Source organism: Brachyspira pulli, from assembly GCF_036997785.1.
GTDB lineage: Bacteria > Spirochaetota > Brachyspiria > Brachyspirales > Brachyspiraceae > Brachyspira > Brachyspira pulli.
On the sequence record NZ_JAWLQI010000006.1, the window covers coordinates 1 to 57,671 of the forward strand.

General features: G+C 26.5%; 47 protein-coding genes, 1 tRNA gene and 3 pseudogenes. 19 read left to right on the plus strand and 32 right to left on the minus strand.

Annotation, left to right across the window (positions count from 1 at the left end; all coding sequences use genetic code 11):
- Positions 1 to 445 (plus strand): Rpn family recombination-promoting nuclease/putative transposase (locus R4K56_RS02525; RefSeq protein WP_335772003.1); only part of this gene is annotated, 445 nt, incomplete at its 5' end.
- Between the two features lie 56 nt (positions 446 to 501).
- Here the strand turns inward: R4K56_RS02525 and R4K56_RS02530 are convergent.
- The 3 genes from R4K56_RS02530 to R4K56_RS02540 all read right to left on the minus strand — a co-directional run bounded on the left by R4K56_RS02530 (position 502) and on the right by R4K56_RS02540 (position 2,850).
- Positions 502 to 1,134 carry a hypothetical protein gene (locus tag R4K56_RS02530; RefSeq protein ID WP_335772002.1) on the minus strand — a complete coding sequence of 211 codons (633 nt, stop codon included), beginning with the start codon at positions 1,132 to 1,134 and terminating at the stop codon, positions 502 to 504.
- 121 nt (positions 1,135 to 1,255) lie between these two features.
- Complete coding sequence (locus tag R4K56_RS02535) at positions 1,256 to 1,657, minus strand: hypothetical protein (protein ID WP_335772001.1); 402 nt, start codon at positions 1,655 to 1,657, stop codon at positions 1,256 to 1,258.
- 620 nt (positions 1,658 to 2,277) lie between these two features.
- On the minus strand, positions 2,278 to 2,850 hold the full coding sequence (locus tag R4K56_RS02540) for a hypothetical protein (protein WP_335772000.1): 573 nt from the start codon (positions 2,848 to 2,850) through the stop codon (positions 2,278 to 2,280).
- 343 nt (positions 2,851 to 3,193) lie between these two features.
- Here R4K56_RS02540 and R4K56_RS02545 point away from each other — a divergent pair.
- Positions 3,194 to 4,302: pseudogene (locus R4K56_RS02545) on the plus strand (NADP-dependent oxidoreductase).
- Positions 4,303 to 5,487: 1,185 nt separating this feature from the next.
- Here the strand turns inward: R4K56_RS02545 and R4K56_RS02555 are convergent.
- Positions 5,488 to 5,862: a DUF4234 domain-containing protein gene (locus R4K56_RS02555; RefSeq protein ID WP_335769679.1), complete on the minus strand. Its 375-nt coding sequence runs from the start codon at positions 5,860 to 5,862 to the stop codon at positions 5,488 to 5,490.
- A gap of 181 nt (positions 5,863 to 6,043) precedes the next feature.
- Between R4K56_RS02555 and R4K56_RS02560 the strand changes: the two genes are divergently transcribed.
- The 5 genes from R4K56_RS02560 to R4K56_RS02580 all read left to right on the plus strand — a co-directional run bounded on the left by R4K56_RS02560 (position 6,044) and on the right by R4K56_RS02580 (position 12,939).
- The gene (locus R4K56_RS02560; RefSeq protein WP_335771999.1) at positions 6,044 to 8,422 is read left to right on the plus strand and encodes a transglycosylase domain-containing protein; all 2,379 of its coding nucleotides are present in this window, start codon (positions 6,044 to 6,046) and stop codon (positions 8,420 to 8,422) included.
- A gap of 297 nt (positions 8,423 to 8,719) precedes the next feature.
- Positions 8,720 to 10,591, plus strand: a complete 1,872-nt coding sequence (locus tag R4K56_RS02565; RefSeq protein ID WP_335771998.1) for an MATE family efflux transporter — start codon at positions 8,720 to 8,722, stop codon at positions 10,589 to 10,591.
- An 11-nt stretch (positions 10,592 to 10,602) separates the two neighbouring features.
- Positions 10,603 to 11,298 carry a 2-C-methyl-D-erythritol 4-phosphate cytidylyltransferase gene (gene ispD, locus R4K56_RS02570; protein ID WP_335771997.1) on the plus strand — a complete coding sequence of 232 codons (696 nt, stop codon included), beginning with the start codon at positions 10,603 to 10,605 and terminating at the stop codon, positions 11,296 to 11,298.
- 77 nt (positions 11,299 to 11,375) lie between these two features.
- Positions 11,376 to 11,924 carry an excinuclease ABC subunit B gene (locus R4K56_RS02575; protein ID WP_335756796.1) on the plus strand — a complete coding sequence of 183 codons (549 nt, stop codon included), beginning with the start codon at positions 11,376 to 11,378 and terminating at the stop codon, positions 11,922 to 11,924.
- Positions 11,914 to 12,939 carry a guanido phosphotransferase gene (locus R4K56_RS02580; RefSeq protein WP_335756795.1) on the plus strand — a complete coding sequence of 342 codons (1,026 nt, stop codon included), beginning with the start codon at positions 11,914 to 11,916 and terminating at the stop codon, positions 12,937 to 12,939. The genes R4K56_RS02575 and R4K56_RS02580 overlap by 11 nt, the downstream gene beginning before the upstream one ends.
- A gap of 59 nt (positions 12,940 to 12,998) precedes the next feature.
- Here the strand turns inward: R4K56_RS02580 and R4K56_RS02585 are convergent, their stop codons facing one another.
- The 5 genes from R4K56_RS02585 to R4K56_RS02605 all read right to left on the minus strand — a co-directional run bounded on the left by R4K56_RS02585 (position 12,999) and on the right by R4K56_RS02605 (position 16,919).
- Positions 12,999 to 13,490: an LEA type 2 family protein gene (locus R4K56_RS02585; protein ID WP_335771996.1), complete on the minus strand. Its 492-nt coding sequence runs from the start codon at positions 13,488 to 13,490 to the stop codon at positions 12,999 to 13,001.
- A 199-nt stretch (positions 13,491 to 13,689) separates the two neighbouring features.
- Positions 13,690 to 14,517, minus strand: coding sequence for a sulfide/dihydroorotate dehydrogenase-like FAD/NAD-binding protein (locus tag R4K56_RS02590; protein WP_297299149.1), 828 nt, complete (start codon positions 14,515 to 14,517; stop codon positions 13,690 to 13,692).
- A 38-nt stretch (positions 14,518 to 14,555) separates the two neighbouring features.
- Entirely contained in the window at positions 14,556 to 14,990 is a 435-nt protein-coding gene (rplS, locus tag R4K56_RS02595) for a 50S ribosomal protein L19 (protein WP_335771995.1), read from the minus strand.
- A 181-nt stretch (positions 14,991 to 15,171) separates the two neighbouring features.
- Positions 15,172 to 16,212, minus strand: coding sequence for a LacI family DNA-binding transcriptional regulator (locus R4K56_RS02600; RefSeq protein WP_335756793.1), 1,041 nt, complete (start codon positions 16,210 to 16,212; stop codon positions 15,172 to 15,174).
- Positions 16,213 to 16,310: 98 nt separating this feature from the next.
- On the minus strand, positions 16,311 to 16,919 hold the full coding sequence (locus R4K56_RS02605) for a LemA family protein (RefSeq protein WP_335771994.1): 609 nt from the start codon (positions 16,917 to 16,919) through the stop codon (positions 16,311 to 16,313).
- A 240-nt stretch (positions 16,920 to 17,159) separates the two neighbouring features.
- Here R4K56_RS02605 and R4K56_RS02610 point away from each other — a divergent pair, with 240 nt between their 5' ends.
- The 3 genes from R4K56_RS02610 (at position 17,160) to R4K56_RS02620 (ending at position 19,441) form a co-directional block, all read left to right on the plus strand.
- A complete protein-coding gene (locus R4K56_RS02610) occupies positions 17,160 to 17,903 on the plus strand; it encodes a basic amino acid ABC transporter substrate-binding protein (RefSeq protein WP_335756792.1) in 744 nt (247 codons plus the stop codon).
- 103 nt (positions 17,904 to 18,006) lie between these two features.
- Positions 18,007 to 18,720 carry an amino acid ABC transporter permease gene (locus R4K56_RS02615; protein ID WP_297299157.1) on the plus strand — a complete coding sequence of 238 codons (714 nt, stop codon included), beginning with the start codon at positions 18,007 to 18,009 and terminating at the stop codon, positions 18,718 to 18,720.
- Entirely contained in the window at positions 18,713 to 19,441 is a 729-nt protein-coding gene (locus tag R4K56_RS02620) for an amino acid ABC transporter ATP-binding protein (protein ID WP_335756791.1), read from the plus strand. Before R4K56_RS02615 ends, R4K56_RS02620 begins: the two co-directional genes overlap by 8 nt.
- 640 nt (positions 19,442 to 20,081) lie before the next feature.
- On the opposite strand, the gene R4K56_RS02625 is transcribed toward R4K56_RS02620, so the two are convergent.
- The 3 genes and pseudogenes from R4K56_RS02625 to R4K56_RS02635 all read right to left on the minus strand — a co-directional run bounded on the left by R4K56_RS02625 (position 20,082) and on the right by R4K56_RS02635 (position 23,268).
- Positions 20,082 to 21,878, minus strand: coding sequence for a glycosyltransferase family 2 protein (locus R4K56_RS02625; protein ID WP_335771993.1), 1,797 nt, complete (start codon positions 21,876 to 21,878; stop codon positions 20,082 to 20,084).
- 150 nt (positions 21,879 to 22,028) lie between these two features.
- A pseudogene (locus tag R4K56_RS02630) lies at positions 22,029 to 22,688 on the minus strand (Dph6-related ATP pyrophosphatase).
- A gap of 67 nt (positions 22,689 to 22,755) precedes the next feature.
- Positions 22,756 to 23,268 carry a PaaI family thioesterase gene (locus R4K56_RS02635; RefSeq protein ID WP_335771992.1) on the minus strand — a complete coding sequence of 171 codons (513 nt, stop codon included), beginning with the start codon at positions 23,266 to 23,268 and terminating at the stop codon, positions 22,756 to 22,758.
- A gap of 186 nt (positions 23,269 to 23,454) precedes the next feature.
- Between R4K56_RS02635 and R4K56_RS02640 the strand changes: the two genes are divergently transcribed.
- From R4K56_RS02640 to R4K56_RS02655, 4 genes are read left to right on the plus strand one after another with little or no spacing between them, the layout of a single operon-like run.
- Positions 23,455 to 23,718 (plus strand): YtxH domain-containing protein, encoded by a 264-nt coding sequence (locus R4K56_RS02640; RefSeq protein WP_297299543.1) that lies wholly within the window; start codon positions 23,455 to 23,457, stop codon positions 23,716 to 23,718.
- Between the two features lie 7 nt (positions 23,719 to 23,725).
- A complete protein-coding gene (locus R4K56_RS02645; RefSeq protein WP_335771991.1) occupies positions 23,726 to 24,124 on the plus strand; it encodes a DUF948 domain-containing protein in 399 nt (132 codons plus the stop codon).
- A 32-nt stretch (positions 24,125 to 24,156) separates the two neighbouring features.
- Positions 24,157 to 25,227, plus strand: coding sequence for a peptidylprolyl isomerase (locus R4K56_RS02650; protein WP_335771990.1), 1,071 nt, complete (start codon positions 24,157 to 24,159; stop codon positions 25,225 to 25,227).
- Between the two features lie 10 nt (positions 25,228 to 25,237).
- Positions 25,238 to 26,134 carry a hypothetical protein gene (locus R4K56_RS02655; RefSeq protein ID WP_335771989.1) on the plus strand — a complete coding sequence of 299 codons (897 nt, stop codon included), beginning with the start codon at positions 25,238 to 25,240 and terminating at the stop codon, positions 26,132 to 26,134.
- A gap of 920 nt (positions 26,135 to 27,054) precedes the next feature.
- On the opposite strand, the gene R4K56_RS02660 is transcribed toward R4K56_RS02655, so the two are convergent.
- The 12 genes from R4K56_RS02660 to R4K56_RS02715 form a co-directional block, all read right to left on the minus strand.
- Positions 27,055 to 27,795, minus strand: a complete 741-nt coding sequence (locus tag R4K56_RS02660) for a site-2 protease family protein (RefSeq protein WP_335771988.1) — start codon at positions 27,793 to 27,795, stop codon at positions 27,055 to 27,057.
- Positions 27,796 to 27,902: 107 nt separating this feature from the next.
- On the minus strand, positions 27,903 to 29,078 hold the full coding sequence (locus R4K56_RS02665) for a M20 metallopeptidase family protein (protein WP_335771987.1): 1,176 nt from the start codon (positions 29,076 to 29,078) through the stop codon (positions 27,903 to 27,905).
- Between the two features lie 813 nt (positions 29,079 to 29,891).
- The gene (locus R4K56_RS02670; protein WP_335756782.1) at positions 29,892 to 30,845 is read right to left on the minus strand and encodes an ABC transporter permease; all 954 of its coding nucleotides are present in this window, start codon (positions 30,843 to 30,845) and stop codon (positions 29,892 to 29,894) included.
- A gap of 27 nt (positions 30,846 to 30,872) precedes the next feature.
- Positions 30,873 to 32,000 (minus strand): ABC transporter permease, encoded by a 1,128-nt coding sequence (locus tag R4K56_RS02675; protein ID WP_335756781.1) that lies wholly within the window; start codon positions 31,998 to 32,000, stop codon positions 30,873 to 30,875.
- A 335-nt stretch (positions 32,001 to 32,335) separates the two neighbouring features.
- Positions 32,336 to 33,865 (minus strand): ABC transporter ATP-binding protein, encoded by a 1,530-nt coding sequence (locus R4K56_RS02680; RefSeq protein ID WP_335771986.1) that lies wholly within the window; start codon positions 33,863 to 33,865, stop codon positions 32,336 to 32,338.
- Positions 33,866 to 33,963: 98 nt separating this feature from the next.
- Positions 33,964 to 35,040 carry a BMP family lipoprotein gene (locus tag R4K56_RS02685; protein ID WP_335771985.1) on the minus strand — a complete coding sequence of 359 codons (1,077 nt, stop codon included), beginning with the start codon at positions 35,038 to 35,040 and terminating at the stop codon, positions 33,964 to 33,966.
- Positions 35,041 to 35,106: 66 nt separating this feature from the next.
- Positions 35,107 to 36,186: a BMP family lipoprotein gene (locus R4K56_RS02690; protein WP_335771984.1), complete on the minus strand. Its 1,080-nt coding sequence runs from the start codon at positions 36,184 to 36,186 to the stop codon at positions 35,107 to 35,109.
- Between the two features lie 31 nt (positions 36,187 to 36,217).
- Complete coding sequence (locus tag R4K56_RS02695) at positions 36,218 to 37,306, minus strand: BMP family lipoprotein (protein WP_335771983.1); 1,089 nt, start codon at positions 37,304 to 37,306, stop codon at positions 36,218 to 36,220.
- Positions 37,307 to 37,314: 8 nt separating this feature from the next.
- The gene (locus tag R4K56_RS02700; protein WP_335771982.1) at positions 37,315 to 38,100 is read right to left on the minus strand and encodes a nucleoside phosphorylase; all 786 of its coding nucleotides are present in this window, start codon (positions 38,098 to 38,100) and stop codon (positions 37,315 to 37,317) included.
- Positions 38,101 to 38,106: 6 nt separating this feature from the next.
- Positions 38,107 to 38,916: a nucleoside phosphorylase gene (locus R4K56_RS02705; RefSeq protein ID WP_335756775.1), complete on the minus strand. Its 810-nt coding sequence runs from the start codon at positions 38,914 to 38,916 to the stop codon at positions 38,107 to 38,109.
- A 64-nt stretch (positions 38,917 to 38,980) separates the two neighbouring features.
- A complete protein-coding gene (deoC, locus tag R4K56_RS02710; RefSeq protein WP_335756774.1) occupies positions 38,981 to 39,634 on the minus strand; it encodes a deoxyribose-phosphate aldolase in 654 nt (217 codons plus the stop codon).
- 339 nt (positions 39,635 to 39,973) lie between these two features.
- Positions 39,974 to 41,086 (minus strand): DegT/DnrJ/EryC1/StrS family aminotransferase, encoded by a 1,113-nt coding sequence (locus R4K56_RS02715; protein WP_335760732.1) that lies wholly within the window; start codon positions 41,084 to 41,086, stop codon positions 39,974 to 39,976.
- Positions 41,087 to 41,309: 223 nt separating this feature from the next.
- On the opposite strand from R4K56_RS02715, the gene R4K56_RS02720 reads away from it, so the two are divergent.
- The 3 genes from R4K56_RS02720 to R4K56_RS02730 all read left to right on the plus strand — a co-directional run bounded on the left by R4K56_RS02720 (position 41,310) and on the right by R4K56_RS02730 (position 42,414).
- Positions 41,310 to 41,744: an ATP-binding protein gene (locus R4K56_RS02720; protein ID WP_335756772.1), complete on the plus strand. Its 435-nt coding sequence runs from the start codon at positions 41,310 to 41,312 to the stop codon at positions 41,742 to 41,744.
- A gap of 209 nt (positions 41,745 to 41,953) precedes the next feature.
- Positions 41,954 to 42,187, plus strand: a complete 234-nt coding sequence (locus R4K56_RS02725; RefSeq protein ID WP_335771981.1) for a type II toxin-antitoxin system HicB family antitoxin — start codon at positions 41,954 to 41,956, stop codon at positions 42,185 to 42,187.
- Positions 42,184 to 42,414, plus strand: coding sequence for a type II toxin-antitoxin system HicA family toxin (locus tag R4K56_RS02730; protein ID WP_335756770.1), 231 nt, complete (start codon positions 42,184 to 42,186; stop codon positions 42,412 to 42,414). The genes R4K56_RS02725 and R4K56_RS02730 overlap by 4 nt, the downstream gene beginning before the upstream one ends.
- Positions 42,415 to 42,503: 89 nt before the next feature.
- On the opposite strand, the gene R4K56_RS02735 is transcribed toward R4K56_RS02730, so the two are convergent.
- The 3 genes from R4K56_RS02735 to R4K56_RS02745 all read right to left on the minus strand — a co-directional run bounded on the left by R4K56_RS02735 (position 42,504) and on the right by R4K56_RS02745 (position 44,752).
- Positions 42,504 to 42,902, minus strand: coding sequence for a type II toxin-antitoxin system HicB family antitoxin (locus R4K56_RS02735; protein WP_335760735.1), 399 nt, complete (start codon positions 42,900 to 42,902; stop codon positions 42,504 to 42,506).
- A 23-nt stretch (positions 42,903 to 42,925) separates the two neighbouring features.
- Complete coding sequence (locus R4K56_RS02740; protein ID WP_335771980.1) at positions 42,926 to 43,123, minus strand: type II toxin-antitoxin system HicA family toxin; 198 nt, start codon at positions 43,121 to 43,123, stop codon at positions 42,926 to 42,928.
- A 102-nt stretch (positions 43,124 to 43,225) separates the two neighbouring features.
- A complete protein-coding gene (locus R4K56_RS02745; protein ID WP_335771979.1) occupies positions 43,226 to 44,752 on the minus strand; it encodes a hypothetical protein in 1,527 nt (508 codons plus the stop codon).
- Positions 44,753 to 45,100: 348 nt separating this feature from the next.
- Here R4K56_RS02745 and R4K56_RS02750 point away from each other — a divergent pair.
- A tRNA-Ala gene (locus R4K56_RS02750) sits at positions 45,101 to 45,174 on the plus strand.
- A gap of 17 nt (positions 45,175 to 45,191) precedes the next feature.
- Here R4K56_RS02750 and R4K56_RS02755 read toward each other — a convergent pair.
- The 5 genes and pseudogenes from R4K56_RS02755 to R4K56_RS02775 form a co-directional block, all read right to left on the minus strand.
- Positions 45,192 to 46,952, minus strand: coding sequence for a tetratricopeptide repeat protein (locus R4K56_RS02755; protein WP_335771978.1), 1,761 nt, complete (start codon positions 46,950 to 46,952; stop codon positions 45,192 to 45,194).
- Positions 46,953 to 47,461: 509 nt separating this feature from the next.
- Positions 47,462 to 48,235 (minus strand): DUF2262 domain-containing protein, encoded by a 774-nt coding sequence (locus R4K56_RS02760; protein ID WP_335771977.1) that lies wholly within the window; start codon positions 48,233 to 48,235, stop codon positions 47,462 to 47,464.
- A 410-nt stretch (positions 48,236 to 48,645) separates the two neighbouring features.
- Complete coding sequence (locus R4K56_RS02765; protein WP_335771976.1) at positions 48,646 to 49,452, minus strand: DUF2262 domain-containing protein; 807 nt, start codon at positions 49,450 to 49,452, stop codon at positions 48,646 to 48,648.
- A gap of 287 nt (positions 49,453 to 49,739) precedes the next feature.
- Positions 49,740 to 53,066 carry a DUF4132 domain-containing protein gene (locus R4K56_RS02770; RefSeq protein ID WP_335771975.1) on the minus strand — a complete coding sequence of 1,109 codons (3,327 nt, stop codon included), beginning with the start codon at positions 53,064 to 53,066 and terminating at the stop codon, positions 49,740 to 49,742.
- 331 nt (positions 53,067 to 53,397) lie between these two features.
- Positions 53,398 to 55,076 (minus strand): annotated as a pseudogene (locus R4K56_RS02775) (tetratricopeptide repeat protein).
- Between the two features lie 392 nt (positions 55,077 to 55,468).
- Here R4K56_RS02775 and R4K56_RS02785 point away from each other — a divergent pair.
- Positions 55,469 to 56,278: a class I SAM-dependent methyltransferase gene (locus tag R4K56_RS02785; protein ID WP_335758002.1), complete on the plus strand. Its 810-nt coding sequence runs from the start codon at positions 55,469 to 55,471 to the stop codon at positions 56,276 to 56,278.
- Positions 56,279 to 57,671: the final 1,393 nt, after the last annotated feature.

The window sequence follows — 57,671 nt, forward strand, 5'->3', positions numbered from 1 at the left end:
GTCATTAGATATGATGCAGATGCATATAGTTGAAATACCAAGATTTATAAAAATTCTTAATAATTCAAACATAGATAATATTAAGAAAAATAAAATATTATCTTGGATAGAGTTTTTTACAGTTAAAGATTTAGATAAAGTTAAAGAAAAATTGAAGGAGGTTAATGATATTATGCCTAAAGTAATAGATAAATATGAGAGATTCATATCAAGTAAAGAAGAAATGGAAGTTTATAATGCCAGAGATGCATTTCTATATGGTCAAAATGTAATGCTAAAAAGAGAGAGGGAAGAAGGTATAAAAGAGGGTATAGAACAAGGTATAGAAAAAGGTATTAAAGAAAATCAAATATTAGTAGCTAAAAATATGAAAAATAAAAATATGGATATTGAGCTTATATCTGAATTAACAGGATTAGATATTAAAGAAATAGAAAAATTGTAAATTAAGCATAGTAAACTAATTATAAAAAATAGATAAATTAAAATTATTAAAATACCTTATTTTGATTTTTTCTTTTCAATTCTTTTAATTATATAAATAATTACAATTGTAAATAAAATGAAAATTAATCCTGTAATTATATAATCTTTTAATGTAATATCCCCAAATAAAACTGAAGGAAAAAGATTGTTGTATCCTAATAATAAGTCAGTAATACCTTTTTGAGTAGATAAAGTTGATTTTAAATCATTAGTATAATTATTTGTAATAGTTTGATTGTTTATAGATACATTATTTATAGTTGCTGGGGTATTAAAAAATCCTGAATATAAAAGTATAAGAAAAAATATCAAAGCAACAATTAATGTCTTTTTTATATTATCTTCATTTAAATTGAATAATGCCGTTATAATACCAATGGCTATAAATATATATTCATAAGTATTTTCAATGTATCTTATTATAAAAAAATCTGATACTCCAAAAAATGCTATTACTAATATTATAATTATACCCAAACCTATACCATTACTATCCCTAATGAACTCATCAAAGTTAAAATCGCCTTTAATCAAAAGTAATATTAAAAACACTATTATAAAAGAGCATAAAAATAATGCTGACATTCTAAATAAATCATTTTCTGGTATATTGATTTTGTATATTAAATTAAAAATAATATCTTTCATAAATATTTTATATATCCTTAATGCTTAAATATATTTGCGAGTAGTAATTTTAAATACTCTTTGGCAGTTATAATATTATCTTTTAACATAAAGAAATCAAATAGAGTAATTCCAATCCATATTATGGAGAAAAATGAATTATTAATTTCTTTTTATGTAATCCTTCTTTTTTTATTTCGTGAATTGTAAACAAAGCCGATGCAAAGCTAAGAAAAAACATAATCGTAACTCTAAAAAATAAATTTTCCGGTATCCATTCAAATTTCCTGTAATGAATACGGCTAGGAGTTAGAGAATTTATAATTGAATTAATTAAATTATATTTTTTATTTTTATTAACCAAATCATATTTTTTATAATATTTAACCATTGTTTCTGATTTATTATTTACTATATCATACTTAGTTAATATTGTAGTGGCATTAATAATAAAGAGTATCAATCCTATCATTATTGCCATAGTAGGTACAATAAAAAGAATGGTTCTTATATAAATTTTTTCTTCTTTATGTTTTTTTATCATAACTGACTTTTAAGCCTTTATAGATATTATGATTAGAAAAATTAAAGACAATACTTTTTATTATAATATAGACTTTTATATAGGAAATAAAACTGTATTGTGTAAATTAATAAATGTCTAATTAAATAGCATTTTATTTTTCATAATCCTCATAATGATTTTATTATATATGCTTTTTTTGTCAATACAGTATAGATGTTTATAGAATTATTGACTGAATATAAAACAAAAAATATAGTTGTTTAGGTATATACTGAAAATTTTTAACTTTATCATTTTTTTAGTCAACTTTTTCCCGCCGCACGCCATACATAAAAGGCACTCCCTACGGTCGCAGGCGGACAGCGTCAAAGAACCTTATATCCTCAACAAGCTCGGATACGCTTCGTGAAAGTGCAAGTGTAAAAATTAGTACTAAATCATACTAAAAATGTCTTACATGTAATATAATTTATTAAATTAAAGTCCAAATGTAGTCTTTTTGCTTCTTTGTGGCAATACCACAGGCACTCCCTGCGGTCGCAAAAGAAGTGGGGTGTGTGGCAAAGCCCTGCAGATATTTAAAATTTAAAAAAATTATTTCTGACAAAATATAGTTGTTTAGGTATATACTAATAGATTTATGTTATTTTTCTAATGATAATACAGGCTATAGAACCAAAAATCACTCCGCTGAAAGCTAAATATTCTCTATTACTTTCCATATTTATTACTGCTACTATTAAAATGAATGCAATTAATGCCAGAGTAATCAACCCTACTAATATTGTTCCTATAGTCTCTCTAATATCTTCTTTTATTTTTATATCTTCATGATAATATTTTTGGGCTATAATTGCGGTAATTGCAAGCGATAATATATAAGTCAGTCCATATACAATTAATACTCTTATACCAAGAATTTTCAAATCTACTTTTGAGCCGCTATATTTAGATGATGAATTTCCTTTTAATAATAATGATGTTATTATTTTTTGAAGTACTTCTTCTTTGTCAAAATTTGCTGCATTAGTTTTATTATTATCTATTATTTCTTTATCATTATATATTATTTCTTTTTTTTCTTTTATATTTTTATCAGCCATAGCAAAAAATGATATTGCAGTGGACGGTATAATTAAAGATAAGAAGAGATATATTATGAAAACTATTACATTATCTTTGCTGTCATTTTTTTTCTTTTTAATTTTCATTTAACTACTCTTTAATTAAAATTATTTTTTATCATATATAGTTTTTCAATTCTAATGTATATAGTTTTTTTGTCAATACGGTATATATGTTTGTTGAATTACGTACGTTGTGCAGATTTTTTTAATATTAATAAATATATAATAACTTTAAAATAAAACTTATTCATTAATTTTTTATTAATTTCTAATATAGGCAATATATGTATTGTATGTATCATTATTACATTTCTATATATAGAAACACTATCGTTATTACAACAAAAATCCCAAATGGTTAATATTTTTATATTGATTTATATTTTACATAAATATATTTTTATAAAAAACAAAAAATGGAGATATTATGAAAGCTATTCAAATAAAAAAATATTCAAAGGAAATAGATATAGATATTGCAGATATTCCAATACCTGAGATTTCTGATAATGATGTATTAATTAAGGTAAATGCTGCAGCAGTAAACCCTCTTGAAATGTTAATATTAACAGGGGCAGTAAGACTTATACAAGATTATAAAATGCCTTTAACATTAGGTAATGAATGTTCTGGAGTAGTTGAAAGTGTAGGTAAGAATGTAACCGATTTCAAGAAAGGAGATAAAGTTTATACTCGCTTGCCTATATCAAAAATAGGAGCTTTTGCCGAGTATGTAGCAGTGGACAGTAAGTTTATATCTCTTATGCCTAAGGATTATGATTTTATTACATCTGCTGCGATACCTTTAACTGCTCTTACTGCATATCAAGCATTTACAGAAGAATTGGAGGCAAAATCAGGACAAACTGTTTTAATAACTGGAGGTTCTGGAAGTTTTGGTGAACTTGCTGTTCCAATTGCTAAATATTTAGGTTTAAATGTTATAGTTTCTGGAAGTGAAAGATTAAAAGAACATTTCATTAATTTAGGTGCTGATAAATATATTAGTTATAATAAAGAAAATTACTCAGAATTAGTTTCAAATGTGGATCATGTTATAGATACTCTTGGAGCAAATGAATTTGACAGAGAATTATCAGTATTAAAAAAAGGAGGACGTCTTTTAAGTTTGAGAACCAGTCCTAATAAAAAATTTGCTGAAGACAATAAATTTCCTTTTTTCAAAAAATTATTATTTTTATTATTGTTATGCTCGTCTACGCCTATAATAGCTAGTGAGTAAACTCACTAGCTGCTACGACTCGCTTTTTATATTTTAATTTTAGTATTTCAAAATTATTATTTTCTATTGCTGGTTCTAAATATGATAAAAAAGCAATGAAGGAGCAAAAAGAATACCGTTTTATGTTTGTGCGTGCTGACGGAGAACAGCTTCGTAAAATTACAAAAATTGTAGAAGATAAAAATATAAAACCTAAAATATATTCTACTGTATTTAATATTGATAATGCATCAGAAGCTTTAAAATGCATTTTACAAAAACATACAGATGGAAAAATAATAATATCTATCTAATTAACTTTATATTGGTTTACGCACGGTGTGAAGATTTTATAAGTAATTGAATTTATTATTAGAATAAGCAAATATTTATAATTTCATTATTCGTGCGGTAAATATTTTATAAATTTAAATAAATCTAGGGTGGGTGTTAAAATAGCAGAGCAAAACTAAAAAGAAAAATAATACAAAAATAACTTATAAATATAAAAAGCCTGAGGGTGGGTATATGTAATTTAAGTTTTAAAGCTTTATTTACATTCCCCGCCCTTTATGCTTTATAATATATACTAAAAATTTTTAACTTTGTCAATTTTTTGTTGTTCTTTTTACCGCCGCACGCCATACATAAAAGGCACTCCCTACGGTCGCAGGCGGACTTCGTCAAAGAACCTTATATCCTCGATAAACTCGGATACGCTTCGCGAAAGTGCAAATATAAAATTAGTATTAAATCATACTAATTATGTTTTACATGTAAGATAAATTGCTGAATTTAAGTCGAAATGCAGCCTTTTTGCTTCTTTGTGGCACGCCAAAGGCACTCCCTTCGGTCGCAAAAGAAGTGGGGTTTGGGGCAAAGCCCCAAATATAAAACCAAAACATAAATTTATTTTTGACAAAGTATATTTGTTTAGGTATATTTGCAATTAAAATTTTATTTAAACTTTTTGCCTGATTATAAATTTCAGCACCCGCCCAAGCTGTGATTAGATTGAAAATTTATTTAACTAGACTTATATAGAAGTTTTTTATTTATAGGGATAATTATTTGATTGAAATGATTATGATAATATTTGTTAATTTTGGTAAAAATGCAAAAACATAAATCTGTCTTTGCATTTTTATTTTTTCATATCCTCTCTTATGAGCTTATTTTATTATATAAATCTATTTTTGTCAATAATACCCTATATATGTTTGTTTGATTCATTGATAAATTTTTATAATTGTTGAATATTAGAATTATAAATAAAACGTTTTAATGCAAATAAAAATGCAGCCGCTTAAATATAAGCGGCTGCATTTACTTCTTTTCATATGTTCTCTTTATATATTATTGTATTCTATAGTAATTTTTTGTCAATACCCTATATAGGTTTATTTATTATTTAAATAAATAATATTGTTTTTAATTAAATTTATTTTGATAAATGTATAAAGATTACATTTTATATTAAAATTATTTATTTTTTTAAGTTAGTTATTTTCATTTAATTTATCATAAATAATATTAAGTTTAGATTGTAATGTAAGAACGGAATAAAGATAACCAAAAGGTACTAAAATAAGTAAAGCTACTACTATTGCACTTTCTCCATAACTGTCTAAATTAGCTTTTTTACTCATATCATTAAAGATTACATTTCCATATTTATAGAACCAATATATAGTAAATAATCCGCAAGTTACTATTGATAATACTACAGCCAATGTAGGATTAAAATATTCTTCTTCCATATAACTATTAACATCATTTGTAGTAACATATATCCAGCAGATAAGGTATATTCCGCATGTTACTATCGATAATACACCAACGTTTAATAGCGATTTGCTTTGAAAGTTCTTCATAAATTACCTCTATATTTTTATTAAATTCATATTAAAAATATTTTTACATAGTTTAATATAAAAAAATACATAAGTCAATCATAATCATACTAATTTGATTCTAAATTTCTGCTTGCAATGTTATATATATTATAGTATCATATAGTAATAATTATTATGTTAATGTGGTGATTGTTAATAAATGTTTAAAAAGAAAAAAAATCAAGAAAATAATAATGGCATTAAGAAAAAATCTAAATTAAAAAAAATTATTCTAACTCTTTTAATTATATGTTTATTCATAGGTGTTGCTGTAGGTATAGTCGGCATATACTTCGTTGGAGGAGTATATAAAGACTGGGTTTCAAGGCGGGATCAAAGTATGGCAATGCTTGAGGAATACTATGATATAATAGTTATAAGAGGTAATGAGAAAAGAATTAGATATTTTAATCCATTAAACCCATTCGGTGATTCCCCTCCTACAAAAATATATGATAGAAATAATATATTAATAGGGGAGTATATGCCTCCAGCTTATGAAGTAGTTAATGTTGATGATATTAACCCTCTTTTAGAGCAGACTTTACTTTTGATGGAAGACCAGAAATTCTATTCACATAAGGGTATTAACTATTTCAGAACAGCTTATTTAGGTATTAGAACTATTTTAACTAGAAAAATAGTGGGCGGAGGTTCTACACTTACTCAGCAATTAGCTAAATTATTGTTTACTAAGAGTGAAAGAACAATAGAAAGAAAATTATTTGAAATGTTTGCAGCAAGAGAAATAGAACAGAAATACACTAAAAAAGAAATTTTAGCTATGTATTTTAATACGGTTTATCTTGGCGATGGTAACTATGGATTTGAAGCTGCAGCTAATCATTATTTTAATAAGCCTTTAAGACAATGCAGACTATTAGAATATGCTATACTTGTAGGAATGCTTCCTAATCCTACATATTATTCTATAGTTAATAATCCGGATAATAGTAGAAAAAAAGTAGAGCAGATATTAGCAAGACTTGTAAAAAACAATATCATAGATAAAAAAACTATGGCTGAAGAATTGGAATTGTTTGATAAAGAATATACTAATATAAATAAGCAGGTTAAAGGTGCACAATGGAAAATGACAGTAAACAGAGCACCTTATGTAAATGAATATGTTAGACAAGAATTATTAAACTATTTCAATAAAGATGAACTTGCTTTATCAGGATTAAAAATATATACAACAATAAATGAAAGATATTACAGAATAGCTGATTCAGTAATGAAGGAAAATATTAGAAATTTACAGTCAAGCACTTCTAATAGAAGCTATCAGGGGGCAATGGTATCAATAGACCCTAAGACAGGCGGAATACTTGTTATGATAGGCGGTGACGGATACACATTGCAAAATCAGTTTAACAGAGCAGTACAGGCAAAAAGACAAATAGGAAGTGTAATAAAGCCATTTATATATTTATATGCATTTGAAGGCGGAGCACAGCCTTTTTCTACAATGATAGATACTAATTATAGTTATCCTCAGGGAACAGGAAAGCCTGCATATTCACCTAGAAATTTTGATAGAAGGTATAGAGGCGAAATAACTTTAGAAACAGCATTATCAAAATCAATTAATACAATAGCTGTTAAATTATTAAATGATATAGGACTTTCTTATTTTATAGAACATTCAAGGGAATTTTTTGGAGAGAACGCTTATATACCAAATGCTTTATCCATAGGGTTAGGAACTATGGAGATGAGTCCTCTTGATTTAGCTTCAGCTTACAGTGCATTAGCTAATGGGGGAATTAAATACAAGCCTTATATTGTAGATAAAGTTATAGATATGGATGGAAATGAGCTTAGTGTTACAGCTTTAGTTGATAGGACACCTCATAAAATAAGTGCTACATCTCCTTCATCATACTATTTTTTAAACTCAACTTTACAAAAGGTAATAGCTCCGGGAGGAACTGCATATAGAAGTGCAAATACTTATGGATTTAAATATCCTTCATATTCAGCAAAAACAGGTACTACAAGCGAACATAGAGATAACTGGTTTGCTGCATATAATGATGAAATAGTTACAATTACTTGGATTGGAAGCGATAGAAATGATTTGCTTCCTAATAATGTTACAGGCGGAGCAACAACTGCTTTAGCTACATTTCAATATCTTAATGCTGTAACTCCTTCTTCTAAAAGAGAATTTCATTGGCCAGTACCAGAAGATGTGCTTGTTGTAGAGATTTGTCAGGATTCAGGACTTCCTAGGAATCATACTTGTGTAAATGTTGCCCCTCTTACAGTTGGCGGTAATGTTGATTTATCTACACAATGCCCTATAGACCATATTAGAAGCCATACAAAGAAGATGGAAGAAACTAATAATAATGCTTTAGAAGATGATGAGGACTTTTACTATACTCCTTTAGATGAAAGTACAGCTGATAATAATACGCAAAATACTGAAGAAATGAAAAATAATACAAAGCCTCAGCAAAATAATAATAGTATATATCTTCTTCCAGAGGATAATATAGAGGATCCTAGCATTGGCAATATAAGAAGTTAATGCATTAAAAATATTTTATATAGTATTTTTGTATCAAATTATGAAATTAAATTCTTATTATTTTTTAAATAATAAAAAAATCATCTTTAAAAGTTTATTATTATTGATATAATATGATTAATTTGTATATGGGAAAATCACAAATATAATTACAAAAAAATTATAAAAATCATTTTGTTTATTACAAATATTTTTGTTTTATAATGTATGATATTATTTAAATTGAAATGATCGAAATGTTTTAATTTAATAATATTTATATATTTGGAAGTTAAGAAATAATAAGGAATACAGGTTATGGTTAGTTTTTTTAAAAGTCAGTCAACAGAAGCTAGGCGTGATTTAATACTTCACGGTTCTATTACTAATACATTGATAATGCTTTCTATCCCTACATTGATGATGAGCTTAGTTCAGTCAATGATTCCATTGATGGACGGACTTTTTCTTAATAATGTTACTAATACTATTATAGCAAGCAGTGTTAATTTTGCTGAGCCTATCATTATGATGATGACAGCATTATCTCAAGGTTTGGGTGTTGCTGCTATGGCCATAGTAGGACAGTATAATGGATTAGGCGACTTTAAGAATGCTAGAAAAATATCTACACAAATAGTAGTTACAGGTGTTTTATTTGGTATTGCTATGGGGCCTACACTTTATTTAGTAAGCATACTTGTTTCTATGAATTTACATTCAGGCATTAAGGAAAATGTATATCAGTATTTGTCATTATACAGTTTTGTTATGCCTATGACTTTCTTAGCTGCTTTATATAATGGTATAAAGAATGCTAATGGTAAACCGGAAGCCACTTTTATAAGAAGTGTTATATTGCTTTTATTAAAAGTAGTTTTCAATTTTGTATATATTTATTTCTTACATTTAGGAATTATAGGAAGTGTATTAGCTTCTTTTTCTACTTATGCAATAGTTACAGCTTGGATGTATTATGATTTATTTATAAAAGCAAGCGATGATAAATTATCTTTAAAAGAGTTTAAATTTGATGTTGCTATTTTGAAAGAACTTATGGTAATAGGGGTTCCTTCAATGCTTACTACATTTTTAAGCAATTTGGGATTCTTCCTTATTAATAGCGAAGTAGAAAAATATGGTGCTACAGTATTAAATGGACAAGGTATAGCTAATAATATTACAGCAGTATGTTTCAATTTGCCTGCTGCATTTGGTTCAGCTGTAACTACAATGGTAAGTATGAATATAGGTGCTAAATATGCAGATAAAGCAAGGAAATCATGCTATACAGGTATGTTATTGAGTGCTATTACTGCTATTGTTCTTATAGCTATTGTAATACCTTTAACTCCACATATAACTATACTTTTTACAAGAAAGGCAGAAGATTTATATGTTGCTAATGGGGCATTGCCTATATTTGCTTTAGGAGTATTAGGGTTTGGTATAACGATGGTGGCACAAGGGGCTTTGATTGGACTTGGACGGACTCGGGTTCCTTTAATAATAAGTATACTGAGGATATGGTTGTTGAGGTTTATATTTATTATATTAACCACTAAATATCTATCATATTGGTCAGTATTCTTGGGCAATTTATTCTCAAATACTATGTCTGGTATTATAGCATTTATTATTATAAGCAGAATTCCTTGGGTATCTGTTATTAATTTGAAGAGTCAAAATAGTATTGTTTTGAGGACAAGGCTTTTTATAGACTCTTTGGGTGCTAAATTATTCCCTAAAAATGTTGGTATGAGAAAAGATTATGTGAAGAAAATGAGAGAAAAATTAAGTAAGATAAAAGATCCGGTTCAGCTTGTATTATTCAGAGAAAAAGAAATGGAAAAAATAGAAAGAATGCAGAAATTAGAAGAAAGAGAGAAAAAACGCGAAGAAATGAAAAAATTAAAAAGAGCAGAATGGAGAATGCAGCTTGAAGAGGCTAAAGAGATGAGAGAAAAAATGAATGAAGAGCGTAAGGCTTATAATGAACAGAGAAAAAAAGAAAAAGAAGAAAAAAGATTAGAAAGGAAGGCTAAATTTCAGGCTAGAGTTGAGGAAAGACATAAATTAAAAGCTGAAAAAGAATTGGAAAGAGAAAAAAGAAGAGAGGAAAGAAGAAATCTCTTAAATAAAAATAAAACTGATAATAATACAAAAGATGATAATATACCAAGTAATTAAGAGTTATTATTATGAATACAACTTTAGTTATATTAGTAGCAGGAAGTTCAAGAAGGTTCGGAGGAAAGGTAAAAAAACAATTTATTAAAGTTGATAATAAGCCTATATTTATTCATACTTTGATTAATATGCTTAAATTCAATTTTAATAATATTGTTTTTGTAAGCTCCAAAGATGAAATTAAAAATATACAGAAGTATGTAGAAAATGAAGCTTCTATTAAAAAAAATATAAAGAAGTATTATATAGAAGGCGGAAGTGAAAGAGTTTATTCTGTATATAATGCTATGAATTTTATAAAAGATAATGATATAAAAACAGATTATGTGTTTATTCATGACGGTGTAAGACCGTTGGTTACTAAAAAAGAAGTACAGGCATTATACGATGCAGTGCTTGAAACTAATGCTGCTATATTTGCTTCTAAAGTTGTTGATACTATAAAAAAAGTTGATGAGAACAATAATATAATAGAAACTATTGACAGAACCTATCTTTATAGAGCAGCCACTCCTCAGGCTTTTAAATTTGATAATTACATGACTGCAATCGATAAATATATTAATGATAAAGATACAAATCTGGTTACAGATGATGCTGAGATATACAGCAAATATTATGGCGATGTAAAAATTATAGAATGTTCATCTAATAATATAAAAATAACAAAAAAAGAAGATTTGAATATTTTTATTAAATTAAAATAAATTACATATAATGATTTGCTTTTTTTTTTATTAAATGGTAAAATTTTGAAACTAAGTTTGTTAGAGGAATATATATTTTGAAGTGCGATATATGTGGCAAAGAGAAAGCTGTATTACATATACAGGAAATTATAGGTAGTGAGCGTCATCAAATAAATATTTGTAAAGACTGTGAGAATAATGGAAACATTATAGAGAAATGTATTGAATTAGAATTCAATAATATTGACACAGTATTTCCTAATTATAGATCCTTACCTTCTAAAAAGAGAAAGAAAAAAATTCCTGATACCAATAAAGTATGCAAAGTTTGCGGTTATTCTTTGGCTGATTTTTTGAAAACATCAATAGTATCTTGTCCTAAATGTTATGAGCATTTTAGAACTGATTTAGGCAAGGTTATCAAAAAAATACATAGAGAAAATAAACATATAGGTAAAATATCTAATAAGAATCGCAGCTATAGAGATATAGAAGTTCAAATAGAAAAATATAAAGAAGAAATAGAGCTTCTTAAAAAAATAGAAAAGTATGAAGAAGCAGCTTTAATAAGAGATAAATTAGAAATTTTGCATAAAGATTTAATATCCAAAAAAATTAAGAGCGAAAAAAAAGATGTCCACTAATAGTAGTATAGCAAATTGGATATACGAGAAAGGTCATGATGATAATATAGTATTGTATTCCAAAGTATCTATTTATAGAAATTTGGATAATATGAGATTCTTTTATCATATGGATAAAGAAGATTTCAATAGGGTAGAAAACTTATTAAGAGATGGTATAGAATCATTAAATCTTGATTTAGCACGTATAAAACTTGTTGATTTATCACCTTTAAGTATAAGAATATTAATAGAAAATCTTACAATACCTGGACATAAGAATATACTAAATGCCTCTTTATATACTAATGTAGATGAGTCATCGTCTTTGCTTATAAATTCAAATGAACATTTAGAAATTCAAACTATATCAAGAGGTTTAGAGCTTCATAATTGTTTTGACAGAGCATATACTATAGAAAATGCTTTGGATCAGAAAATTGATTTTGCCTATGATAAAAAATTCGGTTTTTTAACGAGTTCTCCTGAAATAGTAGGTACTTCTATGAATGTTCAAGTATGTTTATCTATACCTTGTCTTATATGGAAAACACCGGATAATATAGATGATTTTGTTAATGAATGCGGAAAAATAGGATTTGAAGCAGAAATAAGAAATGGTTTACTCTATATAAAAAATAATATTATGATAGGTGTTACAGAGAAGTTTATACTTGATAGTATGATAGAAAAAGTTAATGAGATATCAGAAAAAGAAAAGAAAATCAGAAATAGAATAAAAAAATTGTATAGAATAAAAGTTGAAGATAGAATATGCAGAAGTAAAGCTATTTTACTCTCAGCAAGGTCTTTAAAATATAAAGAGCTTATAAATTATAATTCTTGGCTTAGAGTAGGGCTTTATTATGGAATTATTGATGATATAGAATTGGATACTTTATATTATATTTTGTTTATAGGAAAGAATAATCATTTAAGAGAATTATATCAGAAAAGCAATTATTATAAAAATGTAGAAGAAATAAGAGCTAATGTTATAAGAGATATACTTAATAAAAAAAATATTAATTTTTAAATTGTTCTTTAATAAAAAATAATTAATAAAGAACAATTCAAAAATATATTTATTATTTTTTATTCTACAAATGTTATTTCTTTTTCATAAGGGAAGCTGAAATTCATACCATATACTGTAAAAGTTAAAGTAGTTTTAGAAGTACATTTGAAACTTTTATCTTTTATAGCTCCAAAAGCTGTTGTAAATACATCTAAATATTTAGCATTAAAATCAATATTTACTTCTCTTGCCTGATTAGCTGGTATTTTTAAAGTTTCAACAGAAGAAGCAGTTGCAAATGTTTTTCCAGAAGTATTAATTAAATCTATTTGTATTTTTTCTATAGGAACTTCAAACGGCAAATTATTTTTTACTTCTAAAAGTGTTGTTAATGTCATATCTTTTAATGTTATTTCAGATATGTTGGCCTTTTTTATTTTTATATCGGGTTTATGTTCTTCTATATAACCTCTTGTTATCTCTACTGCTGATGACTGTAAAGTTTCACAAGATGTTATAAATAAGACTGTGATTAATAATGATGATAAAATTGCTATTTTTTTTAACATAAGATACACCTTTCCTTTTGTTTATATTTATATAACAAATGTAAATTATAATAGTAATAATTTACATTTATTATATATAGCATATTGTTTATTGATTTTATATTGATTAAAATTGATTTATTTTTGACATAAAAAAAGTTATAACCTATAGAAATAAGTTATAACTTTTTTATACTCGAATTAAAGTAAATAAATTTAATTAGTTAGCTAATTTTAAATTACATTCATGCTCTTCTTTTTTGTACATAGCTTGTCTTTTCATAAGAAGATCGAAATCTATTAAGTGACCATCAAATTCTGGGCCTTCAACGCAAGCAAATTTAGTTTCATTACCAACTAATACTCTGCAGCATCCGCACATACCAGTACCATCGATCATAATAGGGTTCAAGCTAACAACAGTAGGAAGATTGTATTTTTTTGTAAGTATAGTTACAAATTTCATCATGATAGCAGGTCCTATAGCTATAACTTCAGATATTTTTTCACCTCTTTCATATATTCTAGTGATCATATCAGTTACAAGACCTTTTTCACCATAACTTCCATTGTCAGTACAAATTAGTACTTCATCAGAAATTTTTCTCATCATATCTTCCATAATGATAAGAGATTTGTCTCTAGCACCTAATATAGAAATAACTTTATTACCAGCATTATGATGTGCTTGTACTATAGGGTGTAAAGGAGCAATACCAACTCCTCCGCCTACACCTAAAACTATACCGTCTTTTTTCTCAATATGAGTAGGCTGACCTAATGGTCCAATAACGTCCATTATTTCATCACCAACTTTGAGTTCCATAAGTTTAGTAGTAGAGTATCCTATACTTTGAGTTACTATTGTAATAGTTCCAGCTTCTGGATCAGCATCAGCTATAGTAAGAGGTATTCTTTCACCTTTTTCATCTAATCTAAATATAATAAAGTTACCTGCTTTACGATGTTTAGCTATATCTGGAGCTACTACTTTCATCATAAATACTTTTTCTGACCATTGCTCTCTAGCAACTATTTTATAACCCATAAAAATTCTCCTTAAAATAACAAAAAATTCAAAAAATATTATTCTGCTGAAGAAGCTGTGTTTTCTTCTGCTGTATTATTTTCTTCTGTAGTATTTTTAATTAAATCTGAATGTTTAGGTATTTTAACGCCTAATCTTTCTACTAAGCGAGCTTTTTTACCTACTTTATTTCTTAAGTAATAAAGTTTAGCTCTTCTTACTTTAGCTTTACGTATAATATCAACATGATCTATTCTAGGAGAATTTAATAAGAATATTCTCTCAACACCAACACCATAAGAGATTTTTCTAACTATAAAACTTTTATTAATTCCTTTGCCGCGAATAGAAATAACAGTACCTTCATAAGCCTGTAATCTCTCTCTGTCATTTTCGATAATTTTTACCCATACTTTTACAGTATCACCTATTTCAAAAGGTAAAATAGCTTCTTTTTTATATTTTGCTTCTACTAATCTTATCTGTTGCTCCATTGTATATCTCCTAATAATTTATTTATATTAATATTATTTAATTTCTAAATTTGAAAAATAAACAAATATAACATCATAGAATACATTTACAATATTCTATCATAATATGTTAATTTTATCAAGTATTATTCTTAAATAATTTTCTATATTTATGGTACTTTTAATATATATTTTCTAAATATTAATTAGTTAAATTTTCCATAAAAATGATTTTTGAGTCTGATATTTTCCAGCTTATGCTATTATTATTTTTGTATAGCATTTCAAACATCATTTTTCCGGCATTATAGCCCTCCATATATACTTCTTCCATAACGGTAAATGATATTATCCCTGATTTTATTAATGATATTATGCTTTCTGCCATACCGTGAGTTACTATCTTTTTACCTTTTAATATATCTTTATCTATTATATCATATATTTCCTGAGCATATCTATTTATATAAATACCTTTAATATCATATTTAAGGGTCATTTCTTTTATTGTCTTAATACTGTTTTCTATATTTCCGCAGAATATTGGCCCTAATATATTTATATTGGTGTCTTTAATTCTATTTAAAAATCCCTCTAAATACATTCCTGAAGATATTTTATCATCGCCATTATCTATTATAAGAAGTATTTCATTATCTCTAATAAGATTTGATACTATTCCAGCAACCATATTTCCTTGTTTTATATGATTAGGCCCTACATGGGATATATTTTCAGATAATCTGTTTCCTATTGATAATACATTTATTTTTTTAAAGTAAGGTGTTAAAATATCATAAACTGCTTCTCTGTCTAATGGGGTTATTATAAGTCCGTCTATATTTCCAGATTTTAATATATCTTTTAATATTGATATTTGCTTATCCGGAGAATCTATTTCTGTCGCTGTTATTTTTAGATTATAATTATATAGAGAATATTCATTAGAAACTGTATTTAATCCTCTTATAATTTCACTTGTATAAAAATCATTAGATGAATTTGCTATAAGGCAATGTACTGTTTTACCTTTTTGATTAGCAAGAGAACTTCCTATATAATTTTTTTCATAATTAAGTTTTGATACTAATTCTAATATTTTAGATTTTGTTTCTTCTTTTATAAATTCACTTCCGTTTATAGCACGTGCTACAGTAGTTCTGCTGATTCCAAGTTTTTTTGCTATTTCTTCTTGAGTTACCCTTTTTAGTTTTTTCAAATCTTCTATATTGTTCGTATTCATAAATATTTATTAGATCCAGTATTTTATTTGTACTATTATAGTAGAAGTTATATTTTTTGCAAATACAATAAAGATATATTTTAACAGTTTATTGAGAATTATTGGAATATATGTGAGGTTTGTGCTATTATATTAGTACCTGTTTCGAACTTCAAGAATGGAAATTTTCCCATTATACCTGCTACTATACTGGAAGGAGGTGTTGTAGTTAATCTATTATATTCTAGTACATGCGTATTATACAGAGTAATAGACTTTTTTTCCTCGTCTATTATAGGACTCATTTCGTTTAAAGCGAGCATATAATTTTGATTTGTTCTAAGTACTGGGTAGTTTCTTGCTGTATAATTAATTTTATCAATATTTTCTGTTATTCTAGCCTGTAAATATTGATATTCTTGGAATGTTAATGGCTTTTCTATTAATGTAGAATCTACTTCTATCTTTTTTATTCTATCTATATAATTACTGAGAGCATGCAATGTGTATATATCTATTTTAGGTATAACGGATACTGCCTTATAATAATTTTGGGTTGCTGCATTTTTTCTATAATATATATCTATTATATTATCTAAAGATTCTCTTGATAATTTTTCTTCAGTTAATATAGATTCTTTGATAGATGTAGTTGATACTATCAAAAATATGCTAATAGCTATTATATTAACTATAATAAATATTACTGCTACCGCAGAACCTCTCATTATCTCTCCTTTTTATGATTTTATTGGCAATAATTATATATTATATATTTTGTTAACACAAATTTATTTATATAAAACCATATATAATATAATAATGTTATATAAATATTTTATTACAAGCAGTATTATTTTATCTTGACTTTTTTCCATTATTATATAGAATTATCCGCAAAATATAAAATTTTTACATATAGTATTTTTCATTGTAAAACAAGTCAAAATTTATTTAGGAGATTTTTTATGTTAAAGAATAATATTCTTAAAATAATTATAGCTTTGTCTATAGTTTTAGCAGTATTTGTAGGCTGCCAGAAAAAAGAAGAAAAAAACAAGATATATGTTGGAACCAATGCTGAATTTGAACCATTTGAATACAGAGACGGCGATAAAATAATTGGTTTTGATATAGATTTGATTAATGAAATTTCAAAAATAATGGGTTTCCAATTTGAAATCGTAGATATGCAATTTGACGGATTATTACCTGCTTTAGAAGCTAAAAAAATTGACGTTATTATAGCTGGTATGACTGCAACTGAAGAAAGAAAACAATTCGTTAATTTCTCTGATCCTTATTATAATTCTAAACAATCTATAGTTGTACAAGCTAATAACACAGATATAACTTCTTTTGATAATTTCACAGGAAAGAAAGTTGGTGTTGTATTAGGTTATACTGGTGATATTTTAGTAAGCGAATTACCTAATGTTGAAGTTCAAAAATTTAATACAACTTCAGAAACTGTTTTAGCTTTAAAAGCTCAAAAAGTTGATGCTGTAGTATTAGATTATGAGCCTGCTAAAAATTATGTTGCTCAAAACACTGAATTAAAATTAGTAGAAACTGATGCTGCTACTGAAGAATATTCTATAGCTATGAGAAAAGATGATACAGAATTCCTTGCTAAAGTAAATGAAGCTTTAAAAACTATTAAAGAAAATGGTACTTATGATGCTTTAATAAGCAAGTACTTTGCAAATTAATATATAAGTTAATTATATCTTCTTTTTGTTTCTTAATTCATTATTAATTATATATTGAATTAAGATTCAAAAGGAAGATTTATTTTTTTATAAAGGTATTTTTATGCTGGAATATTTAGAACTTCTTGAAAAAATATTTATATCTAATGGCAGATATATGTATATTTTTAAAGGGTTAATTTTTTCTATAGGGGTAACAGCATTAGCTACTATATTAGGTATTATATTAGGTATATTAATAGCTTTGCTTCAGCTTTCAGAATTTTATCCTTTTAAAAATTCAAAGAAATTGGCTAATTTTAACCCATTATCAAAGATAGCGTTTTTATATGTTAATATTTTGAGAGGAACTCCTGTAGTTGTTCAGCTTATGATTTGGGCTAATGTTATTTTTATAGGTAATTTAAGAGATACTCCTATACTTATTATAGCTGCCATTGCTTTCGGTATTAACTCTGGAGCTTATGTTGCTGAGATTATAAGGGCTGGTATACAAAGTTTAGATAAAGGTCAAATGGAAGCGGCTAGAGCTTTGGGTATGAATTATTCCCTTTCTATGAAAGAGATTATAATTCCTCAGGCTATTAAAAAGATATTGCCTCCTCTTGTAAGTGAGTTTATAGCATTACTTAAAGAAACTTCTGTAGTTGGTTTTATAGGCGGAGTTGATTTGCTTAGATCTGCTAATATCATTACAAGTCAGACATATAGAGGAGTTGAGCCTCTTATAGCGGTTGGTATAATTTACTTTATATTAACTTCTGTATTTGCTATGTTTATGAGAAAGGTAGAGGAGGGTTTAAGAGAAAGTGATTAAAGTAAGAAATTTGCATAAAAAATTTGGTAAATTAGAAGTACTTAAAGGTATAGATGTTGATATTGCCAAAGGTGAAATTATTGCCATAATAGGGCCTTCCGGAAGCGGTAAATCTACTTTTTTGAGATGTATTAACAGACTTGAAGAGCCATCTCAAGGGGACATTATCATAAATGGTCAAAACATTATGGATAAAAATACCAATATCAATACTGTAAGACAGAATCTTGGAATGGTATTTCAGCATTTTAATTTATTCCCTCATAAAACAGTAATGAAAAATATTACTTTGGCACCTATGAAAGTAAAGAATGTATCTAAAGAAGATGCTGAAAAAAAGGCAATAGAACTTCTTAAGAAAGTAGGTTTAGTTGATAAAAAAGATGTTTATCCTAATAAACTTTCCGGAGGTCAGAAACAGAGAATAGCAATAGCTAGAGCTTTAGCGATGGAGCCTGATATAATGTTATTCGATGAGCCTACATCTGCTTTAGACCCAGAGATGATTAAAGAGGTTTTAGATGTTATGGTTGAGCTTGCCAGAGAAGGTATGACTATGCTTATAGTAACTCATGAAATGGGTTTTGCTAAGAATGTTGCTACAAGAATACTTTTCATGAATGACGGAAAGATACTTGAAGATGAAGAACCTAATGAGTTTTTCGCTAATCCTAAGCATGACAGAGTTAAAGAGTTCTTATATAAGGTATTAAATAAATAAAATATAATTGTTAATTTTCTATATATAATAGGGTAGGGATATTTATTAAAAAGTTTATTGGCTTTTTTCTAATATCCCGCCCTTTATTTTTTTATATCAATTTTGAATTTTCAATCTTCATTTCTTTATAGTTTAATTAGAAATTACAGCACCCGCCCAAGTGAAAATCAGGTTTAACACGAAAATACCGCACGGTGAGCAAAATTTAAAATATAATTAATATTGAATTATAAATAAATCTATATTATTGGTTTTATTCTACGTGCGGTGATAGTACAATAGATTAAAAAAAATTGGGTGGGCAGCTAAAATAACAGTTTTAATAAAAAAGAAAAACGGTATAAAGATATCAGAAAAAAATTATAAGGCTAGAGGGTGGGCAAGTGTAATTAAATTTTAAAACTTTTATTACATGCCCCGCCCTTTATCCCTTATTGCTATATTTAAAATGTTAATATTCATTAACTTTATGTCTTAATTATGAATTACGGCACCCGCCCAAGTGAAAATTAGATTTAACATGAAAGTAACGCACGGTGAGCAAAATTTAAAATATAATTAATATTGAATTATAAATAAATTTATATTGTTAGCTTCATTATACGTGCGGTTATAGCAATACAAAAATAATTTATATTAATTACTTCTTCTTAATAAAACCTGTTATAAAACCTTTTATAAAAAATACACCATAAGTAAGATGCGATAAAAATATCCCTACAGCCTTACAAAAACCTTTGGTAAGAGAAAGAGTACTTGCCCAACTTCCAAGAAGACATAAACAATAAAAACTATGCGGAAATAGTAATAATGCTGAAAAAATATTTTTATTTATACTTGGTATATAATTGTTTAAAACCTGAGGCAGATTAAAATAAAATGCAATAGGTACAAAAATAGTATAAAATAAGAATATTGAAGGTATAAAGTATGATAAACTTAAAGAATTACCCCCAAATCTTTTTACAAAATATCCTCTATGCCAAGCATATCCTTTTAACTGTTTAAAATGCCCAAAGAATAAATCTCTTCTATGATGATAAACTAATGCCTCCGGAGTATATAATATTTTTTCTTTAATCTTCATTATATTGTTGCAAAGTATAGTATCTTCACCGGGCCAATATTCACTGTCAAAACCGCCAGCTCTATCATAAAGATCTCTAGTGATAATAAAGTTGCAGCTTGGATAATCATTAACATACTGTACTTTGTCAGGCACATATCTTGCCTTATGCTTTCCGCTCATAAGTGTAGAACTGTAAATAAGTCCGCTTATTTGCTTTGAAAAATTATCTTTAGGAGTGTTCACTGCAGGGCCTCCTAAAGCATTAACTTTTGTACTTTCCATAGCTCTTAATGCATTATGAAGCCAATCTTTTTCCGGATATGTATCATCATCTAAGAAAGCTAATATATTTCCGCTAGAGTTTTTTACTCCCATAGCTCTTTTTATTGCTGGTGGAAATTCTCCAGTCTCTACTATCTTTATTCTTTTATCTTTAAATAATTCTATATTGATTTCATCTTCTGTACATTTATCCGGAAGTATGATTACTTCAAAATTTGTATATATTTGTTCAAGCAAATACTGTGTTTCTTCTTTTATATAATCATTAATTTTTTTTAATGGTATTATGATGCTTACTAATTGTTTTTCTTTTAGTTCATCAAATAAATCATTATAGAAATGAACTATATTAAGTCTATAGAATATAGCCAAAGTATCAATAAATGTTCTCCATAAAACAGGAAATTTAATAAATCCGAAATGTCTGTTAGGATTAACTATTACTGGGGCAGATACTATTTTTTTACCATTAGAATTGCAAGCTACTAAAACTTCCAAGTCATAGGCGAAAGCTTTTACTAATATTCTTGGGAAAATATTTATGATAGCATCTCTTTTGAAAAGTTTTAATCCAGTTTGAGTATCCTGTATAGGAAGGTGAAAGAATATTTTTACAAACATAAAATATATAAAAGAAATTAATTTTCTTATATTGGAATAATTAACAATAGAATCTTTATGTCTTTTTGAACCTATAACAACATCAGCATTTTCTTTTTGCATAATATCAAAGAAATTTTCTAATTGTGCAGGATCTATTTCCATATCACCGTCACAGAATATTATATAATCACCGTTTGCAACTTCACAGGCTCTTTTTAAAGCATGTCCTTTACCTTGATTTTCTATTGCATATACACCTATTATATTTTTAATATTTTTATTTGTATTATTCTTTTGAAAATTAAGGCATAATTTTTGTATTTCTTCTTTTGAATTATCACTGCTTCCGTCATCAGAAATTATTATTTCAAAGTTCATCATAAATGGTGAAACTTTTTCTATAAGTATATTTATATTTTTTTCTATTGTTGCTTCTATATTATATACAGGAACTAATATAGATACTAATTCATTTATCTTCATACTTTACTGCTTTTATATATTTTTCTTTTATATATTTTTTATATAGAATAATAATGAAATATTATACAAAAACTATTAATCAAAGTCAAACATTATTTATTAACAAACAAATTTTAAAGTTTATATTTTTTAACAATTAACTTTAAAATATTATACACCTTTGCAAATAATATTAATACTTGAATGATTTTCAAAATCATGTACTTCTGACAGTTCTATATTAACAGGCTTTTTAAATATAGGGCCGTCATATACGAATGTATGAAACTCGCCGGATTCTCCTGCAGGGTCTATTCCAATAGATATAAATTCATCAATAAGTTCATTAGTAAAATCAAGCCCTAAATATTTTTTATCAAGTTTAGATGTATCAATTATTTTTATTTTAGCCTTAAAACCAGCATTAACAAATTCTCTTGCTAATGATATTCTTGACTGATGCCATAAAGGAAATTTAGATTAAAAACCTGATTCCTTGCATAAATTTTCAGCCCAATCTCTATGCATTTGAATATCTATATCTCCGAAAGCACAAATATTAATTTCTTCTTCTTTAACCTTTTTTAATTCTTCTATAAAATTTACTCTATAAGTGTAATGTGTGGTATTAATAGCAATGTGAGGAATATCTAAACATTTACTTAAAGCCCGAAACAACTCAAGAGATATTCCATGAAACCAAGAATGTTCGTCTTCTTCATTTATTGTAGTTATTATATACTTAGGAATATATCCGTCTTTAATCATTTTGTATAATGCTAAAGTACTGTCTTTTCCTCCGCTATATGACATAACAAATTTTTTATTCATATTTAAGCCGTTTAATAAAAAAAGTTTATTATAGTATTTAAGAATAATTTTTTATTAAATAAAAATATTAAGGTATATTTATTGTTGTAGGATCAGTTTCTTTTTTCTCTACAAACCAATCTTCTTCACTGTTAGGATCCATTTCAGCTATTTTTTCTAAACTCATACATATATATGTACCTTTAGCAGTTACAGCTACTTTGTCATCATTAAGAAGTATATAACCTTCACCTTCAAAAATTCTGCCGTCTCCTGAAGTTATTTTTCCTATTATTCTTATTTCTTCATTAATAGGCACTGGTCTTTTATATTTTGTTGTAAGTGTTATAGTAACACCCCATTTATCTTCACCGGTATAAGGCATCATAGCTCTGCCTATAGTTTCATCTAATATAGCAGCAAGTATTCCTCCATGCACTCTTGAAGGGTAGCCTTGATGCACATCTTTAAAAGTTACTAATGCACATAATGATTTATCTTCTAATTCATAAAATTCAGCTTTTAAACTTAAATCGTTTTTAAATCCGCATACTAAACACATTCTTGAATTGTTTTGTTTATTTAATACCTTTAATTCCATCAAAAAACTCCTTAAATATTTTCCTATATAAAGGTTTTAATATTAATACTTTTATATAAAAAAACAATATTAATATATGCTAATTTATTACTTTTTGTATAAAAATAAGTTTTATATTCGGTTGACAAAAATGTAAATTAAATTTAATATTAAAAAACAAGTTATATAACTAGGAGGGATATTATTATGTCTAAAGAAGCTTCAAGTATGTTTTCTTTTCTACTAGGCTTAACAGCTGGATTAGCATTAGGAGTATTATTTGCTCCAAAAGCAGGTGAAGAAACTAGAGAAGATATTAAAGAAACTATGGATAATATCAAATTTAAAGTAGATGATATTTATCATAGAAGCGTTTTAAAAACTTCTGAATTAGTAGAAAAAGGCAAAGAAAAAACTAATGATTTCTTTGAAAAAAGAAAAAAAAGAACTTCTGAAGAAGTAGAAGAATAATAACAATATGCAAGATATTACATTTCAAATTAATGTTATAGCTATATCTTTAGCTTTTATAGCAATATCAATTCTTATATTGGTTTTAGCTATATTTTTTGTTTTACTTGCTGGTTATTTTAGATTCACTAATAGATTCGATAGAATATTAGAAAATATTGAATCTATTAGTGAAAAAATTAATAATATTAGTATCGTAGTAGATGAAGAAGCAAATAAAGCAAAAACTACTTTAGGCAATGTACATGAAGTAATTAATAGCTTATCCAGCAGTGTCAATAATTTTAGTATAATGACTAAAGAGTTTGCCAACAATATTAGTATTATCAATATATTCAAATCTATAATAGACCTTTTTAGAGGTAAAAAGAAATCCAATGATACTGATGAAGATGATGATTTTTAAGTAAGTGAATTTTAATTAGGATTTATTTTGTTATGATAAAAAAAATTTTTTTAGTACTTTTTTCTATAACTTTATTTTGTTCATTTTTATATTCTGAAGATACTAATTGGGTAATTAGAATAAGAGATAATCAAACCAATGTTAAAAAACTTATAACTATTCAGGATTGTTTATCTGAAATTTCAAATCTTACAATTTTTAGAGGTGCTCCTCCGGAAGCCGTTGAAGTTATTCTTACTAATGATTTGCAATTATGGCAATTTGCTTCTCAGCTTATAGAACAAGAACTTGTATATATGAAGGCTGTAGAAGAAGGTTATGATAAAGATGATGAAGTTGTTAAATTAATCTCTAAAGAACGTGATAATCAATTATCTCAGCTTTATATGCAAGAAAAGGTAGCTGATAATTTTGCTGTTGTTACTGATGAAGAAAAAAGAAAATTTTTTAATGAAAATAGAAGCCGTATACAGGCAGCTGTTGGAAGAAATGTAACTTATGAACAAGTTGCTATGGATATAGAAACAACAATTCTTCAAGAACGTATGCGTAATGAATATGATAAAATTATAGCAGCTGCTCAAACTAATTATAATTTGAAATATTCTGTAACTTCTGATCCTTGTATTACTATAGATGAAACAACTGTACCTCTTTCTGAATTTAATGATATGTTTAATGAATCTATAAAACAGGCAGGAGCTAATATACCTGCTGCTTTAAGAATGCAGGCAAAAGAAGGTATGTTTAAAGCTTTTGTGGCACGTGAAGTTATGATGTATGAGGCAAAAAAGACCGGTTTCTATGATACTCCTCAAGCCAAAGCTATAGAGAATTTCTTGACTAGAAGTGCTGTTACTGCTAATTTTATAGATAAAACTATAAGATCTACTATACCTAAACCTACTGAAGAAGAAATCAATTTGGCTTATGAGCAATATGGTAAAATGTATAATATAGACTCACTTCCTTATGCTGATGCACAAAAGGCTTTAGAGACTATGGTTATAGAAGCTAAAACACAGCAAAAATATCAAATATTAGTTACAGATTTGAGATATAGATATAATATAGAAAAAAATCTTGACTTGTTAAAGAAATAATTTCTGAGTTATGAAAAATAGATTATTTGTTATATATTTTGTATTTATTATATTATTCTGTTTTTCACAAATTTCTTTTGCTAGGAGAAACGATTTTTCTTTTGATGTATCTCCTCTTATACAAAAAACTAAAATGTTTTCTGCTGGAATAGGCGGGATATTTAGTGAGTATAACTCTTGGTTTAATGGACAGTTATATACATTGGATCCTTATAATGAAAATATAAGCAGAAGGGATTTATATTTTACATTTATGCCTTATTTCAGTGTAAGACCTATTAAATATTTAGAATTAGATGTATCCGCTAGCTTTACATATCAAAGGCAAGATTCAAGAAATGATATAACCAGTGCAACTAATATGACAGATGGTTTTGGTTTTGATTCTATCAATGCATCTATAAAAGCTACATTTTTAGATTGGTATTTATCTATAGGGGCAAAAGTTGGGGTAGGTTATACGTTTCAAAAAAGTAATTTTGTATATGGAAATATTAAGGACCCGTTTAATATGTATGCAACTATAATGTTGGCTGGTGTTCCTAAAGTAATACCTTTAAACTTTTTATTTTCTTATACTTTTGATACTAGAGATAATTTTCTAAAAGATATTTTTACAACTGGTGAGATAATGGGTGGAATTGAGATTATTACTTCTCCATTTATTACTTTGTATACAGGTGTAACTTATGTATTTCCTTATACCAAAGAATCCAATCTTACATATTTAGAGCCTTTTGTTAAATTTAAAGCTACTATCTCTGATTTCTTATATATGACTGTATCTTATCATAAAGTTGTATGGGGAAAAGGTTATGCTCCTAATACTGCAACTTTTGATTTTTCTATAGAATATATGTTCTATTCACCTAAATGGGATTGGTGGCATGGAAAGTTTAAAAAATAATAAAATATAAATTACATTTGCCAGCCCTTTAGGCTTTCAATATTTTCTGATATTTTTATATTCTTTTTCTTTTTTGTTTTTTCGGTTATTTTAACTGCCCGCCCAAGATTTTTTTAAAATTTGTTGTTTATTTACCGCACGTAGAGCAAATCTAAAAATATAAATTTATTTTGAATTCAAATTCGATTATATTTTAAATTTTGTTCACCGTGCGTTAAATGCATTTTTTATTTAATTTAAACTTGGGTGGGTGCTGAAATTTCTGATTAATCTATAAAGATAATGAATATTTAAAATAAAAATACAATATAAAGTATAAAGGGTGGGGTATGTAATAAAAGTTTTAAAATTAAAATTACACTTGCCCGCCCTTTAGGCTTTCAATATTTTCTGATATTTTTGTGTTATTTTCTTTTTTGTTTTTACTGTTATTTTAACTGCCCGCCCAAGATTTTTTTAAAATTTGTTGTTTATTTACCGCACGTAGAGCAAATCTAAAAATATAAATTTATTTTGAATTCAAATTCGATTATATTTTAAATTTTGTTCACCGTGCGTTAAATGCATTTTTTATTTAATTTAAACTTGGGTGGGTGCTGAAATTTCTGATTAATCTATAAAGATAATGAATATTTAAAATAAAAATACAATATAAAGTATAAAGGGTGGGGTATGTAATAAAAGTTTTAAAATTAAAATTACACTTGCCCGCCCTTTAGGCTTTCAATATTTTCTGATATTTTTGTGTTATTTTCTTTTTTGTTTTTTCTGTTATTTTAACTGCCCGCCCAAGATTTTTTTTAAATTTGTTGTTTATTTACCGCACGTAGAGCAAATCTAAAAATATAAATTTATTTTGAATTCAAATTCGATTATATTTTAAATTCTATTCACCGTGCGTTAATGAAGTTTACTATATGTTATATAGAAAATATTATTTTTATAGTTTCGCTTCCTAGTATATATTGCGACATAGTTTGTATAAATGATAATACAGTTCTTAATATTCCAACGAATAATAAAGCATATAATATTAAAAATCCATAAGGATATATTTTATCATAAGTTTCTTTTCCTCTTGGAGATAAAAAGAATCTCAATATCCAACCGCCATCTAATGGAGGAAAAGGCAAAAGATTAAAAAACATAAGCATTATATTTATTACATAAAACATAAATAATATTGTTAAAACTATAGGTAATGCATTAAGCATGATATTAGTTACAATATTACTATGCTGCTCTAAAAGCATAATAAGTTTATATATTATAAAAGTACCATTAACTGTAAAAGTAAGTATCTTCATTATAATAAATGCTATAGTTGCCATTATTAAATTAGCAAAAGGGCCTGCAAATGATACTAATGCCTGATCTCTTTCAAAATTATTAAAATTATTAGGATTAACAGGTACAGCTTTCATCCAACCTATAACAGGAATTCCAGTAATAGCCGCAAGTAATGGCAGTATAACAGTTCCCAATATATCAACATGTGCTAATGGATTAAGCGTAAGCCTTCCAAGACGCATAGCTGTTCTGTCTCCAAGTGAGTATGCGGTTCTGGCATGCGAGTATTCATGTGTGCTTGCTGATATTATAAAAACAACATAGGATATTATTCCTATTGAAAATCTATTAGAAAAAATTTCATATACCATTCTTATTGTTTCCCTAAAAATATTAATTTCGTTTTAAATATAATAAAAAAATTATATTTTGTTTATGTATCTTAAATAATAAACAGTATAATTCAATTTATGTAATATCAGCTATTTAAAAAGTTAATAGCCCAATTAGCCATAAGTTCTGAAGGCATATTTAATTTACTTTCATTAATTTCAAATTTACTATTATGATTAGGTATTTTTTTATCAGTAATAGTAGAAAATAAAGCAAAACAGCCTTTAATTTCTCTTAAATAATAAGAAAAATCTTCTCCACCCATACTAGGTTTATAATAATGATTCCAAACTGCATCATCTGAAAATATTTTTTGGGCAGTGTCTTTTACTGTGTTAGTTATATCTTTATCATTATTAGTTACACATGCATATTCTATTATTTCAATATCGCATTCTCCTCTTAATGATTCTGCAATTAATTTTGATTTTTCTTTTATTCTTTTTATAAAGAAATCACGCACTTCATTACTAAAAGCTCTTATTGTACCTTCTATTTCTATAACATCTGGTATAATATTAAATGCAGTTCCTCCGTTGATTTTGCAAAGCGATAAAACAACAGTTTCAGACGGATCTATTTCTCTAGTTATTATTGATTGAAGTCCATTAATAATTTCAGCAGACATAACTATAGGATCAACACCCGCATGAGGATAAGCTCCATGCGTTCCTTTTCCTTTTACTCTTATTATAATCTTATCTGTGGAAGCAAGTATAGGCCCTTCCTGAATAATAAAAAATCCATTAGGTGTGTCCAAAGCAAAACTTCCAACATGTACTCCCAATATTGCATCAACATCTTTTAATGCATTTTCTTCAATCATTATTTTGGCACCTGTTCCTGTTTCTTCTCCTGTTTGAAATAAAAATTTAACAGTTCCAGAAAACTCATCTATATTATCATTAAGTATTTTGCAGGCACCTAAAAGTATTGCAGCATGGGCATCATGACCGCATGCATGCATATTGTTATTGCAGGATTTATATTCAAAATCTGTTTCTTCTTTTATAGGCAAAGCGTCCATATCTGCTCTTAAAGCTACAGTTTTTGAATTATTTGTTTTATTGCCATTAATATAGGCTATAATGCCGGAGTCTTTTTTATTTTTTGTATATTTAATATTTTTAAAATTATTAAGTTCATTTATTACAAATTCCTGAGTCTTAGGTAAATCGCTTCCAAGTTCAGGTATAGAATGTAAATATCTTCTGCATTTTATAACATAATCTAATATTTCTTTTGAATCATATTTAAGCATAAAAAAATCCAATATATAAAATTTATTTTAATTATATATAGAAAATAAATATTTTACAAACTTTAATTACACTTGCCCGCCCTTTATATTTATAATTTATTTTGATATTTTAGTATAATTTTTCTTTTTTGTTTTAATAGTTATTTTAGCTGCCCACCCAAGATATTTTTTAATTTATTGTGTTATTTAACGCCTCCAGAATGAAGCTAAGTTTCAAAATCTTATTACATTTGCCCGCCCTTTATATTTACAATTTATTTTGATATTTTAGTATAATTTTTCTTTTTCGTTTTAACAGTTATTTAAGCTGCCCACCCAAGTTTTTTTAAATTTATTGTGTTATTTACTGCTTACAGAATGAAGCTAAGTTTTAAAATCTTATTACATTTTTCCACCCTCTAGGCTTACAATTATTTTCTGATATTTTAGTATAATTTTTCTTTTTTTGTTTTAACAGTTATTTAAGCTTCCCACCCAAGTTTTTTAAATTTATTGTGTTATTTACCGCTTACAGAATGAAGCTAAGTTTCAAAATCTTATTACATTTTCCCACCCTTTATATTTATAATTCTTTTTGATATTTTAGTATAATTTTTCTTTTTTGTTTTAATAGTTATTTAAGCTGCCCGCCCAAGATATTTTTTAATTTATTGTGTTATTACCGCACGTAGAATTAAGCTAAGAATATATATTTATTTGCAATTTGAATTAATTATATTTTAAATTTTGTTCACCGTGCGTTTAAAAAAATTATAAATAAAAAAGCTGAGAGTTTTAATTTCCTCCCAGCTTTGTAATAATAATATTAATTAATTATCTTACACTCTTATCATAAGGGATACCAGATGCTTTAGGAGCTTGTGAATTTTTAGAAGTGAATGCAAGTACTATTATAGTTGTTATATAAGGAATCATTTTGTATATATTGTTTGATATAGGCAAATTAGCAAGAATTGGTATTCCTGAATAAGCGGAAGCTAATGTTTTCATAAGACCGAAGAAAAACGCTGCATAAAGTATTTTCATAGGCTTCCATTGTCCGAATATAAGTACTGCCAAAGCCAAGAATCCGTAACCAGCAACAGTAGCATTGAAGTTTGTAGAAGTAGGAATAACAAATACCAAACCTCCTAAACCGCCTAAAGCTCCTGATATAGCAACACCAATATAACGCATTTTATAAACATTAATACCTACAGAATCTGCAGCTTGAGGATGCTCTCCGCAGCTTCTAAGTCTAAGACCAAATCTAGTTTTATAAAGTACAAACCAAGATAATGCAAGTATTATGAATCCTATGTATGTTGTTATGTATGTGTTTTTGAAGAATAATCCTCCTATTATAGGTATGCTTCCGAGTATAGGAACAGATTCTATTCTAAAATTATTAACAAAAGTTATTTGCTGAACTACTTGAATAGCTCTTGTAACATATATGGCAAAAGCAGGAGCGAATATATTCAAAGCAGTACCGCTTATAACCTGATCGGCACTCATACTTATAGCAGCATAAGCATGAAGCAAAGAGAATATTATTCCGGATAAGGCAGAAATTATCATAGCTATGAATAATGTTACAGTTGGAGGGAAAAGAGCACCGAATCTGCTTATGAAAAATATTCCGGCGAAAGCTCCAATTATCATTATACCTTCAAGGGCAATATTAACTACACCGCTTCTTTCAGAGAACATTCCGCCTAATGCTACAAGTAAAAGAGGTATAGAAAAAAACATTGTTTGCTGTACTAAAAAATAAATTGTTTCCATTAAAAACTCCTTTTTATTTTACTAACTTTACTCATTAGCATTCTTTTCTTCTGTTTTCTTTATTTTTTTGGATATAAATCCAACTATATATTTAAATAGCAAAGCGAAAGCACTGAAATATATTATAGAAGCAATAATCATTTCTATAATTTCAGGAGTAAAATTGTATATTTGCATATAAAAACCGCCTACAGTAATATGAGCAATGAAAAGACCTGCTATTAATATTCCTATAGGGTGAGAAAGTCCAAGCAAAGCAATAGGTATACCCATAAAACCTTCTTCAGCAAGAACGTCAACAACTTCTATATGTTTACCAACACCAGAAAGATATAAAAGTCCTCCGCCTAGTCCTGCTAAAGCACCAGCTATTACCATAGAAAGAATAATATTTCTTTTTTCGTTAATACCTGCATATTTACTGGCATCTTTATTAAGACCGCATGCTTTAAGTTCAAAACCGAATGTAGTTTTTGAAAGTATTATATATACTATAATAACTACTATAACAGCAATAAAAAAGCCTCCATTGGCACTTGAACCTTTGAATATAACATTAAGTCCCATTGTAGGCATCATAGCAGAAGGAGGTATATTTTGAGATTGGTTTTTAAGCATATCATAAACTGTAAGAGTAACAAGATAATTAACTAAATACATACCAATATAGTTCATCATTATGCTTGAAATAACCTCATTAACATTGAAATGAGCTTTTAAAAAACCAGGCAAATAAGCCCAAAGTCCTCCAGCTATAAAAGAAGCAAACAAAGCAACTAACCAATGAATAGCAGGCGGAAGAAAAGTACATTTAATAGCTACAAGTACAGCAGCATAAGCACCTACTATAAATTGTCCTGAAGCTCCAATATTAAATAGACCATTTTTGAAAGCGAAGCCAACAGAAAGTCCTGTTAATATTAAAGGAGTAGCAGTATATATAACCTGTCCCATACCTCTGCCTCCTCCTGAAAATCCTCCTGAGAGTATAGTCATAAAGGCAGGAAAGGCATCAGCAGCATTGCTTATAAGAAGTATTATTAGTCCTAAAAGCAACCCTATAATAATTGCGAGAAAAGATGAGAATATATTAATAAAACCATCTTTCTCTAAAATGTTTGATAATTTGTTTTTGAGATTATTGTTATCACTCATAAGCACTCCTTTTATAACAACAGTATAATTATCTATTATGATTTTTTAGACTTCTGAGAACTGACATAAGCTAATAATCATTAACTTTTTAATAATATTCTTAATATTAAAAATATATTCTTTTAAATTAATATTTTTTAGAAAATTTTGTATATTGATAGTTTTTAGATTATGAATTTCTTTATATACATAATATTTGAGTATATATTCATTACCAATAGAGCCTAGAAGGTAACGCACAAAGTAATTATTCATTCTATTTATGTTTCTCATAACAGCTATTAAACCAAAAGAATATATAAAATAAATTTTCTAATACACTATAAACCAAAAAATTATGCACTTCTTTTAGAGCCTGCCATATAAAGACCAAGTTCATTAATAGTCAAATCTTTAGGATAAACATTTGCTACTATTTCGCCTTCATACATAACAAGTATTCTGTCACTTAAATTCATTACCTCGTCAAGTTCTAAAGAAACAAGTAGAACAGCTTTTCCATTATCACGCTGCCTTATTAATTCTTTATGTATATATTCAATAGCACCAACATCTAAGCCCCTTGTAGGCTGAACAGCTATAAGTAAATCAGGGTTTCTGTCTATTTCTCTTGCAATAATAGCTTTCTGCTGATTACCTCCAGACATACTTCTTGCTATTGTTTTAGAACCTTGAGCACTTCTTATATCAAATCTATCTATTAATACTTTAGAATATTCTTCCATTTCTTTAAATTTTAAGAATCCATTTTTCTGGAATTTGTCAGTGAAATAAGTTTGAAGTATTAAATTTTCTCCAAGTGTATAATCAAGTACAAGTCCATGTTTATGTCTGTCTTCTGGTATATGTCCTATACCGCTTAAAGTTTTATTTCTTATAGATAAATTAGTAATATCTTTTCCATTTAAAGTAACATTTCCAGTACTCATTTCTATAAGACCAGTTAAAGCATATATAAGTTCAGTTTGTCCGTTTCCGTCAATACCAGCAACACATACTATTTCACCGGCACGTACTTCAAAAGATACATTATTAACAACATTTTTTGTGCTTCCATTTGATTTTACACTTAAATCTTTTACAGATAAAATAACATCTTTTGGCTTAGCCTCAGTTTTTTCTACTACTAAAGATACCTTTCTTCCTACCATCATTTCTGACATTTGCTCTTTTGTAGTAGTTTTTACATCTATTGTTCCAATGTATTTTCCTTTTCTTAAAACAGAACATCTATCAGCAACTTCTTTTATTTCGTTTAATTTATGAGTTATAAAAAGAATAGATTTTCCTTCATTAGCTAATGACTTCATTATTTTCATAAGTTCTTCAATTTCATTAGGTGTAAGTACAGCAGTAGGCTCATCGAAAATAAGTATATTATTGTCTTTATATAACATTTTTAAGATTTCTACTCTTTGCTGCATACCTACAGTCAAATCGCTAATAAGGGCATCGGGATAAATTTCAAGACCATAAGTTTTACTAAGTTCCATTACTTTTTTTCTGGCATCATCAACTTGAAGCATACCATATTTTACTGTTTCTACTCCAAGCATAATATTTTCTAAAGCAGTGAAATTATGAACAAGTTTAAAATGCTGATGCACCATACCAATACCAAGAGCATTAGCAGTATTAGGGTTGTCAATATTCACTTCTTTGCCATTAACTTTAATAATTCCTTCTTCTTGCTTATAAAGTCCGAAAAGTACACTCATAAGCGTAGATTTGCCGGCACCATTTTCACCAAGCAAAGCATGAATTTCTCCTCGTTTTAATTGTATAGTAATATTGTCATTGGCTACTATTCCTTTAAAACGTTTAGTAATATTAAGCATTTCAACAACATATTCTGAATTTTCCATATTTTCTTATCCCCGTTTATCTGCAAATTTTTATAACCATAAAAGAGATACCAACATTAATAAATGATGGTATCTCTAAAATTTCAACTAACTTTTAATTATTGTATAAAATTAACTTTAACTATATCTAAAGGTAATTGATTAACATCTTTAGCATCTTTGTCTGTAAGAATTTTTATACTTCCTGAAATGAGAGTTTGATATATTAAATCATAATCATTTTGATTGAATACTTTGAATCTTGAAGTTTTCATAGGAAGACCTATACCATTAACTTTAGCATCAAGTACAACAGATTTTCCGCCAGGGAATTGATTTTTATAGAAATCATCTATAGCATTGTATACAGATTCTCCAAGCATTTTCATAGCAGAAGTAATAACAGTTGGAGATTCAGCACTTTGGTCTATATCTACACCTATAACTAAAGCATTATTTTGTTCAGCAGCACTCATAACAGAGTTTCCAGCACCGCCAGCAGGAGCAAATATTACTTGTACTCCGCTTTGATACCAAGAAGTAGCTAAAGTTTGGTTTTCAGGAGTAGCATTGAAATTTCCTATATAAGTATAGTTGATTTTTACACTTCCAGAAACTAATTTCATTTCTTTAGCAGCATAATTTGCACCTTGAACGAAACCATAACCGAATCTTATAACTGCAGGAACAGCCATACCAGCCATAACACCTAAATTAGTGTATCCTTCTTTTACTATAGCATATCCAGCTAAGAAACCGGCTTGTTCTTCTGCATAAAGTACAGAATAAACATTTTTCTCAATTCTGAAATCAGTGTAAGTGCCGTCTTGAGGAGTACCATCTAAAAGTACGAAATTAACATTAGGGTGAGTGTCTTGAGCTTTATAAACAGCAGGTTCAAATAAGAAACCTGGAGTTACTACTAATTTTGCTCCAGCTGCAACTGCTAAATCTATAGCATCAACATAAGCATCAGTAGTTTTTTGAGCAGGTTGATAATATTTATGAGATATGCCTTTTTCTTGAGCATACTGAGTCAAACCTTCCCAAGCCCCTTGGTTAAATGATCTGTCATCTATAGTACCAACATCAGTAATTAATGCTAGTTCATATCCGCCAGATTTATTACTGCCGCCGCATGAAACAATTACCATAAAAGCCATAATAATGATGATTGAAGTGAGCAATTTTTTCATATTCTCATTCTCCTGTTTGATAAAATATTTATGCTTAATTTTATTAAAGCCAAAATTAAATATATACTATTTTATATAATCCACTTTTACCAATTTTATAGGTAATTCTGTTACACTTGTTACATCAGTATCTTTTAATATCTTTATACTTTTCTTTATAAGTTGATTATATATATAGTTATAGTCAGTTTCAGTAAATACTTTAAATTTTGATGTATTCATAGGAAGACCTACACCATTAACTTTAGCATCTAAAATAACAGTTTTTCCGCCATCAAAAGTATTATTATAATATGAAGCAACTGCATTATAAACAGATTCTCTTATCATTTTCATAGATGAAGTAATAACGGTAGGAGATTCAAAACTCTGATCAACATCTACTCCTATAACTAATCCATTATTATTTTCAGCAGCACTCATAACTGAATAAGCAGCACCGCCAGCAGGAGCAAATATTACTTCTGTACCGCTTTTATACCAAGAAGTAGCTAATGTTTGATTTTCTGGGCTTGCATCATAATTGCCTACATAAGTATATTTTATATTAATAGAATTTTTTGGAAGCTGTAATTCATTAGCAGCATATTCAGCACCTTGTACAAATCCATAACCAAATCTTATAACTGCAGGGTGTGCTACCCCTGCTAAAACGCCTAAATTTTTATAACCTTCTTTTACTATAGCATAACCTGCCAAAAATCCTGCTTCTTCTTCTGCATAAAGTATTGCAATTGTATTTGTTGCTGTTTTATAATCAGTATAAGTTCCGTCTTGAGGTTCTCCATCTATTAATATGAAATGTACATTTGTGTAAAGGTCTTGTGCTTTGTAAATGGCAGGTTCAAACATATAACCCGGTGTTACTATTAATTTTGCTCCGCCTTTTACTGCTAACTCTATTGTATTTAAATAGGATTCAATGTCTTTGTTTGGTACTTTATAATACTTATGTGTAATGCCGTAATTTTCTGCATAGTCTTTTACTCCTTCCCAAGAACCTTGATTAAAAGACTTATCATCAACAGTACCTAAATCTATTAAAACAGCTATTTCAAAATTATTACTGTTTTCATTTCCTTTACAGCATAACATAACAGAAGCAAAAACAGCAGCTATAACAATTAAAATAAAAATTCTTTTCATATTTGTTATTCCTCTATATAGAATATTAGATTTATTCTATATAATCTACTTTAACTATCCTAGTAGGTAACCCTTTAGGAGTTTCTGTATAAGTATCTTTTAACACAACTATCCTTTTATCAACAAGCATTTTATAAATATTATTATAATTTTCTCTGCTAAATGTTCTGAACTTAGAATTATCCATAGGAAGACCTACACCATTAACTTTAGCGTCTAAAACAACGGTTTTTCCTCCTTCAAATCTTCCCTTATAATAATTATCAATAGCATTATAAACAGATTCTCTTATCATTTTTACAGCAGAAGTAATAACAGTAGGAGATTCGAAACTCTGATCAACATCTATTCCTACAACCAATCCTCCTGTTTTTTCAGCAGCACTCATAACTGAATAAGCAGCACCGCCTGCAGGAGCAAATATTACCTGCACGCCTTCATTATACCAGTTTTCAGCTTGCTTTTGATTTTCCTCAGTATCATCAAAATTTCCAATATAATTATATTTTATTTTAATAGAATGTTTATCAAGTTCTAATTCAGAAGCAGCAAAATCTGCACCTTGTATAAATCCATAACCAAATCTCTTTACAGTAGGATAGGGCAGACCTGCTATTACTCCTAAATTAGTATATCCGTCTTTAACTACAGAATAACCTGCTAGAAAACCAACTTCTTCTTCAGCAAATAAAATAGAAGTAGTGTTGCTTGTTATTTTTATATCACCTTCACGCTGAGGAACTCCATCTATAAGAATGAAATTAACATCAGGATAATCATCTTGTACTGCGTAAATTGTTTCTTGAAAAATAAACCCAGTACTTACAACTATTTTGGCTCCGTTATCTACTGCCATATCCACAGTTTTTATAAAAGAATCTAAATCTTTATCTTTTTGCGGTACTTTATAATATTGATAACTTATTCTTCTAGTTTCTGCATAATCCTCTACACCTTCCCAAGAACTTTGATTAAAGGATTTATCATCTATGGTACCTAAATCTATTAATACTGCTATTTCAGCACCGCTTGTTGCATCGTCTTCTGATTCCATATTTACATTACAAGATGATAGTAACAAAATGATAAATAATAACAATAATACTATTTTCTTATACATGCTGCAGCCTAAATTCTATCTTTTTCTATTAAAACTTTAATGGATTCTATTATTAAATCTATAGCCTCCTCGCCAGTATAATCTTTTGGATCATTAATATTATTTTTTATTCTTTCTTGATTATGTAATACTAACATTGCTGCACCAGTACGTACGTTTTTAGCTGCACCTACAGCAAATAAAGTAGCAGATTCCATTTCAGAAGCTAAACAGCCTGCTTTTATATAACTATCCCATTTATATAATAATTCTTTATCAACTGCCATACTTTCTGGAGCATGCTGAGCGTAAAAAGCATCTTTACATTGAACTATACCTACATGTGTTCTTGTTTTTACTTTTTCAGCACCTTCAATCATAGCTTCTAAAACTTCTATATTAGGTACGCATGGGAATTCTTTTGGTATATAATTGTCCATAGTACCGCCGCCTTTGATAGCACCATTTACTATGACAACATCTCCTGGTAATACATCCATATTCATACCGCCGCATGTACCTACGCGTAAGAATGTATCAGCACCAACTTTGATAAGTTCTTCTAAAGCTATAGCAGTTGAAGGGCCTCCTATACCATGTGAAGTAGTAGAAACTTTAACTCCATTTATATAGCCTGTATAAGTTGCATATTCTCTATAATCTGCTATTAACTCTGCATTATCAAATCTTTTAGCTATTTTTGAACATCTTTTAGGATCACCAGGCATTATTACATATCTGCCTACATCTCCTTTTTTTAATTTTAGATGATGTACTAAATTTTCATTTTCTTTATAATAGGCTTTTGGAAACATATTTTATTACCCCTTTTTAGCGTTTTTGTCTTTTTCATTTAATAATACTATAGCTTCTAATGCAGTTAATATCATATTTTCTATGTTATCACTGTATTCTAAATGAGTACCCATTCTTTCTATCATAGTATTTTCTACTATATGCATTATACCGCCTGCTCTTACTCTCCTTAATGAAGCACAAGCAAATAAAGCAGCACATTCCATTTCTGATGCTATTGCTCCGCATAAAGTATAATATTTAAGATTATTTTCAAATTTTTCTCTAAAGAATGAATTTTGAGGTTCCAATTCTCCATAGAAACAGTCTTTACTGTGTACTACGCCTATATGATAATTATGATTTCTTTTTTTAGCTGCATCTCTTAATGCAAGCATAATATCTGTATTAGCAATGGCAGGGTATTCAAGAGGTATATATTCTTTTGTTGTGCCTTCATCTTTTATGGCAGCTTGTGCTATAGCTAAATCATTTGGTTTTACTTTTAAACTAAGTCCGCCTGCAGTACCAACTCTTATAAATGTATCAGCACCAACTTTGATAAGTTCTTCCATAGCAATTGAAGCAGAAGGGCCTCCTATTCCTGTAGAAGTTACTGATACATCTACTCCTTTATATTTACCTGTTATAGTTACATATTCTCTATAATCAGCTTTTAACTCTGGATTATCTAAAAATTTTGCTATATAACCAACTCTTTTCGGATCCCCTGGAAGAAGTACATATCTAGCAACATCGCCTTCCTTTAATTTTATATGGTATTGAAGAAGTCCATTTTTAGCTGCTTCTTCATCATAAAAAGGTTTAATTTCCATAACTTTAACTCCTAGTGATAAATAAAACAGTTAAAGATTAATAATTATAAAAATATAATAATCCTTATTGTTTTTCTGCTTTTACTATAGCAATTCCGTTGCTTGTGCCTAATCTGTTTGCTCCGGCTTCAATCATTTTTAAAGCATCTTCATAAGTTTTTATTCCGCCTGAAGCTTTTACACCCATTTCTTTTCCTACTGTTTCTCTCATGAGTTTTACATCATGTTCTGTAGCACCAGCAGTGGAAAATCCTGTAGATGTTTTCACAAAATCGGCTCCGCATTCTTTTGCTATTTTACATGCTAAGACTTTTTCTTGATCAGTTAAAAGGCAGGTTTCTATAATGACTTTTAATACACTGGCATGACATGCATCTCTTACTTTTTTTATGTCACGTTCAAAAAGATCTATTTTCTTACTTTTTAGCAAGCCTACATTGATAACCATGTCTATTTCATCAGCACCGCTGTCAATAGCCACTTTAGTTTCGTATGCTTTTGCTTCCTTCATCATTGTACCCAGAGGAAAGCCAACTACAGAACAAACCTTGACATCTGAATGAAGTAAGAAATTATAAGCAACATTAACATAAGCTGAATTTACACATACAGAATAAAATCCATATTCTTTTGCTTCTATGCATAACTTTCTTATATCATCTATTGTTGCCTCGGGTTTGAGAATGGTATGATCGATTAATTTACTTATCCTGTTCATCTTTTTACACCTCTATTTTATATAATATAAAACATTGTACTATTTGTCAAATTTATTATGTATACAATAATAAATTATATATACTATATAGTATAATAAATTAATTTCTTTAAATCATGTAAAATATAGAAATAGTGTTATTTGTGAAAATTTTATTTAAATAAATGATGAAAAATATTATGAATTGTACAAAAATGGGAGGAATAAACCCTCCCATTTTATATATATTATTGAGTTTTAAAGCGATAAACTTACCTATAACCAGAAAATAAATTTATTTATATGTTTGTGCCGCTGCCAAGCAGTAAGCATTTATTTTGTATTGGCTTGTTTAGCTTTTTATTTTACAACTTTTTTGATAGCTTCTATAACTATATCCTGTTCTTCTTTAAGAATGTCATTATCTATAGGCAATGCCAAATTATGTTTTGAAGCATATTCAGATACTGGCATATCTCCTTCTTTATATCCTAACTTTTTAACTAATACAGGAGCTAAATGTATAGGGTGAGGGTAGTAAAGTGCAGTAGGTACTTCTAATTCTGTTAATTTAGCTCTAACTTCATCTCTATTTTCTACTTGTATAACATATTGAGCATGTACGCTTTGAGTATATTCTGCAACTTGCGGTACTTTTACTACATCTTTTAATTTTTCATTATAATATTCAGCAGCATTTCTTCTATGATCCATATCTTTATCGAAGCCTTTGAATTTTTCTAATAATATTCCAGCTTGTAAATTATCCAATCTTCCTGTAGTACCTAATTTTATATGAGTCATACCGCCTTCATCACCATGATGACGTAATTGTTTGAGATTTGTATATAAATCTTCATTATTAGTAAATACCATTCCGCCGTCACCGAAGCAGCCTAATGGTTTAGCTGGAAAGAATGATGTTACTGCAATATCGCCTAATTTTCCGGAACATGATTTGATATTTTTATAGCTTGCTCCGAATGATTGGCAGGCATCTTCTATAACAAATATATTATTTTTTTTAGCTATATCAAGTATAACATCATAATTAGCACATTGTCCGAATAAATTAACTGGTATAATAGCAACTGTATTTTTATTTATTAAGCTTTCTAGTTTTTTTACGTCCATATTGAAGTATTCATCAATATCGCATACTCTTACTTTCATACCTAAAAATGCAGGAGCTTCAGCAGTAGAGAAGAAAGTCATAGCTGGTACTATTACTTCTTTATTAGAATGATCTTCTCCAGCATTAAATCCAAGAGCTAAAAGTGAAAGTACTAAACCAACATGTCCAGATGATACTCCAACAGCATATTTAGCACCTGTATAATTTGCTAATTCTTTTTCTAATTCATCTAATTCTGCACCGAATACAAATTGACTTCTTTCTATAATAGAAGATATTTTTTTATCAATAGCTTCTTTTCTTTTTTCATATCCTCTATAAAGGTTCATATATTTCATAAAAAAATCCTTTAATATAAAAATAAACATATATTATGTTTATATAAATTGTATTCAAATTAAAATTATTGTCAATAGATAATATATAAAAAAATATTATTTATAGTAATGTAAATATTTTTAAAAAAACTTGAAATGTGTCTTTTATTTTACTATACTATAGGTAACTTATTATAGTAACACGACTAGATGGAATGTAGTTGTTTTTGGGTAGAGTATTGTTATGTATGCTAAGTATTGTTTAAATAAAGTTGATAAAAAAATGTCATCGATAAAAATACAAAGTGATAAGTCATTAATACCGAAAATTTCCAGTTATTTTTTAAATATGCTTCATTCTAATGGTGTAGAGCAGTGTGATGCCTTACAAATAGCCTTTGAAGAAGCATTAACTAATGCCATAGTTCATGGAAATAAAAATGATTCTAATAAAAATGTTTATATTACTTTTACTATAGATTGTGAAAAAGTTGAAATAATAATAGAAGATGAGGGCAGCGGTTTTGACTATTGTTTGGCAATGATAGGTTTAACTGAATCTCAGGATAATATTTATAAAGACAGCGGCAGAGGAATATTTTTGATTTCTTTATATACAGATGATTTTTATTATGAAGATGACGGCAGAAAAATTGTTATGATAAAGTATAGAGATTAAAAAATTGCTTGAAAATTTTATATATATTTTGTGCATCAATAACAAATAGTAGTTTATTTAATTTTAAATATAATATTTTAAGCTACTTTGGAAAATTTTCTAAAAGCCTGAATTGTATAAAAAATCTGTTTAATAAAAATTATTATTTATAATTGCATAATGAATGAAAAACTATATAATAAAAAATCTTTATTATAATAGGATTTTATATGTCTAAATATGATTTTAATATTATTATAGAGGAAGATGAAGACGGTATGTATATAGCAACCATACCAGCATTAAAAAGCTGTTATACTCAAGCAAAATCAATAGATGAATTATATATAAGAATAAAAGAAGTTATAGAGCTTTGCCTTGAAGTTGAAGAATATAACTATTTGAAAGATAATTATAAATATAATAAACTCATAAAGGCTGACAAGGTAGAAGTTAGTATATGAGTAAATTGTCTATATGTGATTCAAAAACTATGATAAAGATTTTGATATTGTTAGGATTTAAAGAATTAGGGCAAAAAGGAAGTCATAAATTTTTTATTAATGATATTGGTCTTACTACTGTTATACCTGTTCATAATGAAGATTTAACAAGAGGTTTAATCAGAAAAATTTTAAAAGACATAAATATCTCTATAGATGAATATGAGAAACTAAAAAAAGAGATTTAATTATAAATATTTTCAATTAATTATATATTTTAAGCACCTTTAGAAAACTTTCTAAAAGCCTGAACAGTTTGCACTAAAGACAATATTATTTACTTATAATAATTAGATATGTAATTTTTAGTAGCTATAGTTATAAATTCGCTTCTATTTGAAGATAAATTATCTATCATTTTTATTAAACTTTCATCTAATGTAACATCTATTCTTTTTTTCTTTTCTCTTGAAACTTTTACTTCTATTAACATTCTAGTTATAGGTTCATCTTCCGTTTCTTTAATAATTTTTTCTAAACTAGATGCTTTTGGAATTTTTTCTCCATCTTCTATCATGCCGTCAATATGCATTTGAAGTGCTATTTTAGAATTATTTATTGTTTCTTCTAAAGTTTTACCTGCACTAATGCATCCGTCAAAATCATAAAATGTAGAATTATAACCAGATTTTACTTTATATATATTTGCTACAAATGTTTCTATATTTTTTTTCATAATAAAATATCTTATAAAACAAACTATTTATTTAAAATTTTTATTTGAGCTTGTTTTTCTATGCTTTTTATAACAGCTATAGATAAATCAACATTACTATGATAAGGTACTGTAACTCTTCCCTTTTTAGTATTATGTTTAAATTGTTTATGGCTTCCTTTTTGAGCAATTTCAAACCAGCCGTCTTTTTTGAGAAGTGTTATGATTTCTGATGCTTTCAAGTATATTCTCCTTGTTCATTAAAAAATAAATACTTTTCATTTTTAACACCTCTTTTTTATACACATAAGTATACACATTAAATGTTTTTTGTCAACTTGTAATTAAGCACCTTTGGAAAACTTTCTAAAAGCCTGAACGGTTTGCACTGAGCCGTACCAAAATAAAACTTTACCTAAAAAATAAACTAAAACTCCGAATGTTTTTAAAAATAAATTCAATTTAGATGCGGCATAGGCTATTATAAGGCTGTAATCAGTAGGTATAAAATATTTTATTAACTCCGGAAATAGATTTTTATAATATAAACGTATTATATTAGCTTTAGTTAAATCAGGAATATAAAAAATAGTAAAACAGAAAGCCGTTATAACTATGGTCATAGCTAAAGCCTTAACCCAATTCTGACCATTATCGCTGTATAAAGAACTTAATTGAATAGAGAGTATATCTGCCCAATCTTTATAAGTTTTATCTTTCTTTTTTATCAATTCATCTTTATGGAGTTCTACTTCCTGAGCCTTATATTGTAAAGCATCAATAGCATTATTTGAGGCATAGGCTTGCTGTTTAAGAAACAAAGCACTTCCACGGTTGGCAAATTTATGTACTTTGAAATTAACTGGATTGATTAAACCTCCATTAATAACAGTGCCTTTAAAATCTGCTTCTTTTACTTCTATATTTTGTAAATCAATTTTTCCTGTTATTCTTGTATTATAAAAACACATTATATTTATTTCATTATTTTTTTTATTTATATCTTTTACTATTTCTTTTTTTTCATCTTCTAATAAATAATTAAAAAATCTATCATAATAATTGTTTTCTATGAAATTATTATCTATTGATAGAATAGAATTATTATCATTAAATTTAATTTCATTAAATAATAATTTATTTATTGTAGAACCACGAAAATACATAATAGTATTCATCGTTGTATTTATGAATTCTAAATTTGATTGAAAATTAGATATATAAAAACCAATAATATTATTTAATTCACATTGTCTAAATAATGAAATATAATTGAATGTATTTTTAATAAAATATGAAATTCCATTAAATTTCGATTTTTTTATTTCAACTCTGCATTTAAATTCACAATATCCAACCAATAACATATTATTGAATTCTATATTATCAAACTCTAATGGAAAACGTTGATAAAAATTAGAATTTGATAATACTAATATTTTATTAAAATTAGAATTATAAACTCCAACAGTAGATTGAAGAGTAGTATTGCGAAAATATACTGAACCATTAAAGTTAACATTTTGAATGCATATCCCAGAAGATATTATAATATTTTCAAAGTTAATATTATAATTTAGTTCGTATTTATTTTCTTTTTCTGTACTAAAATGATGAATTACATTTTCTAAATAAAAAGGAATTGAAATTTTATCTTCAAGATTATCATTATTTATAGCTCTTATGTTTAAAGTATAATCTTTTTCTTCTTCGTCTGTAATAGTTATAATATTATATTTAAAATATTTTCCTTTATTAAGAGCTTGACTCATTAAATCTAATTTAAGATATAATATTAATTGTTCTTCTGTCTTACATTCACTAATTTTTTTTGGAGATAATATTGTTTCATTAAGGTCTAGTATAGTCATAAAAAAACTCTTAAAAAATTATATTTCAATTATAAATTAAATAATTAAATCAGCAACAGTATATAAGATGATATTTAATAATGCAGTCTTTCGCGAAAGCGTATCCGAGCTTGTTGAGGATATAGCTTCTTTGTGCCAACAAAAGAAGTAGCTTTTTTGGTTAGTCAAAAAAGTACATAACTTTGATTTTTAGAAAGCAAAAAAAGAACAATAACTATTTGATTTACTTTAATAAAGTAGTTATATTTTTAATTAGTTAGTATATAAAAATTATAACTAATAATCTAATAGTAAAGAATACAAATAGATTGACTTTTAATTTAAAATAATTTATCATTTTCAAGACTAGGGGATATAGCTCAGTTTGGGAGAGCATCACAATGGCATTGTGAGGGTCGTGGGTTCGAGCCCCATTATCTCCAATTATTTTTATGAAATATCATAAATAATCAATACCATTTTTAGTACAGAACTCTATACCGACACTGTCATTTTCTTTTGCAAGCTTTATCAAGTACTTTTCCATTTTTGGTTTTAATTCATCATTAGCTATTTTGTATGCTTTTTCAAAATAAAGTAAAGCCTCATCTTTTAAGTGTTTATATTCATCTTCGGAGATATTTTCTTTTTGAATGTTGGCTAGTATATTTTTAATGTAGCCTATACTGTTTAAGGCATAATCATGTTCAGGGTTTAATTCTATAGTTTTATAAAAATCTTCCAAACATTCATTATATATTTCAACTGCTTTTTCTATATTACCGTTATTCCTATCAATATTGGCAAGTTTAGTTTTAGCATATCCTCTGGTATCATATATTGCTGAATTATTATTTATATCAATACCTTTGCTGCTATATTCTACAGCTTCATTTAATAATTCTTCTGCTTTACATTTATTACCTAATTCATACTCTATATTAGCTAATTTAATTTTTCTAAAAGCTCTACTATTATATGGAGAATAGTTATTTGGAGATAATTCTATTGATTTAGAATAATCATCATTTATTTCTTCCAATAACTTTTTGGAATTATTAAAATTCATTCTTTTTATCTCTATTATATACATATTACTTTTTATCAGAGCTCTAACCAAATACCTTTGAGAATATACATCAATATTAAAATTCTTTATAGCAATGTCTTTGCTATAAGCTCTTTCATTAAAGTTATCAATTTTTATAGCTTTATTAATATATTCCAAAGCTTCATTAAGTAATGTATATGCATAATCTAAATTATTTTCTTTTATTTCTTTTTCTGCTAGTTCATTTTTCATAACACCAATATTTCTATATGCTTTTATGTATTTATTATCTAATTCTATTACAAAACTATAATCAGACAAAGCTTCATCATATCTCTTTAATTTCATTTTAGAAAGACCTCTATTAAAATATGCATCTACATATTTATTATTATATTTAATTGCATTATCAAAATATTCTATTGATTTCTCATATTCTTTTAAATAATTTTCATATAATCCTAATCCATAATAAGCAGTATAATTCTCTGAATCTATAACTAATATTTGTTTATAATATTCCATAGCAGAATTATAATCTTCTTTATTTGCTGCCTGATAAGCTAAATTAAAAAGCCAATTAATTTTTATATTTTTATCATTTTTTTCTATTAATTCTTTTGTAGCAAGTTCTATCTTTTTCATAGAGCTTTTAGATTCTTTCTCTACATTTTTAAGCTGAGCTTTTGCTTCATTTAAAATATTATTATTTACGAATGCTCCTGCAAATGAGAACACTATCATTACTACAGATATAAAGGCAAACCAGAAATTTAATGTATCCGATGATGATTTTACTATTTCGCTCATTGATATTTGAAGATTTTTTGTGTGGCTGTCTATAGCTTCGGCGAATGCGTTTTGTAAATCTTCTATTGATGAGCTTTTTAATATTATATTATTAGTGATAAATTTATTGCTTTCTATCTCTGTTATTATCACATTAGTATAAAACTCTTCTTTAGTGATAATAATATTTTCTAATGGACTTGAATATCTTTCCATAGCTTTATCAAGTCTATAAGAAACAAGTAAATTATGTGCAAAATAAAGTGCTGCAAAAACTATCATAGATAATATAAATAATTTAATCATTACATTATAATTATCCATTTGGTAATTTCTTTTTTCTTTCTTGTTTGTTTGATTATTATTTTCTATATTTTTCATAAATAATGCCTAAATAATTTTTTATTATTATACTATACTTTAAAAATATAAAAAGATATTATTTATTACTTTGACGCACGGTAAAGAGATTATAAATATAATTAGATTGTATTACTTATTAAACCGTATTTTTTATAATTATTTTGCGTGTGGTGAATACGTTATGAATTTAAAAAAATCTTGGGTGGGCAGCTAGAATAACAGTTTAGATTAAAAAGAAAATATTATAAAAATGAGAGTGAAAATTGAAAGGATAGAGGGTGGGGCAGTGTAATTAAATTTTAAAGCTTTTATTACATTCCCCGCCCTTTATACTTTATAAATATATTTTAAATTTTAAAATTTATTATCTTTATAACTTATTTAGAAATTATAGCACCCGCCCAAGTGTTGAGTAGATTTAGAATTTCATTAACGCACGTTTAATAAAATTTACTATATAATAGAATTTGAATTATAGATAACTCATATTTTAAGATTTATTTAGGTTGCGGAAGAAGTAGGCAAATTTAAAAAAACATTGGTTTAGTAATTGGTTTAAAATTAAAATCCCAATCACTGTTTACTGGTATTGCATGTCCTGCACCGTCATTAAAATAAAATGTTATGCTGTTTTTAGAATCTATGCTTATAGATGTTAAACTTATTGATTTTATGAATTCTTCTTTTTCCATATTATAAGGCTTAAATATACTTTCTGCAGCACACTCTTTTAATTTTCTGTCAATATCTTTTTTATTAGCGAATATTTTTTTGATTATATCAACACTTTGTTTATTAAATTCTTCATCAATATTATCAAAGAAGATTGAAATATTACTGTCAGTCCAAGGCATCTCTTTCTTAAAACTGTTTATATCCTTATTAAGTTCAAAATTTCCTAATTCTTCATCTTTATAATAAATAATTTCTGAATATTTTTCTAATATGCTATTTAAATCATCATCTTTATAATTACTATCAACTATATCTTCAAGTAAAAAATTAATATAGAAGTCGTCAGGATCTTTTTCTTTTATCACCTTTAATCTTACTATGCTTTCATCTTTGAGTATTTTTAAATATTCTTCAGCTTGTTCAACTTTTTTATTAATGATAATATGTGTATTTTCTATAATTAGATTAGCAGTAATATTTTTTAAAGCTATAGCTGAAACAAATAAAGTATAATATTTTTCCCAAGGAATTTTATTGTATTTGCAGCATGATCTTTTAAGTACGAATGCCATGTCAAAAATTTCATCGTCAAAATTTTTATTAAAATCTTCAATTTCTTTGTTCATTTTTATACCTCAATACTATTGTAATATGCTAGGATAAAAATATCAATAATAAATTTAAAAATTGTTATTATAGTTGTTTAAAAATTACTTTACAAAATTATATACAAAATTTTTGAAGTAGGGTGTGGGCAAAAACAAAATTATTAAAACTTAAATACAGAAAATATTTATTAATTTAGTTTTGAAACAAATCTATTACATATCCCGCCCTTTATTCTCTATAACCAACTATCGAATTTTAATATTTATTATCTTTATAATTTATTTAGAAATTATAGCACCCGCCCAAGTGTTGAGCAGATTTAGAATTTCTTTAACGCACGGTGAGTACAATTTACTATATAATAGAATTTGAATTATAGATAAATTTATGTTTTAAATTTTATTCTACGTGCGGTAAGTAAATTTAATTATCCTTCTATATGAGCATCTGTAAAATTAAAATCATAGCCGCTTTCTACTACTATAGAGTGTCCCCAGAAAATATCCCCGTCATCAAACCAAAATGTTATAATATCTTCGCTTATAGTTATATATGTTAAGGCTATTAATTTTGTGAAATCTTCTTTGCTTATATGAGGCTTTTCCGCATCATCGTTCCAGTTGTTGGCATCTTCAAGCATGTTTTCTGCTATATACTCTTTTAGTTTTTTGTCAATATCCTTTTTATTAGCTAATATTTTCTTTATTACATCAATACTTTTTTTATTTAGTTCTTCATCAATATCATCAAATGAAACTGATATATCATTATTATCAATCCAAGACATATTTTTTTCAAAACAGTTAATAGATTTATTAAGCTCAAAATCTCCTAATTCTTCATCTTTATAATAAATAGGCTTAGAATATTTTTCTAATATAACATTTAAATCATCATCTTTATAATCATTATCAACTATATCTTCAAGCAAAAATCTCATATACAAATCATTATTATTTTTTTCTTTTCTCACCTTTAATCTTACTATGCTTTTACTTTTTAGTGTTTGAAAATACTCTTTTGTTTCTTTAACTTTTTTCTGAATAATAATATTATCATTTTCTATAATTTCATTAGAGTCAATATTTTTTAAAGCTATAGCATTAATGTATAAAGTATAATATTTATCTTTATGAGCCTTACCAGCTCCTAAGCATGATTCTTTAAGCACAAATGCCATGTCAAAAATTTCATCATCAAAATTGCTATTGAAGTTTTCAATTTCCTTACTCATTTTATATCCTTTACAGTTTATAATAATACAATATATTTATTTGATCAACTTTTTTGTCGCTCAAAAAAGTTGCAAAAAACGCAATTGCTAGAACTTTATATTTTAAGAATATATATCAAATATGGTGTAATATCCTAATTTTAGGTTAAAAATGCAGTTCTTTTGGTTCTTTTATACCAATAAAAGAACTGGGGGGTGCGGGGCTAGTCCCCGCAAATAATCAAAATAAAAAAATTCATTTTTGACAAAATGAAAAATGCTTAGTATATACAGGTTATAAAAAGTTTTTACTTTATAAAATAAGATTTTACTGTTCCGTATATTGATGAAGTAAATCTTTTATTAATGTCTAAAGGATTTATATATTCTTCTGCATTGCAATTTCCGTTTTCATCTAGTCTGTGGAAAGCAATATTTTTAAATGTTACTTTTTCGTTAGCTTCTATTCCAAACCACATATATTCAAAATCTATACGGCATGCAATATTTAATATAGAGTCTTTTAATTCATAATAAGTATAGCTTCCGCCGTCTTCAATATCTCTGCTTCTTTCAAATGACATTTTATTTGCCATTGACATTATTTCGCCTGCTGTTATTTCCTGATCTTCAAAGGAAATGATTTTGTTGTTTTTTATGTGTTCTTCTTTTACTTCTTCAAATAATAAATCAAGCTGATTTATAGGCTGTGATATTTCGTAGTCGCTTAATTGAGTTTTCCATTTTGATAATTGTTCTTCGTCCAATTCTATAGGGTGAACTAAAGTAATATTCTTTTTATTTTTAAAACTATCTTCAAATATATATTCTTCTTCATCAAAAGTATTAAAACTTCCGTCTTCCATGTATCTGAAGCTTTCTATCAAATTATTATTTTCATCATAAACGCCCCATATAAGTTTTAAAGCAAATATATTCATTATAGGGTTTTCTACAAAAAGCTCAGTAAAAGTTTTATAAGACCATTTTCTTCCGTTTAATAAAACTTTATTTAATCTTGTTATTTGATTAGAAGTTATCATTTTTATATTTTTCTTTATCAAAGTTAATTCTTTTTTGGATGCATCTGCTGTTTCTTTGTCATCTTTGCTGTTTGGCGCAGGAAGTGATTTTAAAACTTTATTATTTGAATCTGTTACTTCGATAGTGAAATCATTTTTTATTTGAAGTTTAAATACTCTGTCGGCTTCTCCTCCGTAATGAAGTTCTCGCATTCCTTTTTTATCAAAGTCTAAATCTGGAATTATTTTGTCTATTAACTCATCTTCTGAAATCTCTAATGCTTTGGCAGTCTTTTTTAATGCATCTTTAGCAGCATTTTTAACCTGATTATTTTTAATTTTTACAGACATTGTATCAACTAACACTAATGCAAATTTGCTTGCATTTAATGCTATAGCATATACTGCATGTGCCGCTAATGCTCCTCTTGCATTCAATGCCCATTCTTCAATTTGTGCCTTTAATTTTAATAGTTTATCTTCAGGCTGGAAAATACAATATGGAATAAGTATATTTTTTAATTTTGTATCAGCTTTATTGTTAAGCCAATTAGAATATATATTATCAAGTGCATTTCTAAATGAATCAATATCAAAGAACTCTGCTATCTTGTTGCAGTCTTTTAATATTGAAGGCTCTTTTAATGCAACATATTCCATAAACACATACTGAACTATTTTTAAAGGTGCTTTAGTTTGTTTGTCTTTTAATAAAATATTAGAAAGTATATTTTCGTCTATATCTTTTATTAGACTTTCATGTCCTTCATTATAGTATTTATTTAAATGTGATTCTATTTCTTCAACGCTTGTAAATTGGAAATCATCATCAAACTTCTGTAAATCCCAATATTTAATTATTTCTTTATAAACTGTTCTTGATGCTTCTTTTCCTTCATTTGCTAATTTTTCTACTTCGCTTCTTACAATGCTTTCATTATTGCTGATTACTGATACACAATGCTTTTTTATTTCTTTTGATTTTGCTGTATCAAGAACTTTGAAAACAAAATCGAATTTATTATCAATAAGTTCTTTTAACTTATCACTGCAAATATAATTAATGAATGATATAGTGCCTTGAATATTTGACATTATAGAAGTGATAAATGACTTTTCTTCAATAATAGTTTTTGTTTCTTCCACATTATTTTTTATAAGTGTGATAATATTATCTTTTGAATCTAATAATGATAAATAAATATCTTTTAATGGTACTTTTTTATCATTAACTAATTTTTCTTTAGCTTCCAAAATATTTCTATTATAGAATATTTCCTGAATAGAAACATAAATTGAAATTTTGCCGTATATTCCGTAATGCTTTAATAATTTAGTAGTAATTTCTGATGCTTCATCATTTATTCCGTCAAAGGACATTATAGCTGACAAATAATGACTATGATTAGCATAAGGTTCTTCTTTTACATATTTAAAGCTTTTAGAAGTTATTTCATCAAAACTTTTAATAGGCTGCATTATCTTTAATAACTCTACGCACATTGTTTTGAGAGTTTCTACAATGGAATTAGTATCTATATTATATTTATTATCATCGTTTGCAAGCATAATTGATGAAAGCATAGCATAATCAAGATATAAATTTTCCAATTTTGACTTTTCTATTATCTCATAAAGTTTATAAAATGTTTCTTTGTCTTCATCATATAATTTTTTTGCTTCTACTGTTAAATATGAAATAAAAATAGTGTTATTATTAACTATTGTGTTTAATAAAATACATTCTTTAGGGAAATTGCATAGTTCTAAATATTCAGGTATAAGTTTTTGAGTGTAGTAATAATAGCCTTTATCCTCTGAATATCCTTTAAATAATCTTTTATATAGTTTTATAGTTCTTGTCATATCTTTGTATATATTCACAAGAAAATAAATGATGTTATTATCTTTATTTAAAATATTCATTAATCTTTTATAAACTTCTTCATCTTTATCAGCTATACTAAAAAGTAATGATATAGTTTCTTCATCATTTATTTTTATAGAATCTATATAATTTAATAACTGTTTGATAAGGATTTTATCATCATCTCTATTTATGAGGTATACCAAAATAGTTAATAATAAATGAGGCTCTTTATTCAATAATACTTTATTGTCATTTTTTACTTTTTCTAAGTATTGATTAAACTCTTTAGATACATAGGCCTCTAATTCTGAAAACTTATAAAAATTATTTACTTGTATTTGTATATATTTAGATGCTTCATTATTAGCTAAAGTTGCTTTAGAATATTTTTTATCATATATAGTTCTTTCATACGTATTATTATAACTTTCTATTAATGCTTTTTCTAAATCTTCACCAGTGGATAATCTTAAAATTATATGAACATTTTGGTTTTTGTATATATCTTTTATTATAGCTTCAGCGTATCTTGACAGAGCTTTTTTATCTTCTTCTTTAGTATTTTCATCAAAATAAAACTTAAAAATATCTTCAGCTTCATAACCATAATAATTTCTTAAAGTAGGGCAGCTGTTTGATCTTCCGTAAAAATAATCAAGGAATGCATTCTTATTGTTTTCATATTGGAATATTCTTTCAAACTTATTTCTTATTTGTTCTTCATTACTGATATTATTCTCCATATATCACCTCGTCAATAGTATTTTTATATAGTATAATTAATTTTCTTTGTTATGTCAAATTTATTAGTAAGCAATGAAGTTAAAAAACAATTTTCGCTAAAATGCAGACATTTTACTATGTACTAAAAATTTTTAAGTTTGTCAAAATTTAGTTTTTTAATTTTATTGTTTGTGGTGGCTTTGCCCACACACCCCCACTTCTTTTGGTGCCCCAAAGAAGCAAAAGGACTGTATTTTTGATTTATAATATATTAAAAATATATTTATATAATATAGAATAATATTTTATAATGTTAATAAATTATAATTATTTGTAGATATATTAAGTATGTTAATTATCCATAAAATGCTTAAATCCTAAATCTTTTGACTGTTGAAGATACTTATCACTTTTATTTTTGCATTCTTCTTTTGAATATCCGCTTATATTTTCATCAAGTTTGGCATATTCATCGTATACAAGATGTAAATAGTAGTAGGTTTCTCCTATGTCTTCTTTTATTCTGCTGTCATTTAGAGCTTTTTTCAAATATATTTCAGAATTAGTTAAATCATTAATTGTTTTATTTTCTTTATATTTGAAATACAATAGTATACCATAATTATTTATTAATTCTAAATTATTAGGATGTAGTTTTAAACCTTCATTTAAATATTTTTCTGCTTGTATTAAACTTTCTTTGCTTTCTTTATTTATTTCATAATGATTCAAATATAAGAACGATATGTTGATATATGTACCATAGTAATTTTTATTAGTATATAAATCATTATTATAATTTTCTAATGCTTTACTAAAATATTTTTCTTCCTTACTCTCTCTGTATCTATTATTACATATTATCTGTCTATTATTTAAAGCCATTATATTTTTAGGATCTATTTTTAATATTTCAGTATAAAGTTTTATTGATTCTTCTTTATTATTTTTATTATCTTCCATCAAAGCTTTATTGAATAAATCATTTACTTTTTGTTGCTTTTCCATTTTGGTTAATATAGTTTTTCCTTCTTCTTTTTGAGCCTCTCTTTCTTCTTTCATTTCTTTTAACATTTTTTCTGCTTCTAATCTAATTTTTTCTATTTCAGTATTTAATTTTTCAGCTTCTATTTTATTATTGTTTATTTCATATTTTATATCAATTATTTCATTGATAGCATTATCTTTTATTGTTTCTATAAATTCAGTTATTTTATCTTTTTGTTCATCTAATTCTTTTTTAGCATTTTCAATTAAAGTATCTTTTTCTTTTAATAAATCAGACTTTATATTACCAATTTCTTTTTCTGATTCCTTGACATTATCTTTTGCGTTTATTGCTTCTGTTTTTATAGTATTCATTTCATTAAGTACATTATTTTTTATATTGTCAAAATCCGATTTTAAATTTTCAATATATTCTTTATTTTCTTTTAATAAATTATTTTTTATATTATTAATTTCTTGAAGCATGTTATCTTTCATATTGTTAAAATCTGCTTTTAAATTTTCTATACTTTCTTTAGATTTTAATTCGTTTTCTTTTATAATAAGTTCCGACTGCTTTTGATTGCTTTCAATTATTTTATTATTGGCGTATATGCCAAAATTGTGAATATTATCATTATTAATGATAAAAATGCGAGCCAGAAAGTTACTGTATTTATTGAAAAGTCTTTACTGTCTTTTAGAGTTTCTCTAAGTAAATCTATATTAGGTTTGAATGCTTCTTCTAATGTATTTTTTATAAACTCTTTATTTTCAAAACTTTCATTTGTCACCGTTTCTTTCAGGAACTCATAATAATTGCTTAATTGTATTTGTGAGTTTAATTCAAATTGTTTTATGCTGTTTTCTATCAATGTTTTACTTTCATCTGTGTACTTAGAATATTTGCATATCAAAACTAATAAAAATATTACACATATAAGAGAATACAATATAAATGTAAAATGCCTTTTGAAAAAATCTTCTTCTTGTTTATTTTCAATATTACTTTTATTATTGTTTGTGTTATTAGTATCAGACATATTTTATCCTATTATATTTTGAATATATTATATAGCTAAATTCAAAAATATAAACAATATTTAGTTCATGATTTAGTTTGATAAATTTTATTCTCTACTCATCGCACGGAGAATGAAACCATAAATATAATTTGATTGTCATTTATCATTTTTCTATATTTTAAATTTGGTTTAGCGTGCGTTAAAGAAATTTTAAACTTGATTAATGCTTGGGCGGGTGCTGAAATTTCTAAATAAGTTATCAAGATAGTTAATATTAAAATTTAAAAGTTAGTTATATAGAATAAAGGGGGGCTGTAAGTTATTTTATTAATAATATTTGACAAAAAACATATAAAGTTATATAATTTTTAAAAAAGTTAGAGCATTCTAACATTTGAGGAGATTATATTATGAATATTAATTTAAATGGTGTATCTGAAACTTTATTAATTACATTATGGGCAAAAGCAGAGGAGAGTAAAAGAAAAGATGCTATTATAGTAGATTCTAAATCTATAGATATATTAAATAAAGTTGATTATGATTTTTCAAAGTTTAAAAATTCTAAAGGAAGTCAGGTAGGTACTTGTATAAGAACAAAAATAATTGATGATATAACAAAAGATATTATCGAAAAAAGCATGTCAGAAAGTTTTACTATTATTAATTTAGGAGCAGGGCTTGATACAAGGGCAATTAGATTTATAAAAGATAACATATATTGGTATGATATAGATTTTGAAGATGTTATTTCTTTGAGAAAACAGTTTTTTTCAGAACTTGAAAATAATAAAAATTATGAATGCATATCATCGTCTATATTAGATTATAGGTGGATAAAAAATATTAAAGTAAGGGGTACTGTAATAATAATATCTGAAGGTGTTTTGATGTATATAGAAGAAACTTATATAAGGGAATTAATAGAAAAATTATCTGAGAATTTTATTAACAGTCATTTTATATTTGATATTATACCTACAATTGCAGCTAAAAATACAAAACATCATGAAACAGTAAAAGAAACAAATGCTGTATTTAGATGGGGATTAGATGTGCCATCAGATATAGAAAAATTAAGTAGTCATATAAGATTTATAAATAGCTATAATTATGCGGATTATTTTAAGTATAGATGGGGTGTTATTGGATTATTAAGATATTTACCTTTTTTAAAAAAAATGATAAATTTTAATACTTTGCATATAAATCTTGTTTAATAATATAAATTATTTATTTGTTATACTTGGAATTATAAAATATAAAAAATTGGGAAATGTAATTAAAGTTTTGAAATTTAATTACATTTGCCCGCCCTTAAGGTTTTAAAATTTTTTCTGATATTTTAAGTTTTATTTTTCTTTTTAATTTATTTCGTTATTTTAGCAGCCCACCCTAGATTTTTTAAAATTTATAGTTAATTCACCGCACGTAGAATAGAATTTAAAATATAAATTTACCTATAATTCAAATTTTATTATTTTTTAAATTTAGTTTACCGTGCGTTATAGGAAATTTTATATTTAATAAAGTTTTGATTACACTTTCCCGCCCTTGATGCTTTTTATTTTTTCTGGTATTAGAGTTAAATTTTTCTTTTTGATTTATTCAGTTATTTTAGCAGCCCACCCAAGATTTTTTTAAATTTGTTATCAATTCACCGCACGCAGAATAAAATTAAATATTTTGATTAATTTGTAATTAGAATGTTATTATTTTTTTTAATTTCATTTACCGTGCGTTATAGGAGTTTTATATTTAATGAAGTTTAAATTAGATTTTCCCGCCCTTAAGGTTTAAAAATCTTTTCTGATATTTTAAGTTTAATTTTTCTTTTTAATTTATTCAGTTATTTTAACGTCCCACCCAATATTTTTTTAAATTTAGTTTATCGTGCGTTAGAGGAGTTTTATATTTAATAAAGTTTTAAATTACATTTCCCGCCCTTAAGGTTTAAAAATCTTTTCTGATATTTTAAGTTTAATTTTTCTTTTTTATTTATTTCGTTATTTTAGCAACCCACCCAAGTTTTTTTTAAATTTACAGTTTATTCACCGCACGTATAATAGAATTAAATATATAGAATTGTTTGTAATTAAAATGTTATTATTTTTTTTAATTTCATTTACCGTGCGTTATAGGAGTTTTATATTTAATAAAGTTTTAAATTACATTTCCCGCCCTTAAGGTTTAAAAATCTTTTCTGATATTTTAAGTTTTATTTTTCTTTTTAATTTATTTCGTTATTTTAGCAGCCCACCCAGATTTTTTTAAAATTGTAGCATGCTTACCGCACGTATAATAAAATTTAAAATATAAATTTACCTATAATTCAAATTTTATTATTTTTTTAAATTTAGTTTACCGTGCGTTAGAGGAATTTTTATTTAATAAAGTTTTAATTAGATTTTCCCGCCCTTAAGGTTTAAAACGTTTTTTGGTATTTGAATTTATTCTTTCTTTTTAATTTATTCAGTTATTTTAACGTCCCACCCAAGATTTTTTAAATTTATAGCATGCTTATCGCACGTAGAATAAAATTTAAAATATAAATTTACCTATAATTCAAATTTTATTATTTTTTTAAATTTGTTTATCGTGCGTTAGAGGAGT

Coding starts and splice junctions, on each gene's coding strand:
- R4K56_RS02665 (WP_335771987.1), bottom strand. CDS start 29,078: ATGCTTAAATATGATTCAAAAGAAATATTAGATTATGTTATAAAATGC.
- R4K56_RS02735 (WP_335760735.1), bottom strand. CDS start 42,902: ATGAAAAAAAATATAGAAACATTTGTAGCAAATATATATAAAGTAAAA.
- ispD (WP_335771997.1), top strand. CDS start 10,603: ATGAATACAACTTTAGTTATATTAGTAGCAGGAAGTTCAAGAAGGTTC.
- R4K56_RS02540 (WP_335772000.1), bottom strand. CDS start 2,850: ATGAAAATTAAAAAGAAAAAAAATGACAGCAAAGATAATGTAATAGTT.
- R4K56_RS02555 (WP_335769679.1), bottom strand. CDS start 5,862: ATGAAGAACTTTCAAAGCAAATCGCTATTAAACGTTGGTGTATTATCG.
- R4K56_RS02730 (WP_335756770.1), top strand. CDS start 42,184: ATGAGTAAATTGTCTATATGTGATTCAAAAACTATGATAAAGATTTTG.
- deoC (WP_335756774.1), bottom strand. CDS start 39,634: ATGAACAGGATAAGTAAATTAATCGATCATACCATTCTCAAACCCGAG.
- R4K56_RS02650 (WP_335771990.1), top strand. CDS start 24,157: ATGATAAAAAAAATTTTTTTAGTACTTTTTTCTATAACTTTATTTTGT.
- R4K56_RS02745 (WP_335771979.1), bottom strand. CDS start 44,752: ATGACTATACTAGACCTTAATGAAACAATATTATCTCCAAAAAAAATT.
- R4K56_RS02605 (WP_335771994.1), bottom strand. CDS start 16,919: ATGAGAGGTTCTGCGGTAGCAGTAATATTTATTATAGTTAATATAATA.
- R4K56_RS02660 (WP_335771988.1), bottom strand. CDS start 27,795: ATGGTATATGAAATTTTTTCTAATAGATTTTCAATAGGAATAATATCC.
- R4K56_RS02765 (WP_335771976.1), bottom strand. CDS start 49,452: ATGAGTAAGGAAATTGAAAACTTCAATAGCAATTTTGATGATGAAATT.
- R4K56_RS02590 (WP_297299149.1), bottom strand. CDS start 14,517: ATGGGTTATAAAATAGTTGCTAGAGAGCAATGGTCAGAAAAAGTATTT.
- R4K56_RS02670 (WP_335756782.1), bottom strand. CDS start 30,845: ATGGAAACAATTTATTTTTTAGTACAGCAAACAATGTTTTTTTCTATA.
- R4K56_RS02645 (WP_335771991.1), top strand. CDS start 23,726: ATGCAAGATATTACATTTCAAATTAATGTTATAGCTATATCTTTAGCT.
- R4K56_RS02680 (WP_335771986.1), bottom strand. CDS start 33,865: ATGGAAAATTCAGAATATGTTGTTGAAATGCTTAATATTACTAAACGT.
- R4K56_RS02690 (WP_335771984.1), bottom strand. CDS start 36,186: ATGAAAAGAATTTTTATTTTAATTGTTATAGCTGCTGTTTTTGCTTCT.
- R4K56_RS02755 (WP_335771978.1), bottom strand. CDS start 46,952: ATGAAAAATATAGAAAATAATAATCAAACAAACAAGAAAGAAAAAAGA.
- R4K56_RS02655 (WP_335771989.1), top strand. CDS start 25,238: ATGAAAAATAGATTATTTGTTATATATTTTGTATTTATTATATTATTC.
- R4K56_RS02770 (WP_335771975.1), bottom strand. CDS start 53,066: ATGGAGAATAATATCAGTAATGAAGAACAAATAAGAAATAAGTTTGAA.
- R4K56_RS02725 (WP_335771981.1), top strand. CDS start 41,954: ATGTCTAAATATGATTTTAATATTATTATAGAGGAAGATGAAGACGGT.
- R4K56_RS02560 (WP_335771999.1), top strand. CDS start 6,044: ATGTTTAAAAAGAAAAAAAATCAAGAAAATAATAATGGCATTAAGAAA.
- R4K56_RS02565 (WP_335771998.1), top strand. CDS start 8,720: ATGGTTAGTTTTTTTAAAAGTCAGTCAACAGAAGCTAGGCGTGATTTA.
- R4K56_RS02640 (WP_297299543.1), top strand. CDS start 23,455: ATGTCTAAAGAAGCTTCAAGTATGTTTTCTTTTCTACTAGGCTTAACA.
- R4K56_RS02700 (WP_335771982.1), bottom strand. CDS start 38,100: ATGTTTCCAAAAGCCTATTATAAAGAAAATGAAAATTTAGTACATCAT.
- R4K56_RS02785 (WP_335758002.1), top strand. CDS start 55,469: ATGAATATTAATTTAAATGGTGTATCTGAAACTTTATTAATTACATTA.
- R4K56_RS02585 (WP_335771996.1), bottom strand. CDS start 13,490: ATGTTAAAAAAAATAGCAATTTTATCATCATTATTAATCACAGTCTTA.
- R4K56_RS02530 (WP_335772002.1), bottom strand. CDS start 1,134: ATGAAAGATATTATTTTTAATTTAATATACAAAATCAATATACCAGAA.
- R4K56_RS02675 (WP_335756781.1), bottom strand. CDS start 32,000: ATGAGTGATAACAATAATCTCAAAAACAAATTATCAAACATTTTAGAG.
- R4K56_RS02535 (WP_335772001.1), bottom strand. CDS start 1,657: ATGATAAAAAAACATAAAGAAGAAAAAATTTATATAAGAACCATTCTT.
- rplS (WP_335771995.1), bottom strand. CDS start 14,990: ATGGAGCAACAGATAAGATTAGTAGAAGCAAAATATAAAAAAGAAGCT.
- R4K56_RS02685 (WP_335771985.1), bottom strand. CDS start 35,040: ATGAAAAAATTGCTCACTTCAATCATCATTATTATGGCTTTTATGGTA.
- R4K56_RS02705 (WP_335756775.1), bottom strand. CDS start 38,916: ATGGAAATTAAACCTTTTTATGATGAAGAAGCAGCTAAAAATGGACTT.
- R4K56_RS02625 (WP_335771993.1), bottom strand. CDS start 21,878: ATGAAGATAAATGAATTAGTATCTATATTAGTTCCTGTATATAATATA.
- R4K56_RS02580 (WP_335756795.1), top strand. CDS start 11,914: ATGTCCACTAATAGTAGTATAGCAAATTGGATATACGAGAAAGGTCAT.
- R4K56_RS02715 (WP_335760732.1), bottom strand. CDS start 41,086: ATGAAATATATGAACCTTTATAGAGGATATGAAAAAAGAAAAGAAGCT.
- R4K56_RS02720 (WP_335756772.1), top strand. CDS start 41,310: ATGTATGCTAAGTATTGTTTAAATAAAGTTGATAAAAAAATGTCATCG.
- R4K56_RS02695 (WP_335771983.1), bottom strand. CDS start 37,306: ATGTATAAGAAAATAGTATTATTGTTATTATTTATCATTTTGTTACTA.
- R4K56_RS02635 (WP_335771992.1), bottom strand. CDS start 23,268: ATGGAATTAAAGGTATTAAATAAACAAAACAATTCAAGAATGTGTTTA.
- R4K56_RS02760 (WP_335771977.1), bottom strand. CDS start 48,235: ATGAACAAAGAAATTGAAGATTTTAATAAAAATTTTGACGATGAAATT.
- R4K56_RS02600 (WP_335756793.1), bottom strand. CDS start 16,212: ATGAATACGAACAATATAGAAGATTTGAAAAAACTAAAAAGGGTAACT.
- R4K56_RS02615 (WP_297299157.1), top strand. CDS start 18,007: ATGCTGGAATATTTAGAACTTCTTGAAAAAATATTTATATCTAATGGC.
- R4K56_RS02610 (WP_335756792.1), top strand. CDS start 17,160: ATGTTAAAGAATAATATTCTTAAAATAATTATAGCTTTGTCTATAGTT.